The organism is Vibrio rotiferianus CAIM 577 = LMG 21460, from assembly GCF_002741985.1.
GTDB lineage: Bacteria > Pseudomonadota > Gammaproteobacteria > Enterobacterales > Vibrionaceae > Vibrio > Vibrio rotiferianus.
In genome coordinates this window covers 1-56650 of sequence record NZ_APHW01000003.1, presented here as the reverse complement: position 1 = coordinate 56650, position 56650 = coordinate 1, and the positions used below count along the sequence as shown (strand labels likewise).

The following is a 56650-nucleotide window of genomic DNA, read 5'->3' as shown; positions in this document are numbered from 1 at the left end:
CACCCGTCCGCCGCTCGACGCCGTTATCGTTCCCCGAAGGTTCAGATAACTCGTTTCCGCTCGACTTGCATGTGTTAGGCCTGCCGCCAGCGTTCAATCTGAGCCATGATCAAACTCTTCAATTTAAGATTTTGTTCGGCTCAATGAATACTGAACATTACATAAGTAATGTTTGAATTGACTGTGCTGAATCTTTCGATTCAATGGTCACTTCGTTTCATTGAAACCTAATTTGATACCGCCTTCCGTTAAGAAAGAAATATCTAATTGGATTATCATCAACGAGTGCCCACACAGATTGATAGGTTCTTATTTTTAAAGAGCACACTCTGAACTTCTCTTCAAAGTGGACGGTCATTTTAGCGAGATAACTTATCGTGTCAAACACTTTTTTAAGTTATTTCTCTGTGAGTTACTTTAGAACTCACTGACCTTGTTATCTCGGCTTCGCTTTGCTTGCTTTCCCGTGACAACGGAGGCGCATTATAGGGAGTTAGTTTAGGAACACAAGCCTATTTTTCAAAAAAACTTATCTTTTTGGTTTGTTCGTATAGAAAACAATCAAAACCCGATAAAAGTGTATTAAAAAGGGGGCTAACGCCCCCTAAAACTTGAACTTGGTCTCACTTTTCAATGCATTGATGCAATTACTGGTGAGCGATTATTTGGTCATTGCTCACAATCAACTGTACTTTCTTATCTGGCAATATTTGGCCAGCCAAGATTGATTTCGCTAATGGGTTCTCAACATTCTGTTGAATTGCACGTTTTAAAGGTCGCGCACCATACACGGGATCGAAACCAACTTGAGCAATCAAATCGAGGGCTTTGTCGGATACCTCTAATTGATAACCTTTTTCTTCTAAGCGTTTCGCTAGACGCTCAAGCTGAATAGATGCAATCGACTTAATGTGCTCTTGACCAAGCGGGTGGAATACTACGCTTTCATCAACACGGTTTAAGAACTCTGGGCGGAAGTGCTTGCTAACCACATCCATTACCTCATTCTTTATACCTTGGTAATCCAACGTAGCAAAGTTCTCTTGGATACGAGCAGAACCCAAGTTTGACGTCATGATGACCACGGTGTTACGGAAATCAACAGTGCGACCTTGGCCGTCAGTTAATCGTCCATCATCTAATACTTGGAGCAGAATATTGAACACATCTGGATGTGCCTTCTCTACTTCGTCTAATAAGATGACAGAATAAGGTTTACGACGAACCGCTTCTGTTAAGTAACCACCTTCTTCATAGCCAACGTAACCCGGAGGCGCACCAACCAACCTCGCCACAGAGTGTTTCTCCATGAACTCGGACATATCGATACGCACCATGGCATCTTCGCTGTCAAACATAAAGCTCGCGAGTGTCTTACACAGTTCAGTTTTACCTACACCTGTTGGACCTAAGAATAAGAAGGAACCAATCGGTTTGTTCGGATCCGATAAGCCAGCTCGGCTACGACGGATTGCATTAGATACCACTTCAACTGCTTCTGCCTGGCCAATCACACGTTTGTGCAGTACCTCTTCCATGCGGAGCAGTTTCTCTTTTTCTGCTTCAAGCATTTTTGAGACAGGAATACCCGTCTGCTTAGAGAGTACGTCTGCAATCTCGTTGTCTGTTACCTTGTTACGCAGTAGCGTCATCTCTTGCATTTCAGCTTGAGTCGCGAGGTCTAACTGCTTTTCAAGTTCTGGAATCCGGCCGTATTGCAACTCAGACATGCGGTTTAGGTCACCAGCGCGTCGTGCAAAGTCCATATCCATGCGGGCTTGCTCTAGCTCACCTTTAATATGTTGCGTACCAGATAGTGCTGCTTTTTCAGCATTCCACACTTCTTCTAGCTCTGCGTACTCACGCTCTTTTTCATTCAATTCTTCATTAAGCACATCCAAGCGTTTTTCACTAGCTTCATCATGCTCGTTACTTAGTGCTTGCTGCTCAATCTTCAGTTGGATGATTTTACGTTCGAGTTTGTCTAGCGACTCTGGCTTAGAGTCGATCTGTAAACGAATACTAGAAGCGGCTTCATCAATTAGGTCGATCGCTTTATCTGGTAACTGGCGATCTGAGACATAACGATGCGATAAGCTTGCCGCAGCGACAATAGCAGGGTCAGTGATCTCAACGTGATGGTGAAGCTCATAACGTTCTTTTAAACCACGAAGAATTGCAATCGTATCTTCAACACTCGGCTCATCCACCAGCACTTTTTGGAAACGACGCTCAAGTGCCGCATCTTTCTCTATATATTGTCGGTATTCATCCAACGTGGTTGCGCCCACACAATGAAGCTCACCACGAGCCAATGCAGGTTTTAACATATTGCCCGCATCCATAGAGCCTTCGCCCTTGCCTGCGCCAACCATGGTATGAAGCTCATCGATAAACAGAATGACATTGCCTTCTTCTTTGGCTAGTTCATTCAATACCGATTTCAAACGCTCTTCAAATTCACCACGATATTTTGCACCTGCAACAAGTGCGCCCATATCTAACGAAAGTACGCGGCGACCACGTAGTCCCTCTGGTACTTCATTATTAATGATGCGTTGAGCCAAGCCTTCTACGATAGCGGTTTTACCCACACCTGGTTCACCGATGATCACTGGGTTGTTCTTGGTACGACGCTGCAATACTTGGATGGTACGGCGGATTTCATCATCACGGCCGATAACAGGGTCTAACTTGCCCTGCTCTGCACGTTCAGTTAGGTCTATGGTGAACTTTTCCAATGCTTGGCGCAGTTCTTCCGCGTTCGGGTCATTGACCTTTTGACCACCTCTGATCTTTTCGATCGCTTGGCTGACTTTCTGCTCGGTCAAGCCCATCTCTTTTAATAGCTGACCAAGTGGGCCACGGTCTTCTAATGCCGCAAGCAAAAAGACTTCGGAAGAGATGTAGGAGTCCTGACGCTTTTGAGCCACTTTGTCGCATAAATTGAAAAGTGTCCCCATAGAGCTAGACAGCTGAACATCACCGCCGATGCCACTTACTTTAGGCAGTCGGTCTAACATTTCGCTCAATTTAGAGCGTAGATGACTGACGTCGACATCTAACATCGTGAGAAGTGGACGAATTGGGCTACCGTTCTGATCAAGCAGTGCCACCATTAGGTGCACTGGTTCGATATATTGATGATCGCGCCCTAACGCCAGTGACTGAGCATCAGAGATAGCGATTTGAAACTTACTTGTGAATCTATCAAGACGCATATCTTTCTTCCTAACCTCAACTTAAGAAAATTCTTTTGACAGTTAGAAAGATGGATACGCAAAGGGAGAATTTCAAGGGAGTTAATTAATAAAGATAGCTTTGCAAAAATGAAGATAGGCATCTTCGCACTTTTGCGCTGTACTAGTTAGTCCTCGATCCAAATAAAAGTCGCTTGTCGACCAGTCACACCATCGCGGCGATAGGAATAGAAGTCTTCTTTGTCTTGGAAAGTACACAGGCCAGAATCAAATACCTGAGTGATGCCAAGTTTATTGAGGCGCTGAGTTGCAAGCTTGGACATATCCGCCAACCACTTGCCTTCAACATCACGCGGAGTAAACGCTTGATGAGCTTGCGAGTCGAAATCCACAAAGGCTTGCAGAACATCTTCACCGACTTCAAATGCTTGAGGACCAATTGCAGGACCTAACCACGCCATAACTTCCCCAGAAAACAACTCGAGGGCGTTTTCAACGATACCATTTGCTAAGCCACGCCAACCAGCATGAACTGCCGCAACTTGGGTGCCTTGCGTATTGGTTAACAGAACAGGCAAACAGTCCGCAGTCATAGCAGAACAGACTACATTGCTTGCAGAGGTAAATACACCATCAGCATCAAGCACTTGAGTCGTTGGCGCACTCACTTGAGCGACCACTGTAGAGTGAGTTTGGTTCAACCAAATTGGCGCACTTGGCATATCAGCTTGCTGCGCCAACCAAGCACGGTTCTTTTCTACGATGGACGGGTCATCCCCAACATGAGCACCAAGGTTAAGCCCTTGATAAGGTGCACTCGAAAAGCCTCCGACTCTAGTAGAGGCGAAAGCTTTAACGTTTTTTGGTGCGGGCCAGTTAGGGAGAATCGTCTTCATATTAGAACTCGTCAGGCAGACCGAACTCTTCTGTATCTTTACGCAGCGCTTCTGTCATCGCAACCATGTCATCAGGAACCGGGGCATGGAACTCTAGCTCCTCACCAGTGATAGGATGTTCAAAACGTAGCATTACCGCGTGCAGCGCTTGACGGTCAAAGCCACGGATCATTGCAGTAAGCTCTTCCGATGCTCCAGTAGGAATACGTGCGCGACCGCCGTATGCAGTATCACCAAGTAGCGGATGCTGTAGGTAAGACATGTGCACACGGATTTGGTGTGTACGGCCTGTTTCTAGGCGAAGACGGATACGCGTGTGTTCACGGAAGTGCTCCGCTACACGGTAGTGTGTTACCGCCGGTTTACCCAAAGGAGCAACCGCCATAAGTGTACGCTTAGTAGAGTGGCGGCCAATCGGCTGATCCACTTTACCGCCCGCCGTCATACGGCCGATTGCAATCGCTTCATACTCACGAGTGATATTGCGTTTTTGCAGTGCACGAACTAAGCGAGTTTGAGCTGGAACAGTTTTCGCGACCACCATCAGACCTGTTGTGTCTTTATCCAAACGGTGCACGATACCTGCACGAGGTACTTCAGCGATGTCTGGGTAATGATGCAGCAATGCGTTTAGCACTGTGCCATCCGGTGTGCCTGCACCAGGGTGTACCACAAAATCACGAGGTTTGTTGATTACGATGATGTCTTCATCTTCGTAGACGATATCTAGCGGGATATCTTGTGCTTCCCAGCGCTCTTCATCTTCCAGCTCGGCTTGCAAGGTAATTTCCTCACCACCCATTACTTTGGTGCGAGGTTTAGTGACAACTTCACCATTCACTTGTACTTTCCCGTCAAGCAACCACTCTTTCAAGCGAGAGCGAGAGAAATCAGCGAACAATTCGGCGATAGCTTGGTCTAAACGTTGACCTAACTGGCTATCTTTTACGGTGTTGGTTAAAACAATCTGCTGAGCCATATCGAACTTTTTTAAAAACTGTGAGACTAATGCTCACGACTGTGGAAAAATAGACTATTACGTCATTGTATCTGTTACTGGAAAGAAAGTAACGGCAGCTTAAGAAATATTTAGATTCAAGGAACAGACTCCTGATATGAAACATCAGACTTTAATAGGCCTTTTAGCGGTATCCCTTCTGTTTGGCTGTGCAAGCAAAGAAGAAATCGTTCCTGATGTGCCACCTTCTGAACTGTATGCAGACGCACAAACGTCTCTTCAAAGTGGTAACTGGCTTTCAGCCATCGAGAAATTAGAAGCATTAGATTCGCGTTACCCGTTTGGTGCCTACTCTGAGCAGGTGCAACTTGACCTTATCTACGCGTACTACAAAAACGACGACCTAGCCCTCGGCCTGGCAACGATTTCTCGCTTTATGCGTTTAAACCCAACGCATGAAAAAATGGACTGGGTATTGTACATGCGTGGTTTGAGCCACATGGCGCAAGACCGTAACTTTATGCATGACCTATTCAACGTAGACCGTAGCGACCGTGACCCAGAGCCGGTGAAGAAAGCATTCGATGATTTCAAAAAACTGCTAGAGCGCTACCCGAACAGCCCTTACGCGGAAGATTCGCAAAAACGTATGGTGGCACTGAAGAACCGTCTAGCAAACTACGACCTTGCAACAGCTGACTTCTATTTGCGCCGTGAAGCTTGGATTGCTGCAATTAACCGCGCACAAGAGCTACAAAAATCGTTCCCAGATACTGAAGCCGCTCGTAAGTCGCTTGAGATTCAACTTGAAGCTTACAAGCAGCTTGATCTAAAAGACGCGGTTGCTAGAACAGAAGAGCTAATCAAGCTTAATCCTGTAAAATAATCCCCAACCGCCACAGCGAAAACTGTGGCGGTTTTATTTACCCCTCTTAATTTTGCCCCATCCACTAACTTGATGATTTTATAAGCACTACATATGCTTAAGATTCTCCTTCACCATCAGCATGGATGTGAACGTGACACTATCAAAGTTATGGACAGGACTGTTATTCCTAGTCTCCGCTTCGAGTTTTGCGCTCGAGCTATCCCCTCTCAGACAACCGCCTTACACTGGCGATCTCGACGTCATTAAAGAAAGAAACGTATTACGCGTACTCGTCTCTGCCGATCTTGGTTTCTATTACGTAGAAGGTGGAGAACCAAAAGGAATAGGAGCAGAACTACTGGCTCATTTCGAAAAAGATCTCCGTAAGCTCAAGCCAAAACTCAATATTCAAATTATCCCGGTTTCTCGTGATGAGCTATTACCTTCTCTTGAGCAGGGCTTAGGAGATTTGGTCGTCGCGAATCTCACCATTACCGAAGCGCGCAAAAAACTGGTCGACTTTAGTGATCCGGCAATTTCAGGGATAGAAGAGTGGGTCATCACAAACAAAGACACCCCATCGATGACCAAGATTGAGCAACTGAGTGGGAAAGAGATTTGGCTCCGGGCGAGTTCAAGCTACTTTGAAAGCATTCAAGCCTTAAACAAAAAACTCAATAAGAAAGGCTTACCGCCAATAGTGGTGCATTTTATCGAAGAAACACTACAAGATTACGAATTGGTTGGGATGCTTAACAACGGTTATGTCAAAGCTATCGTTCTTGATAGCCACAAAGCCAAGCTGTGGATGAGTTTTATGGATGACATACGAGCCCATACTAAAATACCAATCCGTAAAGGAGGGGAAATTGCTTGGGCAATGCGCCACGATAGCCCCGAGTTAATGAAGGTGGTGAATAAGTTTGTTCGTACAGCTAAATCCGGCACCCTACTTGGCAACGTCATCTATGGGAAATACATCGATAATACCAATTGGCTTAACAAGGCTCTGAATCCGAAAAAGATTGCTCAACTAGAAAAGCTCTCTTCACTGTTTACTAAATATGGAGAGAAATATGATTTCGATTACCTGCTCATCGCCGCAGTGGCGTATCAGGAATCAGGGTTTGACAACAACTTAGTATCAAGCCGTGGTGCAGTCGGCATTATGCAGATTTTACCGAGCACAGCGAGTGATCCTAATGTGAATATTAAGAATGTCCGTAATCTAGAGAACAACGTTCATGCAGGGGTGAAATACTTAGCGTTTCTTCGCCGGTATTACTTCAGTGATAATGCCATCAGTAAAGAGAACAAACTCTACTTAACACTAGCAGCGTACAATGCAGGACCAGGAAATATTGAGAGAATGCGTAAGCGCGCAGCTCAACAAGGCTACGACCCTAACGTATGGTTCAATAATGTTGAAGTCGTAACGCGCAGAAGTTTAGGAGAAACGGGGAGATACGTAACCAATGTGAACCGCTACTACGTCATCTACAAACAGTTAGAAAGCCTCGATCTTGCAAAGACACTCGATAACGTCCGATTAGTTCCAGAGGATCCAGTCTTTATGACACCGCTTCACAGAGTCAACCAAACACCTTAATCCAGGACTAAAAACCAAAAACGCTGCTCAATAATTGAGCGGCGTTTTTGAATCTAACTTATTGTGCACTTTAAGAGTGATCTGATTCACATCTTTGATCTGGTTAATTTTTAACTAACTAGAATTACAGGCCGTATAACTCCCCTAAAAACGGGTTAGTTTTCAGCTCAGTACTCTATCCAATCTAATGATTTCGAATCCGATAACAAGCAATTTTCACATAAATCTCAGCAGTTCTTGAGTGAGATCACATTCATTTTTCATCTCGAAAAACCCATCCAAAAAAGCGATCTAGATCACATTCTTTTCTCCTCAAAGCGGTAATCTGAACTCAACCCATGAGGGATGAAACAGAGGAAAAACATTTATGACAATGAACATTACTGGTAAAAACATCGAAATCACCTCTGCAATCCGCGCTCATATTGAGAGCAAATTTAAAAAGCTGGAGAAATGGCAAGTAGACATCATTGGATGCCAAGCAACATTCAGCGAGGAACCAAACAAACAGAAGAAATTCGAAGCCGTTATTAAAGTTCCTAAAGGCCAGCTAATCGCCTCAGCAACTCACGAAGATCTTTACGCAGCTATTAATGAAGTGGAGCAAAAACTAGAACGACAACTGAATAAGCTGACCCACAAACCTGAAGCTCGACGTGCGAATAAGCCTGAGCTAGTGGAAGAAGAAGAGTAAAACGTCCAGATTGAGGAAGTAGCGCCGAAAGGCGCTATTTTTTTGCTTGACGCTCCCCGCCTGCTTGCTTATTGTGTTTAAACACTCACAAATTAAGCACTATTTATGCACTCAACTAACCTGTTTCTTTTTGACTTCTTTTTCCTTCCATAGTTGGAGGGGCTAACTCGTTTGTGAAAGAAAAGTCAAAAACAAACAGAAAGCCTCCCAAATCGGGGGGGCTTTTTTTATAAGGAAAGAATTGATGACTGACCAACCTATTTCCCTGGAAGAAATTCGTTTACGTTTGAATGAACTCGATGACGAGTTATTAAGCCTGCTGTCCGAACGCCGAAAGCTCAGCATTGAAGTGGCAAAAAGCAAAGTCCAAACTTCAAAACCTGTTCGTGACGCAGTCCGTGAACAACAACTTCTGGTTAAACTGATCACCAACGGCCGTGATAAATACGAACTCGACGCTCAGTACATCACCAAGCTTTTCCATACCATTATTGAAGATTCTGTCCTTCTTCAACAAAGCTACCTGCAAAACCTCGTGAATCCACAGCAAAGCCGTAAGCCTCTTGCTCGTGTTGCTTTCCTTGGTGCCAAAGGCTCTTACTCTCATCTTGCTAGCCGTGAATACTTCAGTCGCAAGAATACAGAGCTGATTGAGCTCAACTGTGAACACTTCAAAGAAGTGACTCAGACAGTAGAATCTGGCCATGCTGACTACGGCGTTCTGCCAATTGAAAACACCAGCTCTGGCTCTATCAACGAAGTGTACGATCTTCTACAACACACAACGTTATACATCGTTGGTGAACTGACTCAACCGATTGAGCACTGCCTAGTAGCAACCAAAGACATTCGCCTTGAGAATATCAAAACCCTTTACTCACATCCGCAGCCACACCAGCAATGCAGCGAATTCCTTAGCCGTATGAAAGGTGTGAAACTAGAGTCTTGTGCAAGTACTGCTGATGCGATGCAAAAAGTACAAGAACTTAACCGCGATGACGTAGCTGCAATTGGTAACGCTTCAAGTGGCAAGCTTTATGGCCTACAAGCTATCCAAGGTAACATCGCAAACCAAACCGAAAACCACACTCGCTTTATCGTCGTCGCTCGTAAACCAGTTGAAGTGTCTACGCAAATTCCAGCCAAGACCACGCTGATCATGTCGACTTCGCAAGAGGCAGGCTCTTTGGTAGAAACGCTGCTGGTTCTACAACGTTTTGGCATCAACATGACCAAGTTAGAGTCTCGTCCAATCATGGGTAACCCATGGGAAGAAATGTTCTATGTCGACCTTGAATCCCACCTTGGTTCTACGGAGATGCAACAAGTATTAGATGAGCTCACAAAGATCACTAAGCACTTGAAAGTATTGGGCTGTTATCCAAGTGAAAACGTGAAACCGACTCAAGTAAAACTGAGCTAATGGACTACGATAGGTAAAAAGATCATGGCAACCCAAAAAGTCGTTATCGCTTCCTTGAACCCTGCAAAAATCAAAGCGGTAGAGAGTGCATTTCAAAGTGCACTCCCTAAGCATAGTTTTGAGTTTGTTGGAGTCAGTGTGCCGAGTGAAGTCGCAGATCAACCGATGTCGAATGAAGAAACTCACCTTGGCGCATTGAACCGAGTTCGTAACGCTAAAGCAGAAATACCAAGTGCAGATTTCTATGTGGGCTTGGAAGCGGGAATTGAAGGGTCAGTTACATTTGCTTGGATGGTGATAGAGTCTGACACACTCCGAGGTGAATCTCGTTCGGCGAGTCTGATGTTGCCACCTGAAGTATTACAAAAACTGGAACACGCCAATGAACTTGGTGATGTAATGGACGAAGTATTTGGTACTGATAACATCAAACAAAAAGGCGGTGCTATTGGTTTACTGACTCAAAACCAACTGACTCGCAGCTCGGTCTATCACCAGGCTTTGATTCTGGCGCTAATTCCATTTACCAATCCAGACCACTTCCCTGCTAACTTGTAGTCACTGTGTAAAGCTCGCATTAAAAAGGGCGGAGATTCCGCCCTTTTTGCCGTCTGTACCTCAGAGAGTTCGACTCAAAGATTATTGAGCGCCCTGCTCTAATAATGTCTTAAGTTTGTCTTTGTCGAGATCGGACTTCGACTTTAACTCATTCGAACCACGAGTGATGGTTGCAATGCCTACCCCTAACATTTGACTGATTTGACGTTGAGAAAGCTCACCTTTGAGCAATTCATTAAGAATATTCACTCGTGCAGTGAGCGACTCTCTCTCATCCGGCGTCATTAACATGGTCAACAACATCTCATGTTGCTGGTTATCCACGCTTGAACGGATCAGTTCAACAATCTGCTGCCAGTCTTTGTACTCAGGTTCGTGTGACATCAAGTTACCTCACTCAATACTTGGTATTGATCTCATTTGGGGTCAAGAACGCACCATCGACACCTAAAAGATCGCGGTAATAGGTTTCAAACATCAAGATGTTTTGCACATAACCGCGAGTTTCTTTAAATGGAATCGCTTCGATAAAGGAATAAGCATCCACTTTACCTTGAGTTCGCTCTCGCCATGTTTTTACTCGGTTAGGCCCTGCATTATAAGCAGCGAGCGCGAAAATACGATTATTATCGTAATCCTCCATCAAACCTTGTAAGTAGTGGCTACCAATTTCGATATTCTTACCCACGTTATACAAGTCTTGTGTACCTTGATACTTGAGCTTGTACTTGCGTGCCGTGTACTTCGCAGTTGCTGGCATAATTTGCATCAAACCTCGAGCACCAACGGGTGAACGCGCTTCTGAATCCAAAGCACTTTCTTGTCGAGCCAGTGACATCATAGTGATCGGGTCGATATTGTGCTTCTCAGCGTAGAAGTTAAACCACCAGCGGTGAGCTATCGGGAAACGCAATGGTATGTTGTCCCACATTTTTGCTTGAATACTTGCTGTGACCGTTAAGTTATGCCAACGCTTAGAAGCAGCATAAGCGGCCAACATCGTTTTTTCTTCTTTACTCACTCGACCAAGCAAATGAGACCACTCACTCTTTGCAGCTGCAATTTTGTCGGTTTCGATAAGCTCTTCAATTCGCGTTAAAGAGCTCTGATATTGTTTGAGTACTCTTTTTTCTAGCTTAATTGTCGAGGACGGATACTTTATCGACTGACCAATAGCATTGGCCGCTGCAACACTGTAAAAGTTACGTTGACCAACTAACTTAGACAGTCTTTGCTTACCTGCGACTTCATCACCCATCGCTATCTCACTGCGTCCTAACCAATATTGCCACCGAAGCGACGCCTGCTCTTCATCATTGAGTACTGCGATCCACTTCTGTACGCCTTTCCAATCGCCGTTTTGGATCGACAAACGAATACGGCTTTCAATCAAGGGTAAATTCTTACTCGACTTCGTTTTATCATCACGCCAATTTGCTAATGAGTCCGACTCAGTACGAATCAAACGGATCGCAATGTAGTCAGCCAGAGCTTGCGCTTTCTCAGGGGAGAATTTTTGCCCTTTCACTACCGTCGCGTATGCACTCTGCGCTTTACCAACATCTTTTCGAGCTAACTTTTCTAACGCATATTCAGTTTGTGCTCGATAAAAATCATTGGCAGGTTGCTTCTTAGCAAAATCCGCAACGGTTTCCGGTTTATCAAACAAGACTTTCATCGCTTTCGCTTGCTGCCGCGCTTTCGCTGACTCTGGCAGTTTTTGCAAGTAACTCATCAAACCGCTATTGCGCGCATCGAACGCCAACAACATGCGTTGCAAGATCATGTCATCAGTGCGTTCTCCCGCTTTGTCCCAAGCTGAGAATAATGGGTCACATTCATCGGCGATGCTCTTACCTCGCAACCACATATGCTCAGCGCCCTTAAACGCAGCGACTTGTTTGCCTTGTTTTAATTGGGCCACATAAAAAATACACTGATAACGCTCACCGCTCGGCTCCACTTTCTGGAACTCAGTAATGGTTTTCCAATCCTTCTGGCGATATAGGCTATCTAAGTAAGGAGCGCGAATCCGACGCGAAAATGGAAAAGCCTCATGATCTTTAATAAATTCATCAACCTGCTGTGGAGACTGGTTCGACAATTGCCTCAGAAACACTCGATAATCCACATAAGGTGTCAGTGGATAGTCAGCAATTTTAGAACGGATAGACAAGTAACCATCAATGTCATTTTTGTCTAATAAATCCTGAGCTTGCTCATAAACTTGGCGCTGTTTTTCTAGGCTCAGCGCAGCATTTGCTGACACGCTTACCGCACATAAAGCGGCTGCGTAGCATACTCTTTTAGCCAATTCCGATACGTTGAATCTCATGTGCGTCATTTTCCCCAGACGTTTATCGCTTTATTTCTTGCCGCTAGTGGATACAAGGCGCAACAAGTCATAAATCATATGCATCTATTTACACCGTATTAAGTTCTTATTGTAAAGCGACTTGATGTAATAAATGTTGTACTTGTGAAACTTTAGAACCCTTCAAGACAAATAGATTCCCAACAATCCATTCTTCCTGATGAATCGCGGTACATTGAATTTAAGGTGAACAAGAAAAGTGTATACCCTAACGTTGTGAGTTTCCGGTCAGCAATGAAGAAGAAATCACACGAGCTGTGAATTTCTTGCATTGCGGTAACAAAACTCAAGTAGTTGGTATAAAATAGAGCCTTTGAATGACAGTTAATTTAGGAACGATCGGCAATGGCTGAATACGTATATACCATGTCGCGGGTGAGCAAAATCGTGCCACCTAAGCGTCAAATTCTTAAAGACATCTCTCTAAGCTTCTTCCCTGGTGCAAAAATCGGTGTTCTAGGTCTGAACGGTGCAGGTAAATCAACACTGCTACGAATCATGGCGGGTATCGATACTGATATTGATGGTGAGGCTCGTCCACAACCAGGTCTAAACGTAGGTTACTTGCCTCAAGAACCTGTACTAGACGAATCTAAGACCGTTCGTGAAATCGTTGAAGAAGCCGTTTCAGATGTTGCTGACGCGCTTAAGCGTTTGGATGCGGTATATGCAGCATATGCAGAACCAGATGCTGACTTCGACGCTCTTGCAAAAGAACAGGGTGAGCTAGAAGCTCTGATCCAAGCTAAAGATGGTCATAACCTAGACAACGCGCTAGAGCGCGCTGCAGATGCGCTTCGTCTTCCTGAGTGGGATCAAAAGATCGCGCACCTATCAGGTGGTGAGCGTCGCCGTGTTGCAATCTGTCGTCTACTTCTAGAAAAGCCAGACATGCTACTACTAGACGAACCAACCAACCACTTGGATGCTGAGTCTGTTGCATGGCTAGAGCGCTTCCTAGTTGACTATACTGGTACTGTAGTTGCGATTACCCACGACCGTTACTTCCTAGATAACGCAGCGGGTTGGATCCTAGAACTTGACCGTGGTGAAGGTATTCCATGGGAAGGTAACTACACTTCTTGGCTGGAGCAAAAAGATGCTCGTCTACAACAAGAAGCATCTCAAGAAAAAGCTCGTCAGAAGACCATCGAGAAAGAACTTGAGTGGGTTCGTCAAAACCCTAAAGGTCGTCAGGCAAAATCGAAAGCACGTATGGCGCGCTTTGAAGAGCTACAAAACACGGATCACCAAAAACGTAACGAAACTAACGAACTGTTCATCCCGCCAGGTGAGCGTCTAGGTGATAAAGTTATCGAAGTGAACAACCTAACGAAGTCATTCGACGGTCGTGTTCTTATCGATGACCTATCGTTCAGCATGCCTAAGGGTGCAATCGTCGGTATCATCGGTGCCAACGGTGCAGGTAAATCGACTCTATTCAAGATGCTGAGCGGCACTGAGCAGCCAGACTCAGGTACGATTGAGCTAGGTGAAACAGTGAAATTGGCGTCTGTTGAGCAGTTCCGTGACTCAATGAACGACAAGAACACGGTATTCCAAGAGATTTCTGAAGGCGCTGACATCATCAAGATCAACAACTTCGAAATCCCAGCTCGTGCATACTGTTCACGCTTTAACTTTAAAGGTTCAGACCAACAGAAAGTGATTGGCGAGCTATCTGGTGGTGAGCGTAACCGTGTACACCTTGCGAAGCTGCTTAAGGCAGGTGGTAACGTACTGCTACTCGATGAGCCAACCAACGACCTAGATGTTGAAACACTACGTGCACTTGAAGAAGCACTACTAGAGTTCCCTGGCTGTGCAATGGTTATCTCGCACGACCGTTGGTTCCTAGACCGTATCGCGACGCACATCATCGACTACCGCGATGAAGGTCAAGTTAACTTCTACGAAGGTAACTACAACGAGTACATGGAGTGGCTGAAGAAGACCCTTGGTCCTGAAGCAGCTGAACCACACCGCATCAAATACAAGCGCGTATCTAAGTAATTTAGACGCGGTATTGATATGCCAGGTGGTATCTAAACACCGCCTGTGCTTGTAATTTGTTCAAAGGTCGCTATCATGGCGACCTTTGTTGCATATTTAGCCAGAATCTTGTTTTAAAACCGCAGTTTTTGAACCAAGATCGAATAATTAGTGCGCTTTCTGATAGACTAGTTAGTCATATCGAACAAAAAAAGAAAGTGCTATGACGGAACGACGCCGCTTTTCTCGTATTATCTATCGTGTACCTGCTACGCTCACTCAAGGGCCAAACCAACTCGATACCACAATTCAAGATTTGTCTTTGCACGGATTGCTACTCGAAACAAGTTCACCGGCAGAGTTAGATCTTCACTCTCCTGTTGAAATCTGTTTCGTATTTTCTGAGTCTGAACAGAGTGTATGTTTAAATGCTAACATCGTTAGTTTGAATCAGAATGCCATTCGGCTTAAAATTAGCAGCATTGATATTGATAGCATTAGTCAATTACGACGTTTCATAGAATTGAATGTTGGTAGTGATGAACTACTGAACCGAGAGTTAGAGCATCTTTCAGATCTCGGGGCAGAGTAATTCACCACTCAACTCAGTAAAGAGCCATGTCTAAAAAAATAACCATGCAGGTCCCGACTAAAAACGGCGATCAGCTTTTTTATTTGGGTCGCACTTCGGTCCTCGCGTTTTTTGCATCCCTACTCGCCCTCCCTGCGGTCATCGGTGGTGCCTGGTATTTGAATCAGCAGCAAGTTGAAAACCAAGAAAACTTGAGCCAAACCATTGCGAAGCTAGAAAGCGAAAAAGCTCAGATAACAGCGCTGTATGAAGAGCAATTAGATACTAATCATTCGCTATCTCAGTCGCTAACAGATAAAAACAACCAGATTCAACTACTAGGCAAACGAGTCTTTGATGTAGAGTCTGTACTTGGCCTCGCAGATGAAGAATTGATCGGAGAAGAAAGCAATCTCGCTCTAGAAGAGCGTATTGATGCTGCCGCCATTGACTCTGCTGTAAGAGCCACCATGTTCCGCTTGATACCAAACGATAGCCCGATGACCTACCAGCGTATTTCATCTTCATACGGCAGTCGTATTAACCCTATTTCTGGTAAACGCCATGTTCACACGGGTATCGATCTCACCTGTAAGCGTGGTGAAGAGATTCTCGCCCCTGCTGATGGGGTTGTGGAAACAGTACGACCAAGTAACAGAGGTTATGGCAACTACCTGACTCTACGTCACTCTTTTGGTTTCTCGAGCTCGTTTGCTCACCTAAGCAGATTTAAAGTGAAGAGCGGTCAATTCGTCAGTAAAGGCGATGTGATTGCAAAATGTGGTAATTCCGGTAACTCAACTGGCCCACACTTACACTATGAAGTGCGCTTTTTGGGTCGTGCGTTGAACCCTCAATACCTGATGGATTGGACACCTGAAAACTTCAACTACGCGTTCGAAAAAGAGAAAAAGGTGAAATGGGGACCATTGGTTCAATTGATTGATAATGTCGTTCGTCTGCAAATCAACCTGACTAACTCACCCTACCGTGATACCAGTATTAGCACAGTATCGAGTGAAGACAACAGTGGTACATCGACCAACTGATCATCTCTCGGCATCCAAATAAAAAAGAGCAGCCTGTGAGCTGCTCTTTTTGCATCTAAAATCAGTGCTTATCCACGATGGATATTATCGTTAGCTTGTTTGAGTAGGTTCTGACTCTCATTCATAAATTGCTGCGAGTACTCGCCAAACCAATCACTCACTTGTTCAAAACTTTCGACAAACTCCGCTTTGTCTTTGCTATCCAATATGCTTAGCGCTTCACCAAAACGTTGGTGGAATCGCTTAATCATGTCGATGTTCTCTTGCGACGAAAGAATGATGTCACCGTAGAGGTTTGGATCTTGACCAAACAGACGCCCTACCATCGCTAACTCCAAACGGTAAATTGGTGAGCTCAGTTTGAGCAGTTGTTCAATGTTTGGATTCTCTTTGCTTAAGTGCATACCGTAAGCAAACGAAGTGAAGTGACGCAGCGCCTGAATCAAAGTCATGCCATGATCGTGCTCTTGCGCATCAATTTGGCACAGACTTGCGCCCCAAATACCAAACTGTTGCAATAGCCATTGGTATTGATCGTTACCACGACCATCACAGTACACAATCACCTGCTTCGCTAGGCTCGGAACATCTGGGCCAAACATTGGGTGTAAACCAACTACGGGGCCTTGATGCACATTCAACATTGCTTGCAAAGGCTTCGACTTAATAGAAGTCAGGTCACACAGAATGCAGTCTTTTGGCAGGTTGCCTAGCTTTTCAATCACACCTTCTGTTAGATGAATCGGTACAGTAACGACAACCAGCCCCGCATCTTTCAGGATGTCGTCAGCATGATCCCAGTCTTTACTACCCAGCACTTTAACTTGGTAACCAGATAGCTTAAACATTCGGCCAAACAAACCACCTAACTGGCCATTACCACCAATAATGACCACTGAGCGCAATTCTGGGTTCAAACACTTAAAACCGGAATCTTTCTCGCTGGCATAAGACTCACGCATAGTTCGACGAAGAATGTCTTCAATCAGCTGTGGGGGGGGATTCCCATTTTTTCAGCTTCAGCTCGTCGTGACGCCAGCATTGCCGCCTCACGATCTGGGGCATAAATTGGCAAACCATGTTCGCTTTTTACTTCACCCACTTGCTCTACTAGTGCTAAACGCTGAGCTAATAGCTCTAGCATTTGCTTGTCGACTGCATCAATCTGATCGCGTAATGCGTTAAGTTCAACTGCCATTGATGTTCCTTAAATCCCGTGTTGTTAGCCTTTTAGACGATTCTCTAAGAAAGGCACCAGCTCTTCGTGTGCATGACGTAATAGTGCCTCAGTTGAATCCCAATTGATACATGCGTCGGTGATCGATACGCCGTATTTCATATCTTCAAGAGCTAGCTCAGAAGATTGGTTACCCTCATTGATATGGCTCTCAATCATCAAGCCGATAATCGACTTGTTGCCTTCACGGATTTGGTGAATCACGTCTTCCGCAACCAATGGCTGACGACGGTAATCTTTACGTGAGTTTGCATGGCTACAGTCCACCATTAATGAAGCATCAAGCCCAGACTTCGCCATTTCTTGCTCACATTCTGTCACTGATACTGAATCGTAGTTGGTTTGCTTACCACCACGTAGAATCACGTGACCATTAGGATTGCCTTGTGTAGTAAGTAGCGCTACCTGACCTTCACGGTTAATCCCCATGAAACGGTGACTAGAAGAGGCCGCCTGCATCGCGTTAACAGCGGTTGCCAAGCTACCGTCCGTACCATTCTTGAAGCCAATCGGCATAGAAAGGCCACTTGCCATCTCGCGGTGAGTTTGTGACTCAGTCGTACGAGCACCGATCGCTGCCCAGCTAAAAGTATCTGCAAGGTATTGTGGACTGATTGGGTCAAGGGCTTCTGTTGCTAGCGGGATTTCCATCTCAGCCAATTCAACCAGCAGTTCGCGACCAACATGCAGACCGTGTTCAATGTCGAAGCTGCCGTCTAGGTGTGGGTCATTGATCAGGCCTTTCCAACCAACCGTGGTTCGAGGCTTCTCAAAGTAAACACGCATTACAATATACAGTTGGTCGCTTAGTTGTTCAGAAAGAGCTTTTAGACGCTTTGCGTAATCCTTCGCAGCTTCAACGTCATGAATAGAACATGGTCCACATACAACAAGCAGACGATGATCTTTTTTGTGAATGATGTCAGCGATGGTTTGGCGAGACTCTTGAATAAAACGACGTGCCTTTTCACTCAAAGGAAGCTTAACTTTTAGCTCCTCTGGCGTGATCAGTACTTGTTCTTCGCTGATGTTAATGTTGCTCAATTCACTTCTTTGCATAACTTCGACCTGTATATTTTTATTTACACCCAACCAATTCCTTGGTGAGACAACTAAGCTTTATCGACAAGATAACAGGCTAAAAAAGAAATTCAAGTGTACACAATAAAAAACATTCAGTGTAAAAATAAATTTACACGCAAATAAAAAGCCGAAATGCAGGGCACTTCGGCTTAAAATAGGTGTTTTCGACACTTTACGTATATCCCAAGTAAAGCAGCACTTAGGCTTTACATGGCTAACCAAGCAATCGCTTCATGGCCTCAGTGGCGTCTTTCCACTCATGAGACAATTTTAACTCGGTTAGTGAAAAGCTTTGTTTTTTCAGCAAGGCATCAGCAAGAGAAACGGAAGTAATTGGCAGGTTATCGAGTACTTCTACTTGCGCATCGCGCTTGTTGCAAACCAACAGCATGTCACAACCCGCTCTTAATGCTTGTATACCACGCTCAGCAGGACCGCCCATGATCGCAGCGCCTTCCATGGTCAAATCATCAGAGAAGATCAAACCTTTAAAGCCAAGTTGCTGGCGCAAGATTTGTTTTAGCCAGTACTCTGAGCCACTTGCAGGTTGATCATCATAATTTGGGAAAATGACATGAGCAGGCATCATCGCATCTAAGATGCCAGCATCGATTTGCGCTTTGAAAATAGCCATATCTTGCTCAAAGATATCACTACGCTCGTCGTACGGCGTCTCTAGGTGTGAATCGGCAATCACACCGCCATGGCCCGGGAAGTGCTTACCTGTTGTTGCCATACCGACACTCTTCATGCCCTGCATATAAGCGGTGCTATGACGCAAAATGGTATCCATATCCTCACCAAAAGCTCGGCTGCCGATCGCCTTACACTGATGACCTTTATCCAACACAGGCGCGAAGCTTAGGTCAATGTCATGAGCTATCAACTCTGCAGCCATCACCCAACCACCCATGCGTGCCAATTCTTCACTGTTTTGGTGTTTGGCGTATTCGTCTGCCGCAGGAATCAGAGAGAAACCTTCACGGAAACGCTGAACGCGCCCGCCTTCTTGGTCAACACCAATCAAAATCGGACGTTTCGCCGCTTTGCGGATAGATTGGGTAAGAGCTTGAAGCTGCTCGCTGTCGTGGTAATTACGCGTAAATAAAATCAAACCACCAACCGTTGGATGCTCCAAAATTTCTCTGTCTTCTGCAGTCAGTTCATAGCCTGCAACATCAACCCATAACGGTCCCATTTTTTCTCCTCAAAATCGGCTGAATATCTCGTATTCGATGAGGTTATTCGCTTCAGAATTGCTTTACAATAAGTGAATCGAAGAATTGACGGAATTGGCTGTGAATCTTAACAAACTGTATATCGGTGTGATGTCTGGAACCAGCATGGACGGCGTAGATACCGCTCTGGTTGAAATCGAAGATAACCGTGTTCGCTTAATCGCACACGATGACTATCCAATGCCCGCTCATATTAAGCAGACGCTACTGTCGGTTTGCACCGGCCAAGGCACGAACCTTAAAGTCATTGGTGAGCTTGACCACCAGCTTGGGCACCTATTTGCCGATGCGGTTTTACAGTTGTTAGATAAGTCTGGCTACTCTGCTGAGCAAATCCGAGCCATTGGAAATCATGGTCAAACCGTGTTCCACCAGCCAACAGGCGATCTGCCCTTCACGACTCAACTGGGAGATGCCAACATCATTGCTGTTAAAACGGGTATTGATACCGTGGCAGACTTCCGTCGTAAAGACATGGCATTAGGTGGTCAAGGCGCACCACTCGTCCCAGCTTTCCATAAAAGCATTTTTGCCATGCAAGATTCCACTACCGTGGTGCTTAACATCGGTGGAATTGCCAATATCTCGGTACTGCATCCTGAGCAAGCTGTGATTGGCTACGATACCGGCCCAGGCAACACGTTGATGGACGCATGGTGTGAACAACACACGGGACAAGCCTTCGACAAAGACGCAGGATTTGCTCTGCAAGGCAACAGCGATGCAGCACTGCTAACTCAACTCTTAGCAGAGCCTTACCTCTCAATGTCGGCGCCTAAGAGCACAGGACGAGAGCTGTTCAATATCGATTGGCTACATCAACAGTTGGCCCACCACAATACCTCCGCACAAGATGTACAACGCACGCTGTGTGAATACTCGGCGAAGACCATTGCAAACGAAGTGGAGAAATTCACGTATGGCCAGCAGCCACAGTTGTTGGTGTGTGGAGGTGGTGCGAGAAATCCCCTACTGATGCAGCGTTTAGCGGCACTTCTACCGCAGTGGCAAGTCGCAACAACCGATGAAAAAGGCGTCAATGGCGACTACATGGAAGCCATGGCGTTTGCTTGGCTCGCTCAGCGACATATCGACGGACAGCCGAGCAACTTACCTGAAGTGACTGGCGCAAGCCGTCTTGCTTCGCTTGGTGTGCTCTATCCTAAAAACTAAATGTGTTGTGCCAGACACAACGACAAGATAAACAAAAATCAGTATTCAAAAGGCTTAAACCACTATGACAAATGACGCGCTTATTGCTGCTCTTGCCCATCTTGTATCAGAGGGGCGCAACCCAGATACGATGGACATCGACTTGTTACCATCTCTGGACATTGTTCAGCGTCTTAACCAGCAAGATAAACTTGTGCCGCTTGCGGTAGAGAAAGTGCTGCCAGAAATCGCACTCGCGGTGGATAAGATCACCGACGCATTTAAAGTCGGCGGTCGTCTGGTTTACATGGGCGCGGGCACCAGTGGCCGCTTAGGCGTGCTTGATGCGTCAGAATGTCCGCCAACCTTTGGTGTATCTGACAAAATGGTGATTGGTTTGATTGCAGGTGGCCCTGAGGCGATTCTCAAAGCCAAAGAAGGCGCGGAAGACTCTCCAGTTCTAGGCGAACAAGATTTGAAAGACATTGAGTTCACCAGCCGCGACGTGGTGGTGGGCATTGCCGCTAGTGGACGTACACCTTATGTGATTGGCGGTTTGGAGTACGCCAATGAAATTGGCGCGACAACTGTGGCGCTATCTTGTAATCCAGATTCTCCCATTGCAGACATCGCTAACATCGCGATTTGTCCTGTTGTAGGCCCAGAGGCATTGACTGGTTCAACACGTTTGAAATCGGGTACCGCGCAGAAATTGGTTCTGAATATGCTGACCACAGCAAGCATGATCCGTTTGGGTAAGAGCTACCAAAACCTGATGGTCGATGTGAAGGCGACCAACAACAAGCTCGTCGCGCGTGCCGCACGTATCGTGATGCAAGCGACCGATTGTAACAAAGAGCAAGCAACCGAAGTACTCAAACAAACGGATTACGAAGTGAAGTTGGCGATCTTAATGATCCTGACCGATCTTGATATCGATTCCGCTCGCGCGCACCTGCATCACCAAGATGGCTTCTTGCGTAAGGCTGTGGAAAGCCACCAGCCCAAATAGCGGAGCTGATGGTAAAATTAAAACAAACAAAAAGGAGACCTCAAGGTCTCCTTTTTGTTCTGGTATCAAGAATTAGTCTTCGTACAACCATTCATCAAATTCTTGGTTAAGCTTGTCATTCGCTTTACGTTTGATGTGTTCGGGATTCGCTATGTTCTTAACGTTATCCACTTTGTTGGTGTACTTGCGCGTGGTTTGGTTTACTTCACGCTTTACCTGATTCTCTACATAAGTGCCATCGGTGATCTCTTTGATATTACGCTTAGTGTGATTGATGGTGTTGGTAATACGATGCTTGTCATGATCGTACTTACGCTTCATCTTTATCGACTCTTTCAATACATTGGTTGCACCAACCGTTAGGGGAAAGAGCGCCAATGCGACCAAAAAGATCTTCTTCATATTTCTATTTCACTTCTGATTGAATCTGATACCACCAGTAAACCAAAGCAATAAAATTCAAATGTCAGAAGATTAACAGGGGGGATTGCCGTCTTGATTATGAAACAGAACTAGTTGCTGTATTCATTCCAACCGCGTTGCCATTCCATACGGAACTTCTGCGCTTGGGGCGTACCTTCACACACACCTTCATAATACTGACCAGACAAGCCCATTTGGTAAGCGAAATCCGGATTGCAGTATTCCGTCACACCTTCTAGATAACCTTGGTCATAGTCACCTTGCTGAGCATTACCGAGTTGATTAAGCTCTTTCACTGTGCGAGAAGTATGCCCTGCAATACCATCTTGATAACCGATCTGATACCAGTCACCAGATTGCGCCAATTCTTCCGTGGTTGCCGCGCACCCAGCGAGTAAAGCCAGCGCCAAGCCTAACGTTGCCTTTTTCATCATTCTTCCTTAACTAGTTGTTTTCCAAACAAGCTTACCACTAAAGCCTGTGCTTTGCCGCTGCTGTTTCGATTTGACCGCTGAGTTTCTCCTATGACCACTCACAATATATAACGACCATTGAACACCGAATTCCACCACTCAATGGATACCCCGACCACTAAGCAAACGATAAAACCACTTAATCCTTATATCGACCACTCGCTTCTCTATTCGACCGCTCATCCATAGAGCGAATGCGCTTAACAAAAGAGGCGAATAAGATACATCCTGAGCTTAAAAAATTACCCTACCTAATAAACCAAGGACAATTGCTATGATGTGGTTTCTAACCTGTGTCGCAGCCCTCATCGGCGGATACTTCATCTACGGCGCTTTCGTTGAGAAAGTTTTCGGTATCAATGAGAATCGCCAAACTCCTGCCCATACGAAAACCGACGGTGTTGACTACGTTCCAATGTCAACCAAACGTGTTTACCTTGTTCAACTACTTAACATTGCTGGCGTTGGTCCTATCTTCGGTCCAATCATGGGTGCCCTATACGGCCCAGCGGCAATGTTGTGGATTGTTGTAGGTTGTATCTTCGCAGGTGCGGTACACGATTACTTCTCAGGCATGCTTTCTGTTCGTAACGGCGGTGCATCAGTACCAACGATTACCGGTCGCTATCTAGGTAATGGCGCAAAACACTTTATGAACATCTTTGCCATCGTCCTATTGCTTCTTGTTGGTGTGGTATTCGTCTCAGCGCCAGCAGGCATGATCACTAACCTAATCAACGACCAAACCAGCCTAAGCGTGAGCATGACAACCATGGTTGTGTTGATTTTCGCTTACTACATCATCGCGACAATTGTTCCTGTAGATAAAATCATCGGTCGTTTCTACCCACTGTTCGGCGCACTCCTGATCTTCATGTCTGTTGGTCTTATGACAGCGGTTGCGTTCTCTAGCGAGCACACGGTAATGGGCGACTTCCAAGTGAGCGACATGTTCACTAACTTGAACCCGAACGATATGCCCCTATGGCCAGCGCTATTTATCACTATCGCATGTGGTGCAATCTCTGGCTTCCACGCAACTCAGTCTCCACTGATGGCGCGTTGTATGGAGAACGAGAAGAACGGGCGCTTCGTATTCTACGGCGCAATGATTGGTGAAGGTGTTATCGCGCTAATCTGGTGTGCTATCGCTTTGTCTTTCTTCGGTACACTTGATGGTCTAGCAGAAGCTGTGAAGAACGGCGGTCCTGGCAATGTGGTATACAGCGCGTCATTTGGTCTACTAGGTGTATTCGGTGGTGTGATTGCTTTCCTTGGTGTTGTTATCCTACCAATCACATCGGGTGATACAGCGTTCCGCTCTAGCCGCCTGATTCTTGCTGAATACTTCGGCATGGAACAGAAAACACTGCGTAACCGCCTGCTAATGGCTGTACCACTGTTCGTTATCGGCGGCATCCTGACTCAAGTAGACTTCGGTATCATCTGGCGCTACTTCGGCTTCGCAAACCAAACAACAGCAGTAATGATGCTTTGGACGGCGTCGGCTTACCTACTACGCCACAACAAGTTGCACTGGATTACCACCGTACCAGCAGTGTTCATGACAACCGTATGTGTGACTTTCATTCTAAACAACAGCACACTAGGTTTTGGTCTGCCGATGCAAATCTCGACTATCGCTGGCGTTCTATTCGCACTAGCGGCGGCGGGTTACGTTATCAAGATTTCTAAAGGCAAAGGTGAGACTGAACTGGCTGATGAAGAGAAACCACAAACAGCCTCAGAAACCGCATAATGAATCCCTTCGCTTGCTAACCGATTCATTATCAATGTCTGGATAAACCAAGAGCCTGCCCTTTGCAGGCTCTTTTTGTTCCTCTTCGAAGATTTAATTCACTTACAATAAAAACATCATTTTTAGGTTAGGTTCGTTATGGAACTGGTCATCTCCCTTTTACAACAAATGTGTGTTTACTTAGTGCTGGCTTACATGCTGAGTAAAACGCCGATCATTTTACCTTTGCTGAGTATCTCTTCTCGCCTCAGTCATCGGCTCATTTGTTACGTACTCTTCTCTGGCTTTTGTATTCTAGGAACCTACTTCGGCTTGCACATTAATGATGCTATTGCCAACACTCGTGCTATTGGCGCTGTGATGGGAGGCCTGTTTGGCGGACCTGTAGTGGGTTTTGCAGTGGGATTAACCGGAGGCATTCACCGCTATACATTAGGGGGCTTTACAGATTTAGCCTGTGCAATCTCTACCACGGCAGAAGGCTTGATTGGCGGCCTGCTACATGTCTACCTAATTAAGCGAAAAAAAGGCTCGATGCTGTTTAACCCCAGTGTAGTCTTCAGCGTGACCTTTGTAGCGGAGATTGTGCAGATGATCGTCTTACTCGCCGTGGCCAAGCCATTCGAGCAAGCCTATGAACTCGTTTCTGCCATTGCGGCTCCGATGATCATTGCCAACTCAGTCGGTGCAGCACTGTTCATGAGCATCCTACAAGATCGTAAAACCATTTTTGAAAAGTACTCAGCAACCTTCTCTCGACGTGCATTGAGCATTGCCGACCGCTCTGTCGGCATTCTTAGCAACGGATTTAATAGTGAGAACGCCGATAAGATTGCCCGTATCATCTATGAAGAAACCAAAGTCGGCGCGGTCGCCATTACCGACCAAGAAAAGATTCTGGCTTTCGTTGGTATCGGGGATGATCACCATAGGCCAAATACTCCAATTTCATCGCAAAGTACACTCGATTCAATGGAGAAGAACGACATCATCTACCTTGATGGCAGTGAACGCCCTTACCAATGCTCATTAGCGAAAGATTGTAAGTTGGGCTCTGCGTTGATCATTCCTTTGCGCGCAGGTAAAGAGGTAGTGGGCACCATTAAACTCTATGAGCCAAAACGCAAACTGTTCTCTACTGCGAACATGTCAATGGCGGAAGGCATCGCTCAGCTTCTATCGAGCCAAATCTTGTATGGCGATTATCAGCAACAACAAACCCTGCTGGCTCAGGCAGAAATCAAACTGCTGCACGCACAGGTGAACCCACACTTCTTGTTTAATGCGCTAAACACCATCAGCGCCATTACTCGTCGAGATCCAGATAAGGCGCGAGAACTGATCCAAAACCTATCGCACTTCTTCCGCAGTAACTTAAAGCAGAACATCAACACCGTGACGCTAAAGGAGGAGTTGGCTCACGTGAATTCCTACTTGTCGATCGAAAAGGCGCGCTTTACCGATCGCTTAGAAATAGAGATTGATATTGAACCAGAACTGCTGGATATCAAGCTACCAAGCTTTACTCTTCAACCGCTCGTTGAGAACGCCATCAAGCATGGTATTTCCAATATGTTAGAAGGCGGCAAAGTGAAGATTTACAGCCAAGCTCATCCTCAAGGTGCGCTGATTACCGTAGAGGACAACGCTGGGAGTTATGAGCCGCCAAAAGAGAATCATTCTGGTTTGGGGATGGAAATTGTCGATAAGCGCTTATCGAATCAATTTGGGCGTGATTCAGCGCTAAAAATTACCTCTCAGCAGCACCAATTTACTAAAATGAGTTTTATCATTCCCCACTCGCGATAAGTACAGTGAAAACGCACAAAGGTAGTCTTGGATGTTAACCGCCCTCGTCATTGATGATGAACAGTTCGCTCGTGAAGAGTTAGCAGAGCTATTGGATGAAACAGGCCAGATTGAGGTGATTGGCGACGCGTCAAACGCCATCATGGGGCTGAAGAAGATCAATGAGCTCAAACCTGATGTGGTGTTTCTCGACATCCAAATGCCACAGGTGACGGGCATAGAGCTGTTGGGCATGTTAGACCCAGAGACCATGCCTTACGTGGTATTTGTGACCGCCTACGATCAATACGCTATCCAAGCTTTTGAAGACAACGCGTTCGACTACTTGCTCAAGCCCGTTGACCCATGCCGTTTGACGAAAACCGTCAAGCGCCTGAACAAAGTAATGAGTCAATCCGCGCTCACTCAGCAACTATCAGCCATCGCGCCCGAGAGCCTAGACCAGATACCTTGCATTGGACACAACCGCATTGTGATCATGGCAACCGAAACGGTTGAGTGCGCTTACAGCGACATCAGCGGAGTGCATGTACGCTCCACCAGCCAAACCGCCAGCACACAGCTCACGCTAAAAATCTTGGAAGAGAAAACCCCATTGGTGCGTTGCCATCGACAGTATCTGGTCAGCATTAAAGCCATCAGTGAGATTAAGCTACTCGAAAATGGACTGGCGGAAATCATCACCAAAACCGGCTTTGAGATCCCGGTGAGCCGTCGTTACCTAAAAGTGCTCAAAGAGCTGCTAGGTATCAGCCACTAGGGGCTGACTCTGACGGAGTTGTGTAAAAATATCCAATTAAAAAAGGCGACCTTGTGGTCGCCTTTTTAGCATTCGAATTGTCTTAATCGACTTGCTTGATTTGCAGCTCTTTTGGTACCTCGAAGAACATGTTCTCTTCACGACCAAGCACTTCATCCACTGCCTGTGCCCCAACCAACTCTTTGATACGATCTAGGATTTGATTAACCAACTCTTCAGGCGCAGATGCACCAGCAGTCACACCAACCTTGCCTTTACCTTCAAACCATTCAGGCTTAATGTCTTCTGGACAGTCAGTCAGGTAGCCAGGCGTGCCGAGTTTCTCTGCCAGCTCTTTTAGACGCGTTGAGTTCGATGAATTCTTGGAACCCACGACCACCATCACATCTACATCGTTTGCAAGCTCACGCACTGCGTCTTGGCGGTTTTGTGTTGCATAGCAGATATCGTCTTTACGCGGCCCTTGAATCTCTGGGAATACGCGACGTAGCTCTTCAATCACATCTGCGGTTTCATCAACAGACAATGTGGTTTGGCTTACGTAGTGCAGATCAGATGGATCTTTTACGATCGCTTTTAGCTTCTCGACATCGGCTGGCGTTTCCACAAGGTACATGCCGCCCGTCTCGCTAGAGTACTGACCCATTGTGCCTTCCACTTCTGGGTGACCAGCGTGACCAATCAGCACCACTTCCATATTTCGACGGCTCGCGCGCGCTACTTCCATATGTACTTTGGTTACCAACGGACAAGTCGCGTCGAATACGGTTAGGTCGCGAGATTTCGCTTCCTGACGAACCGCTTGTGACACACCATGAGCAGAGAAAATCACAATATTATCGTCCGGCACTTCGTGCAATTCTTCAACGAAGATAGCACCACGCTGCTTTAGACCTTCAACCACAAAGCGGTTGTGTACCACTTCATGTCGAACATAGATTGGTGGCTGATACATCTCTAGCGCACGCTCTACGATGCTAATCGCACGGTCAACACCAGCACAGAAACCACGTGGGTTAGCTAACAGGATTTTCATTTCATTGCTCATGGAAGTTATCTTTTATTTGGGTCGCTATTCTACTGACAAAATTTCGACTTCGAAAGTCACGTCTTGCCCCGCAAGTGGATGGTTGAAGTCCACTGTTACTGAGTCACCAGCAATCTCAGTAATGATGCCTGGGATTTCCATACCATCTGGACCGCTGAACGCCATGATTGTGCCGACTTCAACTTCCGCTTCGCCAACAAACTTAGTGCGATCCATATGGTGGATATGGTCTGGATTCGGCATACCAAAAGCGTCAGCAGCTTTTAGTTCGATGGCCTTTTGTTCACCTACTTGTAAGCCTAGTAGGCATTGCTCAAAGTTCTCACTCAAGCTGCCATCGCCCATCACGAATTTAGCAGGCTTCCCCATGTTGTGTGTGCTGTCTGCTACAGAGCCATCTTGCATTTTGATGGTGAAGTGCAGCGTTACTGCTGAATCTTGATTTATTGTTGTCACGTTACTGCTTCCTTGAGGTCATTATTGTTTTTCTTGGTGTATACCCTAAATAGTTGGAGTTGCGGCTAGGCGACAAGATAATTCCTCCCTATGAGCATAGTGCGCTATGTGATTAGGGGGAATTCTCGCAGTCAACAACGCTGCAGCTTCAAATATGACGGGTATACTAAAAAGCGTCGCCAGAATCAACCGACGACGCTTAGGGTTATTCTATATATCGCAAAAGATTACTTGTCAGCGTCCTTTTTGCGGAAGCCATCAAGAATGATCATTGCAGCACCAATACAGATAGTCGTATCTGCAAGGTTAAATGCTGGCCAGTGGTAATTTCCCCAGAAGAAGTCTAGGTAATCAACAACAAAACCATGAACTACGCGGTCAAACACGTTACCCACTGCACCACCGATAATCAATGCATAGGCGATATTGTTCCATTTTTCTTTCGCAGGGAGCTTGCTCATCCAGTAAGTCAACAGACCTGTCACAACAAACGCGATACCTGTGAACAACCAGCGCTGCCAACCCGCTTGATCGCTCAAGAAGCTGAATGCTGCACCGTAGTTATGAACATAAAGTAGGTTGAAGAATGGCAGCACCTCAATTCGGTTTGCCCATCCGTAGCCCATGTTGTCCATCACCACCAATTTGATGCCAATATCTGCAATAAATACCAGAATTGCTAACCACAGCCAGCGAACTCCAGATTGCTTTAACGTCAGTGCTTTTTCACTCATTACTTTACCTACAAACAGCCCCAGTAAATACTGGGGCTGTTAATTTTAAAAAAAGTTCAGTCGTTCTAGGCAATTACGCGAATTTACGTACTTCACCTTCGCCGTCTACGTTCGACACACAACGACCACAGATCTTCTCGTGACCTTCGATTGTGCCTACGTCTGGCGTGTGGTGCCAACAACGATCACACTTCTCGCCTTGTGCTGCTGCTACTTCAACGAACAAACCTTCGATATCCGTCGCTTGCGCTGCATCAGTCTTCTCACTTAGAGGCTTCACTGTCGCTGCTGAAGTCAATAGAACAAAGCGTAGTTCATCTTCTAGTTTGTTGATTTTCGCTGCTAGAGCGTCATCAGCAAATAGAGTCACTTCAGCTTGAAGCGCACCACCAATAGTTTTCTCTTTACGCGCATCTTCTAGAAGTTTGTTTACCGCACCACGAGCCGCTTGGATTTCAGTCCAGAACTCGTTGTTTAGCTCTTCGCCTTCAGCAAGACCAAATAGTCCATCGAACCACTCACCAGTGAATACGAACTTGTCGCGCTCACCTGGCATTTCATTCCAGATTTCATCTGCAGTGAACGACATGATTGGTGCCATCCAACGAACTAGCGCTTCTACGATGTAGTAAAGTGCAGTCTGACAGCTACGTTGAGCGTGACCACCCTGCTTCGCTGTGTACTGACGGTCTTTAATTACGTCTAGGTAGAATGAACCCATCTCGATAGAACAGAACTGCATTAGACGCTGAGTTACTGCGTGGATGTTGTACTCATCGTACGCTTTGATGATCTCTTCTTGTGCTGCTAGTGCACGACCAACTGCCCAACGGTCTAGTGCCACCATTTCCTCTGCAGGAACGATGTCTGTTGCTGGGTTGAAGCCGCTTAGGTTAGCAAGGAAGAAACGTGCTGTGTTACGGATACGACGGTACGCATCTGCGCTGCGTTTTAGGATTTCATCAGAAACCGCAACTTCACCAGTGTAGTCAGTAGAAGCAACCCATAGACGAAGGATGTCAGCACCTAGCTTGTTGGTTACGTCTTTTGGTGCAACCACGTTACCGATAGATTTCGACATCTTACGACCGTGACCGTCAACCACGAAACCGTGTGTCAGTACTTGTTTGTAAGGTGCTTCGTCTTTCATCGCGATAGATGAAATTAGAGAAGACTGGAACCAACCACGGTGTTGGTCAGAACCTTCTAGGTATAGGTCTGCGCTGTTGCCGTTGTACTCTTCACGAGCATCAACTACTGAGAAGTGAGTAACACCTGAATCGAACCATACGTCTAGCGTATCTAGTACTTTTTCGTACTGGTCTGCTTCGTCGCCTAGTAGTTCTGCTGAATCAACATCCCACCATGCTTGAATGCCTTTCTCTTCAACCAACTGAGCTACCTTCTCGATAAGCTCTAATGTGTTTGGATGAAGTTCTGCTGTTTCTTTGTGAACGAACAGAGCAATTGGCACACCCCAAGTACGTTGACGAGAGATACACCACTCAGGGCGACCTTCGATCATACCTTCGATACGGCTTTGACCCCACTCAGGCATCCACTCAACACTCTTGATTGACTCTAGTGCTTTAGCACGTAGGCCAGCTTGGTCCATTGATACGAACCATTGTGGTGTTGCACGGAAGATGATTGGAGTCTTATGACGCCAACAGTGTGGGTAGCTGTGCTCGTATGCGTGGTGGTGTAGTAGTGCACCTTTTTCTTTCAGTACTTCTACTACTGCATCATTCGCTTTAAATACGTGCTGACCTGCGAATAGCTCAGTATCCGGTAGGTAAACACCGTTTGAGCCAACTGGGTTAGCCACTTCTAGGTTGTACTTGTTACCAACCGCGAAGTCTTCTTGACCATGACCAGGTGCAGTGTGAACAACACCAGTACCTGAATCAGTCGTAACGTGATCACCAAGGATCGCCGGTACTGTGAAATCGTAGAATGGATGTTGGAACTGAGAAAGCTCTAGATCCGAACCTTTCGCGAAGCCTAGGTTGTGGAAGTGCTCGATACCCGCACGATCCATTACGTCTTTCGCCAGTTCAGAAGCCACGATGATACGCTCAGCTTTGTCACCTTCTGTTTGGATAAGTACGTACTCTAGATCATCACGTAGACATACTGCGCGGTTTGCTGGCAGTGTCCATGGCGTTGTTGTCCAGATAACGATAGATACGTCACCTTGACCTTCATGACCTTCAGTCAGTTCAAACTTAGATAGCAATGCCGCTTCGTCTGCCGCTTTAAAGCGAACATCGATAGATGGCGATACTTTATCTTTGTACTCAACTTCTGCTTCAGCAAGAGCTGAGCCACAGTCTGTACACCAGTGAACTGGTTTAAAACCTTTCAGTAGGTGACCTTTGCTTGCGATCTTACCAAGTGCACGGATGATGTTCGCTTCAGTAGCGAAATCCATAGTGCGGTATGGCTTGTCCCATTCACCCATGATACCAAGACGCTTGAAGCTCTCTTTCTGACCTTCAACCTGACCTGCAGCGTACTCACGACATTTCTCGCGGAATTCAGCTGCCGTCACTTTTTGGCCTGGTTTACCTACTTTCTTTTCTACCATCAGTTCGATTGGCAGACCGTGACAGTCCCAGCCTGGAATGTATGGTGCGTCAAAACCTGAAAGTGTTTTGGATTTAATAATAATGTCTTTAAGAATCTTGTTTAATGCGTGACCAATGTGAATGTCACCGTTCGCATAAGGAGGGCCATCGTGCAATACGAATGACTTTTTGCCTTTCTTAGCTTTACGGATTTCACCGTAAAGATCTTCTTTGTACCAACGCTCAAGCATTTCTGGCTCACGATTGGCCAGGTTGCCGCGCATTGGAAACCCTGTTTCAGGTAAATTCAGGGTATCTTTATACTCACTCATCGATTCTTAATTCCGTTATATTGGGCGAAAATTAGACATTATGTTGGACGGTGGAATAAACCGCTCAACGCTTAAGCTGACGCAGCCACACCCTTGCTGCTTCAGCATCCAATTCAATTTGTTGTTTAAGTGCTTCAAACGACTCAAACTTTTGCTCATCTCGAAGTTTGTGCAAAAGTTCCACTTCTAGCTGTCTGCCATATAAATTAGCGTGAAAGTCGAATAAGTGTACTTCTAACTGTTGGCGAACACCATTCACTGTTGGCCTTTGACCAATGTTAGCGACACCACCAACTGGCTTATCTCCTAAGCCAAGCGCTTGAACAACATAAACTCCGGAAACCGGAGATACACAGCGTTTCAACGGAATATTTGCGGTAGGGAACCCAATGGTTCGACCTAGCTTTCTTCCGTGTGAAACACGACCGCTGATGCTGTAGTTTCTTCCCAGCATCTCATGTGCGGAATGCAAATCATCACGAGCCAGTGCTTTGCGGATAGCTGTGCTACTCACTCGTAATTGCTGTAGGCAAAAGCTCTGGGTACTCACGACCTCAAAGCCATACTTTTTCCCAGCTTCTTGTAACATTGCGAAGTTGCCAGTCCGACCTTTGCCGAAGCAAAAATCATCACCAATGACCAGAAACTTAACACCCAATCGCTCCACCAACAAGTCACGGATAAACTCTTCCGCAGTTAGGTCGGCAAAATGGCGATTGAAGTTAACACACAGCAAGCGATCAATACTGAGCTTACTCAACTGAACAAACTTATCTCGCAGTCTTGTTAACCTTGCCGGTGCCTTATCTCGGGCAAACAACTCCATCGGCTGAGGTTCAAAGGTCATCACAACTGAAGATAACGAAAGTTTCTCCGCTTGTTCTGACACTTGCTGCAATACTTGTTGATGGCCTCTGTGTACGCCATCGAAATTGCCAATAGTCAGTACGCAACCGTGATGGCGCGACTTGATATTGTGAATACCTCTAATCAGTTCCATTGGATACTGCTTTCTGCCTCTGTTTTACTTTGCACTGTGTGAAACTGACGGATTATATACCAATCCACCTTATTCTGTCCCAGCTTTTAGGTCTTTTAAACGTACGCCGAGTAAAAACACTACGGCAAGGTAAACGCTGGCACCCAGTGCTATCAACATTCCCAGCACGCCACTACGGTGAGCAAAGCTCCAATTTAGCCATACCGACATGTCTTCTAACTGCCACAAAATTGCTGCAACCATGGCAGCCCCCGCAACCATCAAACGTATAATAAAGAAGACCGTTCGTTTGGTTACTTGGTACACACCCGCAATATGTAAACCGCGGTAGAGCAGCGCCATGTTCACAAAGGCAGACAAGGCCGTCGCTATCGCGAGACCGACGTAACCGTAGAAGTATGCGAAGATCGCGTTGAAGACCATGTTGGTCAGCATTGCAATGATGCCGTATTTCACCGGTGTTTTAGTGTCTTGGCGCGAGTAATATCCCGGCGCAAGCACTTTAATCAACATAAAGTTAAGTAAGCCCGATGCATACGCTAATAAAGAGAGAGAAGCTTGGTGTACGTCTTGTGGAGAGAATTCTCCACGCATGAACAACACCATCAGCATTGGCTTTGCCAACACCATCAGACCAAGCATTGCAGGAATGCCTAATAAGGTCACCATACGAATGCCCCAGTCCATCGTGTGTGCAAAGCCTTCACTGTGAGCATCTACGTGCTTACGTGATAACGCAGGTAGAATTACGGTCGCAATAGCAATACCAAACAGACCTAATGGGAATTCCAATAAGCGATCTGAGTAGTAAAGCCAACTGATTGAACCCGTTTGTAGGAAACTGGCAATAAAGGTATCAAACAATAAGTTGATTTGGCTTACTGACACACCAAATAAAGCTGGAATCATCAGTGTGCGGATTTTCACTACACCCGGATCACGCCAGCCCCATTTGGGCTTGACCATAACTCCCGCTTTAATAAGGAAAGGAATTTGAAATAAGAACTGAACCAAACCACCAAGAAAAACACCAATGGCAAGACCAATCTCTGGTTGTGACATCTGGGGAGAAATAAACCACGCCGCCAAAATGATCATCACATTGAGGAAGACGGGAGTAAAAGAAGAAACCGCAAACTTACCTAGAGTATTGAGAATGGCTCCCGATAAGGCAACAAAAGTGATGAACCATAAATAAGGAAAGGTAATCTTGAGCATTACGCTGGCAAGTTCAAACTTCTCAGCTGACGGGCCACCATGCATCCAGTCCAAGAACCAGCCAAAACCGAATAGAGCGGTAACCACTCCAGAGCCCAGTACACCTATAATAGTGACGATCGAGACAATCACACCAAGCGTACCAGCAGCGCGAGCAATCAATTCTCGCGTTTTATCCATGTCCCCTTGTGCGTGGCTCTCCGTCAACACCGGAACAAAAGCTTGAGAAAAAGCGCCTTCAGCAAATAGGCGGCGTAAAAAGTTAGGAATTTTGTTGGCAAAAAAGAAGACGTCAGCGCTTGCACCGGCCCCCATCAGGTTTGCTACCACTACGTCACGAACTAAACCTAGAACGCGCGAAATTAATGTCATGGCACTGACGATCATGCCTGACTTGAGCAGTCGTTTACTCACTGTAACCTCGGAATATCACCAAAAGATAGCCAACCCTATTCCTTTAAGCCTTTGAAAGCTCCAAATGGGCGTAAAAAATATATCCAGTTATTGTTAGATCTAAGCGGATAATTATTAGCAATGGTCTAAAAATACTGTTAGAATCCCCGCCATCTTAACCGCGATGACCTTTGTTACCAAAATTTGTTTTGGTTTCGATTGGTTTTTGCACAAATCATTTGACATTTAGGCGCAAATGAGGGATAGTCCTCGCCCTTAAATTGTCATAGAAATAAGTTTTTGGGAGTTAGACCCTTGGCAAATAGTAAATCTGCTAAGAAGCGCGCTATCCAAGCTGAGAAACGTCGTCAGCACAATGCTAGCCGTCGCTCAATGATGCGTACTTACATGAAGAAAACTGTTGCTGCTATCGAAGCAGGCGACAAAGAAGCTGCAACTGCTGCATTCGCTGCAGTTACACCTATCCTAGACCGCATGGCGACTAAAGGCCTTGTTCATAAGAACAAAGCAGCACGTCATAAGTCTCGTTTCGCTGCACAAATCAAAGCTCTTTAATAGAAACTTGATTATACAGTGAAGAAAAAACCGGCTAACGCCGGTTTTTTTATACCTAAATTTCAGCAAAGCTCGAATTCAAGATAATAAAAAAGCTGGCAGTGCCAGCTTTTCTGATTCGTGACCTGTCATTACGCAGTTGCTTCTGCACAATAAAGGCCATGAAGTGTTTGAATTAGCGCTTTTACTTCATCGCTCTTCAATGTGTAGTATACCGTTTGCGCTTCTTTTCTTGTCGCAACTAATTCATCACGACGAAGCCAAGCTAAATGCTGAGACAGAGCAGACTGACTTAACTCTAATTTCGCACACAGTTCCCCAACCGACAGCTCTTGATTGTGTAACATGCAAAGAATTTGTAGTCGTCGCTCATTTGCCATCGCCTTGAGCAACACGACGGCTTTAGCGGAGTTTTTCTCCATTTCTTGTAGATTCATGTGTTGGACCTCTAGCTACAACTTACTTTTCCAACTTTGGCCAGTTTGTTGTTTTGTTGTGTTACAAAGATTTTATAATTTCGACTTATAATTTTATCGATAGTAATCTATTTGTTTGAGCAACGAAACGTGTTCATTCAAACATTTGGCTAAAATCTGCATCACACACATTCTTTACTGCAGGGTGTTGTATCATCCGCTCGGCAAAGATGACGTAATACTCTTCCTTTAGATCGTCAACATGACCAATCAATTGCAAATTTCGATCATCTTCAATCTCAGACATGTACACCGTCGGTGCCAAGAAGATGACATCATCACGGTAACGAGCAAAAGCCTTCATAAGCGCAACATCATCAAACTCACCCAAGACGTCTGGCTGTAAACCTTGACGATCAAACCACTGCAATACCTTTCTTCCCATTGCCGTTCGACTCGCTGGGATGAGTAGTTTCTTCTTCTCTAGGATTTCAGGAAACTTCACGTCAGCTATTTCAGACGAAGCGAAAAAGCTCATGCTACTTTCACCTAGCTTTTTGCTGTACAAACCTGGGCTTTGTGTCGAATCCACCGGACAGTCAGAAAGAATCATATCCAGCTTGTGTTGTGATAAACGCTCTAATAGAAGCTCGTGAGTCGACTCGTAGCAACGTAAATGAATGCTGTTGTCCTCAGGAACTGTAGTCATCAGCACTTTACTGACGAGGCGTTTAGAAAGGGCATCGGCAACGCCGACTTCGAATAGGATATTGGAGTGTTGGCTATAGTTAACAATATCGAGCATTTCGTAGCTCAATCCAAACATACGGTCGGCATACTTGAATACTAGCTGCCCTAATTCAGTTGGCTCAACAGTACGACCATTTCGCTTAGTCAACTTCCCCTTCATACGATCTTCAAGGGCTTTAATTTGGCCAGTCACTGTTTGTGGCGTCAAGAACAATGCATCTGCAGCCTTAGTAACTGAACCTTGCTTACATACCATCCAGAAGTAATAAAGGTGGTTATAGTTTAAATGTGACATCGACAGACCCGCTAAAAAGATGACTTTTTTATATCAAATGTGACAACGACTAACAAGATATTCGGCAAAACTTACAATAATCAATAAAGAGTATGGTTTTTTCGAAGTTATCAGATTCATACTGTCATAAAACTTGAAGCAAAACGCACTTTTTCAATCCTGTGCACAATCATCTACAGACAATTTATACAAATTTTAACCATTAAAGATCAATGACTTGCAAACATATAGCTTTTTCTTTTCGACTAATTATCAAAAAGAATAATAAAAATCCCCAATAGAAATCGAACTGTAATATTACTGAAATATTTCATCTCTAACATCGCCCTCAGTTTCAACAACAGACCAAATAAACGAACTGAAAGGTCCACGGAGAAAATTATGATGAACCAAGCTACTTCTACAGCAGCACCAATCTCGAGCACGACTCGCTGGTTACGCTGGGCTAACTTGGCATTCATGTTGTATCTGCTTCTTCTAGCAGTATCTATGGTTGGTAGCGGCTTCAAATGGGCGACTGGCGATCAAGCTAAAGTACTCTTTGAATTTGCGTCTCACCCAGTCGCAGGCCTAATGATCGGTTTGGTGGCTACGGCACTGATCCAGTCTTCAAGTACCGTAACTTCTATTATTGTAGGCTTGGTTGCAGGTGGTCTACCTGTAGAAACCGCTATCCCTATGGTAATGGGTGCAAACATCGGTACAACCGTAACAAACACTCTTGTTTCGCTTGGCCACGTACGTTGTAAAGAAGAATTCAAACGTGCATTCGCTAGTGCAACAATCCACGATTTCTTCAACCTACTTGCTGTACTGATCTTCCTACCATTGGAAATGATGTTCGGCATCCTAGAGAAAATTTCTCACTGGTTGGTATCACCGCTACTAAACACTGGTGATATGAGCATGAAAGGCTTTGACTTCATCAAGCCAATCACTAAACCAGTAGTAAGCGCAATCAAAGAGCCGCTAGCAACGTTTGGCGACACTATGGGTGGCGTAGCGCTAATCGCTCTCGGTATCGGTACTATCTTCGTAGCTATCACTGTTATGGGTAAGCTAATGAAGAGCCTAATGGTTGGTCGTGCACGTGACATCCTTAAGAACGCAATCGGTCGTGGCCCTATCCACGGTATCGTATCGGGCTCTGTAGTAACTGTTCTTGTTCAGTCTTCTTCTACGACAACAAGTCTAATGGTTCCACTAGTTGGCTCAGGTGTTCTAAAAGTACGTGACATCTACCCGTTCACTCTAGGTGCAAACATCGGTACATGTATCACGGCTCTACTAGCAGCAACAGCGGTATCTGGCGAGTTCGCAGTATTCGCACTACAAATTGCACTAGTACACCTAACGTTCAACATTCTGGCGACACTGTTCATCTTCGGTATCCCGTTCCTGCGTGAGATTCCAGTGAAATGTGCAGAAGTGATTTCAGAAATGGCTATTAAGAACAAAGCGGTTGTAGCAGGTTACCTACTAGCAGTATTCATCGTGCTACCAGGCTCTATCCTTGCTCTGACAGCATAATAATAAGATTACCATCGCTTATTTTGGGCTCCACTTCGGTGGGGCCTTTTTTCGTTTTGGAGAAGCGAACTTGTTTTATCTTTCTGGAGACAAGTCCTGTCAATTCCCTTCGGAGTCAAATGGCTTCCATGACCACTTCAATATTCACCTCTCGACTCCTACAGCGAAGTGCTCTCATTTCTTCATCACACAGTGTGGTAAAAGAGATTCCCGACGACGCTCCTTCGTCGCTTTCGGGAATGACGCCGTTTGATTTCAGAGTGGTTGAACATCATCCTCAAGAGCGAGGCACGAGCGAGTTGGGGATCTTTTATTTCCTTTAGTATCTCGAAACGTAAGCGTTCCTTAAGACCAAGTCCGCTCCCTAGCCCCGTAGCGAAACTTTCTCAAGCTCTTAATCACAGAGCAAACTGAGGTAAAAATATTCCCGACTACACACCTTCGTCGCTTTCGGGAATGTCACCGTTTGAGTTCAGAATGATTAAACGTCATCCTCAGAGCGAAGCACGTGCGAGTTGGGGATCTTTTATTTCCTCTCACATCCCTGCACTGACGCCCTCGTCCCCCGAAGCGTAAGCGTTCCATAGGACGAAGCGTTCCCTCCTATTCCCACCCTTCGGGCATAAAAAAACCGCCCATAAAGGCGGCTTAGAAAGCTCAATATACTCGTTAAACTGAGAACGGGTACTGAATTGGATCGTGATGCTCGTAACCTTCTACCCAGAAATCATCTAGGGTTACCCATGTTTCTAAATCTTCTAGAGATTTGATTTCTGGGTTGATGTGGAAGGTCGCTGCTTTTAGTGGCTCACGCTTCAACTGAATATCACGCATTGGTGCAAGCTGATCTTCGTAGATGTGCGCATTAACAATCTTGTGGTACGCCTGACCAGGTTTCTTACCTGTAATTTGCGCCATGATAGCCAAGAACACATACACTTGAACCATATTGAAGTTCAGACCTAGCGGAACATCACAAGAGCGCTGCGTGCTGTTTAGGTACAGCGTGTCACCTAGCAGTGAGAAATGGTGGCTGTACATACATGGACGTAAACACCCCATGTGGAACTCACCAGGGTTGTAGAAGTTTAGGATTTCACCACGGTCATCAACACCGCGCGTTAAATCATCGACAATCTTACGCAGTTGGTCGATATGACCGCCATCTGGCTTCGCCCAAGAACGACCTTGAACGCCGTATACGCGTCCCATGTCGTCTTCCCCCTTGCGGAATGGGTTGTTCAACCATGCTTCATTTAGGTTTGCGTTCGCATCCCACGTTTTAGTACCTAGCTTACGGAAGTCTTCTGCGTTGTCGTAGCCACGGATGTAACCAAGTAGTTCAGCAACCGCTGCTTTCCAAAAGCTCTTACGCGTTGTCACTAATGGGAATTGGTTGTTAGCAACATCGTAGGTCAAGTCTGCGTTGATCACCGTTAGGCAGCGTTTACCTGTACGTTCGTTTTCAACCCAAGTGCCTTGGTCAACGATACGCTGACACAAATCTAAATACTGTTTCACACCAATTCCTTACTTCGTTTCTGCTTGGACTTTGTCTTGGTAAAGACCACGTTTGTACGCCCAAACCATCATAAGGATACCCAGAATGATCATCGGTGAAGATAGGATTTGTCCCATCGAAACGTAACCACCAAATAGACCAAGCTGTGCATCCGGTTCGCGAACAAACTCGACTAGGAAACGGAATGTACCATACCCAGCTAAAAATAGCCCTGATACTGCACCTAAAGGACGTGGCTTTTTGATAAACCAGTTCAAGATGAAGAACAGTACAATGCCCTCTAAGAACATCTCATAAAGCTGAGATGGGTGGCGAGGCAGTGGACCGCCATTCGGGAAGATGATTGCCCATGGCACATCCGTTACACGCCCCCAAAGCTCGCTGTTCATGAAATTACCCATGCGTCCCATACCTAGACCAAATGGGACTAGCGGCGCAACAAAATCAGCAACACCAAAGAAAGTACGGCCGTTTTTACGCGCGTACCAGAACATTGCAGTGATAACACCTAACAGACCACCATGGAACGACATGCCGCCAGTCCAGACTTTAAATAGGTACAACGGATCGGCTAAGAATAAGTCGAAGTTGTAGAAAATTACGTAGCCAACACGACCACCAATGACGACCCCAAGGAAACCCGCAAACAGCAAGTCAGAAACTTGCTCACGCGTCCAACCACTACCCGGCTTATCTGCACGACGATTTGCTAGCCATAGTGCGAACATGAAGCCGACTAAGTACATCAAACCATACCAACGAACAGAAACAGGACCAATAGAGATTAAAACCGGATCAATATTGGGAAATTCAAAGTATCCCTGAGACATAAATCATTCTCTTCTTATTACTAGTAAAACAAATATACCCGAGTAACCTAAAGATGCTCGGTTCAGCGGGAATAAATTGGCAATAAACTTACAGCAACATGGTCGCTGCAACAAACATCAAGAATACGGCAAAAATCTTCTTTAAGACTGCCGTAGGAAGGTTAGTCGCCATCTTAGCGCCGACTTTCGTCGTGAGCATCGACGTCATCGCAATCGCAGCTAAAGCTGGCAGGTAAACATAGCCAACACTGTAGTCAGGTAACCCTTCTACTTTATAACCATGTAAGATGAATCCAATCATGCCTGAAATCGCAATCATGCAGCCACACACCGAAGAAGATCCAACGGCTTTGCGCATCTCAATACCATGCTTGTTTAAGAACGGCACTGACAGTGAACCACCACCAATGCCAGCAAGGCTCGATACCACACCAATGCCCGTTCCGTACACCATAGTGACCGGACTGCTCGGCATTGACTTCTCACTTTTCGTCTTAATTGAGCGAAACATCTGAACTGCCAGACACAACACGATCACACCAAATACTTTTGGCAGATAGTGTGTCGGAATCCACTCGGCAATATTGGCTCCAACAAAGCCGCCGACAACCACACCAGGCATCAGCCATTTGACGACGAACATATCAACGTTGCCCAGCTTAAGATGGTTAAGTGCAGAGGAGCCTGATGTGACAATGATGCTTGCCAATGACGTTGCTAACGCCACATGCATGCTCATTTCAGGAGAAATTCCAGCAAGAGGAAGAAGATAAAGTAGCGCAGGCACGACAATTAGCCCACCTCCGATACCAAGAAGCCCCGCCATCACACCAACAAAAGCGCCCAACGCGAGCAATATTATAAATAAAGAGATGGTCACTGTTACCTACTTCTTACCTGCACGAATAAAGCCTGCAAAGCCTTGTTGAATAAAGAAATCATGCATCATTTGATGAATTTCTTGCCCGTAAGAGCATGACATGGCTTTCTCGACGAGTTTTTCTAATTCTTTTTGTTGGCTATGGCGAATCAAATATTTCACCTTCGCTACGTTTGAGGTGTTCATACTCAAACTGTTATAGCCCAAGCCCAACAGGAGCAGTGCACCAAATGGGTCACCAGCTAGCTCACCACAAATGCAAACCGGGACTTGATATTGGTGGCAAACATCATGAATTTGTTTTAACGCTAACAACACCGCTGGATGCATGGATTCATAGACATCTGCAACACGAGAATTGTTCCGGTCCACCGCCAACAAATATTGTGTTAAATCGTTAGTACCAACCGAAACGAAGTCGACGCGGTGAGCAATTGCCGGCAGCAAGTACACCATAGAAGGCACTTCTATCATCACCCCAACCTTCGGAGCTTGAATGCGATCATCAAGTAACACCACCTCACTGTAGGCTTGATTAATCAAGGTAATCGCATCATCGAACTCTTTGATACCAGATATCATTGGCAACAAAATGCTTAAATTACCACTATCAGCACTGGCTCTGAGCATCGCCCGTAGTTGGATCAGAAAAATATCAGGGTGATCTAAAGTAAAGCGAATGCCACGCCAACCTAAAAACGGATTATCTTCATCAATCGGCAGGTACGGTAATGGCTTATCACCACCGATATCCAATGTACGCATTACGACGCGTTGATTTGGGTAGCTATTGAGAATCGCTTGGTACTGATGATACTGCTCATCTTCTGAAGGAAAGTGATGCTGAAGTAAAAAAGCGATTTCGGTTCGATATAAACCAACGCCATCAACACCGGAGTTAATGGCAATATTGCTATCTGCACTTAAACCCGCATTGAGCATCACTTCAATATGATAATCATCTTGGGTGATTGCCGGAAGTGAGAGATCTTTGTTCACCATAGCGAACAATTCAGATTCTTCACTGACTAAACTACGATACTCGCGTAACAACTGTCGATTAGGTTCAAGGTAAATCTCCCCCGAATAACCATCAACAATCCCTTGCTTACCGTTTACCTCTTGGGGATTAACATTTGCTCCCATGATGCTGGCACGCCCAGTGCGCGAGATAGAATCGCAGCATGAGAGTTTGCCGCGCCCTCAAGAGAAACCACAGCAAGTAAATGCTGCTTTGGTATTGATGCAAGTAACGTCGCCGTTAGCTCATTGGCAACCAAAATCACTGGGCGGTCGATTGAGGCATGTTCTTGTTCACTGTTATGCAGGAAGTACAGCAAGCGCTGCCCTAACTCACGAATGTCTTGTGCGCGCTCACGCAGGTAAACATCTGACATACGAGCAAAACGATTTGAGTAAGTTTCTACCACTTGGCGTAACGCCCAGTCAGCTCGGTCACCTTTCTCGATCTGCTTCTTCAGATCACCACGTAGCATTGGGTCGTTGAGTAAGTGTGTAAAAAGGTCGAAAATCGCCAAAGCATCTTTGTTGATTTCACTGTCGAACTTCTTCCGCATACGACGAAAATCGCTGAGCGCCCTTTCCACTGCAACCGCAAGCAACTCATGTTCACGTTCTTTATCTAAAGCAGAGGCAGGAAAAACATCGCTTAAATTGGGCTGAGTATCATCAAACCAGAACTCACCTATCGCCACCCCCGTTGAGGCAGGTAGGCCTTTCATCACTGTGGGTGTTGAGGCTAATTGCCAATGACCAAGGCTTTGAGCATGTGCGATCAACACAGCAAGCTGCGCTGACAACGTGACCAGAAAAGATTCTTCCATCTCACTAAACAAACGTGGCTCTTTTTGCTGAATCACCAATACGCCAAGTACTTGTTTGCGATGAATAATCGGAGTACCAAGGAAGGAGTGGTATACCTGCTCGCCTAATTGGGGGAAGAATTTGAAGTCTGGGTGAGTGGAGGCTTCGGCTAAATTTAGCGGTTCAGCGCTGCGCTTAACTAAGCCAACTAAACCTTCATTGAAGTTGATATGGATGCTATCACCTTCAAAAATAAGGCCTTGAGTTGCCATCAACTCAAGGCGCTGCATTTCTTGGTTAGCAAGATAGATAGTACAACACTCAGTGCATAGGGCTGCACAAGTCTCTTTTACCAGAATGTCGAGTGCAAGATGGAGATCATCGACTCTGGAGACTTTCTCAACTATTTCCCTTAGCTGACTGAGCATAATAATCCTCTATCTACGTTGCTTTTTTCTTTTCCCTTTCGTCTTTCGCTCTCGAAAAGGCATGGCTAAAGATGCAAACTCTTTCATTGCTCGGCGGTATACGTCTCGCTTGAAAGAAACAACTTGCCTAACTGGATACCAATAACTTACCCAGCGCCAACCATCAAATTCAGGGGATTTTCCACGCTGCATATTGATGTGCGACTCATCGCAATCCAATCGCAGCAGAAACCATTTCTGTTTTTGGCCGATACAAACAGGCTTGGAGTCCCATCGCACCAATCGCTTTGGTAGTTTATATCTTAACCAATGACGACTTGTTGCGATGATCTTAACGTCTTTTTTCGTCAGACCGACTTCTTCATATAACTCCCTGAACATCGCTTGTTCAGGTGTTTCACCTTCGTCAATCCCACCTTGTGGAAATTGCCATGAGTGTTGCCCGTATCGTTTAGCCCAGAATACCTGACCATGGTTATTACAGATCACAATACCAACGTTCAGTCGGTAACCATCGCCATCTATCACCGGCTAACCTCTATGAATAATTTTTTATTACCGTGATTTTTCCACATATCCCCATTACTAGCAAACTTACTGATGTGATATGAGCAAGATTTATTACCTTTGAACCATTTTTGGATATCTTTTGAGCAACCATTACTTTATCAACACAGGATTGAGACATAGCCCACATTTATTCACCTTTTCTGTGAATAACTTTGTGAAGAAAACAAGATCAATAAAGTTTTTTGCTCAAAACCATCACAAACAAGATTATTCACAAAAGAGAAAGGCAAGCATAAAATACTGACTTTTAAGACAAATAAATGAAATTAGCTTAATTAACGATCTAACTTTTATTGATGATCTTTTCACCAAACTCAGATCGGTCAAAGATCGCTCAATTGGCAATTTATCCACATTAGACAGGTAGGACTTCATGATATCTCAATAAAATCAAGTCACACTCATCGCTTAAACCCCTGTTCATTCATCCAGCCAAAGCAAAGATCCTATTGGTCACTTCCTAATCTGTGGATAAGTTATGGATTGATCATTCTTAATCCAGCTCGATGAAATCTTCGACAGAGGATTTTATTCAAATTTGTTAGACTAGGCGTTTTCCAATACCACTTTGTCATTATGAAACCAGAACCACAATCCGAAGCTGAACTGATGGAACGTGCGCAAGAGATTGCGGGATTAAGCTTTGCTGAACTCGCAGAAGAAGCTGGTATGACCGTTCCTGAAAACTTGAAACGCGATAAAGGTTGGGTCGGTCAATTACTAGAATGGCATTTGGGTGCACCCGCAGGTAGTAAGCCGCAACAAGATTTCGCCAAACTAGGAATCGAGTTAAAGAGCATACCGATCAGCTACTCTGGCAAACCATTAGAAACGACCTTTGTCTCTGTCGCACCATTGACTGGTGTGCAAGGTTTAACATGGGAAACGAGTCACGTGCGCAACAAGCTCTCCCGCGTGCTTTGGGTTCCGGTTGAGGGCGAGCGCGAGATTCCGTTGGCTGAGCGCCGCGTCGGGAGCCCGTTGATTTGGTCACCGGATGAAGAAGAAGAGTTGACCCTGAAAAACGATTGGGAAGAGTTAATGGAGTTGATCGTACTGGGCAAGTTTGATCAAATTTCCGCCAGACACGGCGAAGCGCTTCATCTACGTCCTAAAGCCGCAAATGCCAAAGCACTTACTGAAGCATACAGTTCAAACGGCAAGCCGATAAAAACCCTGCCCCGTGGTTTCTATCTCAGAACACAGTTTACTGAGCAGATCCTACTGAAGCATTATATTAACCTCCAATCAGAGTGACTAGGGTCTGTTGATCTTTTGCGGTTAAATTTTGTTCGAGATAGAATCGTTTTAGGCGCGGCAAGAAGTATGTAGCTTAGTCATTCTAAGTAAATGCTTCTTAACAAAGCATAAAACGATTCTAGCCGAACCCTTCGGGCAGCCTTTGTGGTTCATTTCTACAGCGTTATCGGCTTCTCATGTAGGCTAGCTACACTTCAAAGCCTCTGCCTTGTAGAAATTTCCCACAAAATGCTGCAAAAATCAGCTCAAAAGATCAACAGACCCTAATGCGTTACCAGTGACAGTTCAATATCACAGTATGAGGCTGCGCCATCGCTACCACATTCATCGTACGCGTTGTGTAGTCTCAAGTACGCTTTATCAATCCCTAACCTAAGCAGCTCCTCTTTCACCAAGTCCAATGATCCAAAATGAATCGGATCTTCACCGTCTTTGATCGGCTCCAGTTGGTGTTTGTACTCCACTGCTAATAGATAGTCAGAGACATCAGAACAACCTATCACAAAGACCTTCGGTGTTTTATAAGAGTCCTTGTGGTGGCCATGCAACCACATGTCGAGTTGATGCTTCTGCATAATGCACCTCCTTCACAAGATCCTTTAAGTCTAGTTAGCGTATTGATAAGTTTCGAGTTAACTATAAAGCGAAAACTAAATCATTTGCGACCACGACTAAAAATCCCCTATATTGGAATAACTTATTCAGTCGGTAACTCTTCAAGGATGTGAAATGCAATATACGAAACTACCGCACTCATCACTCGAGATCAGTAAGATCTGCCTTGGCACTATGACGTTTGGTGAGCAAAATACCGAACAAGAAGCGTTTCAGCAGCTCGACTTTGCCCTCGATCATGGGGTGAACTTTATCGATACAGCAGAGATGTATCCCGTTCCACCAAAGGCAGAGACACAAGGACTCACTGAGCAATACATTGGTAATTGGTTAGCGAAAAGTGGCAAGCGAGAGAAAGTAGTATTGGCAACGAAGGTCGCAGGCCCACGTAGCGTCCCGTACATTCGTGAGAACATGAGCCTTAACCGCCGCCATATTCATACCGCTATCGATGACAGCCTAAAGCGCCTGCAAACCGATTATGTCGACCTGTACCAATTGCACTGGCCGCAGCGCCAAACCAACTGCTTTGGTCAACTCAACTACCCCTACCCAGATAAGCAAGAAGAAGTCACGCTGATCGAAACCCTTGAAGCGCTGACCGAACTAGTTAAAGCCGGTAAGGTACGTTACATCGGTGTATCGAATGAAACCCCATGGGGTGTGATGTCACTGCTGCGTTTAGCAGAAAAACACGATCTGCCGAGGATAGTTTCAATCCAAAACCCATATAACTTATTGAACCGTAGCTTTGAAGTTGGCTTGTCTGAAATCAGTCATTACGAAGGCGTTCAGCTACTTGCATACTCACCACTGGCGTTTGGCTGCTTGAGCGGTAAATACCTAAACGGAGCGAAACCTGAAGGCGCACGTTGCACGGTTTGGGAGCGCTTTGCTCGCTACTTCACCCCGCAAGGCATAAAAGCCACCGAAGCATACGTCAACCTAGCTCGTGACCACGGTTTAGATCCCTCACAAATGGCACTGGCGTTTGTGAACCAGCGTCCGTTTGTTGGCTCGAACATCATTGGCGCAACTAACCTAGAGCAGCTTAAATCAAACATTGACAGTATCGATGTTCATTTAAGTGAAGAGTTACTCAATGACATCCAAGCGATTGGCACTACTTACTCGAACCCGTGCCCATAGCGTTTCATTTCCCAATAGACCAAAAACAAAAGAGGCTGACCACATGGTCAGCCTCTTTTGTTTTGTATTAAGCCCAAATTGAATCAAATGTACTAGAGAGTTCAATCTGGGCTTTGAATTACGTCGGTATTCGCGATGTTAAGACACGACGAAGGTGACGAACTTGGCGCTCAACTTTGACTGCATCAGGAATGCAAGTTTGAGTTGAACGACCTTCTTTATCTAAACCAATATCCCTGAGCAAGTGTTCATTGGTCCAAGGGATATTGTGAGAGCTACGACGAACCATACTCTGCCATTGCTTTTCTTCACGTTTTAGATCCGCTTTTAGCAACACTGTAGCGAGTTTTAGATAGATAGAGTGACGCATAATTTTTCTCCAAATTACGATAAATGATCGACTGGGAAAAATAGTGCATTCTTTAACAGAAAGATTCTGTTGATACTAAGCCGCTACTTTTCCGCAGCCTAGTGAAAATAGATAGGTTACGGATTAATTATATCTAATGAGCCAGTGGTATCCTTTATGATCGCATCAAAGGTTGAGCGAACAGAAGGCATACGATCAGCGCAAGCAGTAGTGTTAACAACGTAATGTTTCATCTTGCGCCTCCTAGCTAAAAATTAATCCGTGATTGATGTGGTATAACTCTTTGAGTTACGGCTAAATTGTAAGCAACATAGGATATTATTCAAACAATTTTTGTCCTTTCTATTAAAAACAAATCAATAACCTAAAATTAGGTTTCATATGGTTTTTCGAATAACATATTCATCTGTGGAATATATAAAGCTTCGAGTTTTATAAATGATTGCATTCGAAGTACAAAAAAGGAGCGACAATACGCTCCTCTTTTCCTTTGACACCTAGTAACTTAAACCACCTGCTCTGATATCAAATTATGTTTGTTTAGCAAACGATACATGGTTGCTCGAGATACTCCTAGCTCTTTCGCCGCGTTCGATACTTGCCCTGAATGAGATTCGAGAACCACTAATAACGCATCACGCTCACTCTTTTCGCGAATTGACTTTAAGCTTCTCTTTGCATCATTTCGTTGAGGCAAGTCGAGGTGATGTTCTTCGATAATGACACTGTCCGACATTAACACCGCACGCTTAATCTGGTTCATTAGTTCTCGAACATTACCTGGCCAAAAGTAACGCGTCAGAGATTTAAGTGCATCTTCAGAAAAGCCCTTCGCTTGAGAGTTATACTCTTTAGAAAACTCTTGCAGATAATAACGAGCCAGTAGGCCTATATCGCTAGCACGCTCTTTAAGGCTCGGTACATTGATACGTAGCACATTAATGTAATGGTATAGTTCTTCATTAAAATCACCATCAATCAACGCCTTTTCCACATCTGATGAGTTAGCGGCAAGAACTCGAACATTCACTGTTTTTAAGCCATCTCGGGTCTCAATTGTGCCTTCTTGCAAAAATCGCAACAGGTTCATTTGCTGCTCTTTTGAGATAGTTAAAATGTCGTTGAACAAAACAGTACCGCCATCAGCCTGCTCCATAATACTTGGCTCAGTCACATCTTCATCGCTAGCCCCAAAGACTTCCGCTTGAAAACGCTGTTCATTCAACGCACGGCAATTTACTGACAAAAATGGTTTGTGTGCTCGAGAAGAGACTTTATGGATAGCACGCGCTACCGCTTCTTTACCAGTACCGCTTTCACCATAGATAAGGATACTCACATCCGTTGGACCAATACGTTTCACTTGATCACGTAGACGCTTCATAGGGATTGATTCACCCACCAGCCCCATATCTAAGCTGTTACCAAAGCTTGGCCACACTTTCTTCTCTAGCTTGAGCATACCAAGCTGGTGACCAATGGTACTTAGTAACTGCGCATCTGGAATTGGCGCAGTAAAAAAGTCGATACAAAAGTTCACAATGAACTGGCAAATGGTATCGGTACCGAGTTGTGACTCACGAATGAAGGCTAACCAACGAACATGTTTGTGAGAACTCACTAAGTTTGCTAAGCCGTTGAGGCTAAACTCATCGTGACTTAAATCTACAATACCTATGCAGGGGCCAATGTCCTCAAGGAGCGTATTCGCCTTACGCAGGTCACCCACTTGGTGACACTTCCATCCGACTTGTTCTAATACTGATAACCAAGGTTCGTAAGTACCGCCAACTACTACCAGCGACCCCGGAATGGAATCCATCTTAAACTGCCCAGCCATTCTTTAACCCTTAAATTCTGTTAATAGAAAATTCGCTCCACAAACCAAACTTTGCGAACTGGTAACATTATCGAGACTATCACCCGATTAGTCTGTCTCAATATTAAGACTATGCAACAGATTGCGATTTGGCGAATAATTTCTCTATTAAATTACTCGTCATCAAATTCAAATGGTTGAATAACGTCAAATTTCGAACATAAAAAAACCACCCGAAGGTGGTTTTTTTGATCATCCTGCCAAATTACGCTTGTGGGCGCATTGCTGGGAATAGGATTACGTCACGGATTGTGTGCGTGTTAGTCAGCAGCATAACTAGGCGGTCGATACCGATACCTTGACCTGCTGTTGGTGGTAGGCCGTGCTCTAGTGCAGTGATGTAGTCTGCATCATAGAACATTGCTTCATCATCACCAGACTCTTTCGCTTCAACCTGTGCTTTGAATCGCGCATCTTGGTCTTCTGCATCGTTAAGCTCAGAGAAGCCGTTTGCTACTTCGCGACCACCAATGAAGAACTCAAAGCGGTCTGTGAAGAATGGGTTGTCATCGCTACGGCGAGCCAGAGGAGAGATATCTGCTGGGTAACCAGTGATGAACGTAGGCTGCATTAGCTTAGGTTCTGCAGTTTCACCGAAGATTTCTTCAAGAAGCTGACCACATGTCCAGAAAGATTCTACTTCAACGTGAACAGATTTCGCGATAGAAACCATTAGGTCACGGTTTTGAATGTCTTCTTCTGTTAGCGCTTGGATTTGCGCATGGTCTGGGTTGTAGTGCTTGATTGCTTCGAACATGCTCATACGAGTGTAAGTGCCACCAAACTCAACCGTGTCATCACCGTAAGGCATTGACGTTGAACCTAGAACTTCTAGAGCTACTGAGCTTAGTAGTTCTTCAGTTAGGTCCATCAGATCTTTGTAGTCCGCGTACGCCATGTAGAATTCCATCATTGTGAATTCTGGGTTGTGACGTGGAGAAAGACCTTCGTTACGGAAGTTACGGTTGATTTCGAATACGCGATCAAAACCGCCAACCACTAGACGTTTCAGGTATAGCTCAGGTGCGATACGCAGGTACATTGGCATGTCTAGTGCGTTGTGGTGTGTGATGAATGGACGCGCACTCGCACCACCAGGGATAACGTGCATCATTGGCGTTTCAACTTCCATGAACTGCTTAGAGATCATGAAGTTACGGATTGCAGACATCACTTTAGAACGTACTACGAACGCTTGACGAGACTCTTCGTTAACGATTAGGTCAACGTAACGTTGACGGTAACGCATCTCTTGGTCAGTTAGGCCGTGGAACTTCTCTGGTAGTGGACGCAGTGCTTTAGTTAGCAACTCGTACTCTTCCATGTTCACGTATAGATCGCCTTTACCAGACTTATGTAGTGCGCCTTTAACACCGATGATGTCACCGATATCTAGACCTTGGTACTGGTCTTTAAGTACTTTTTGTACCGCTTTATCAGCATAAGCTTGGATACGGCCAGAAGTTTCTTGGATTACTAAGAATGGACCACGCTTAGCCATGATACGGCCAGCGATTGCAACTACGTGGTTAAGCTCTTCTAGCTCTTCCTTCGACTTTTCACCGAACTCTTTTTGAAGGTCGCCCGCTAGTGCGTCACGACGGAAGTCGTTTGGGTGGCCATTTGCTTTGCAGCTCTTTCGGATTGCATCCAGTTTAGCGCGGCGCTCAGCAATTAGCTTATTCTCTTCTTGTGTAGAGGCTTCTTGTACAGTTTCGTTTTGAACAGCATCAGTCATTTTCGATGTATCCTGTTTTTGTCGGTGAAAAGCTTTATAGGCCTGATTTCAGGCTAGCTTCAATAAATTTGTCCAGATCGCCATCAAGAACCGCTTGAGTATTACGGTTTTCAACGCCCGTACGGAGGTCTTTAATGCGTGAGTCATCCAATACGTAAGAACGGATCTGGCTACCCCAGCCAATGTCAGACTTAGCGTCTTCATTAGCTTGTTTTTCCGCGTTTTGCTTCTGCAATTCAAGCTCAAATAGCTTTGCTCGAAGCTGTTTCATTGCCTGATCTTTGTTCTTGTGTTGAGAACGGTCATTCTGACACTGCACCACTGTGTTCGTTGGTACGTGCGTAATACGTACCGCAGATTCTGTGGTGTTTACGTGCTGACCACCTGCGCCTGATGCACGGTAAACGTCAATGCGTAGGTCAGATGGGTTAATGTCGATAGCAATATTTTCATCAATCTCTGGGTAGATAAACGCAGAAGCAAATGATGTATGACGACGGCCGCCTGAATCGAATGGCGATTTACGTACTAAGCGGTGAACACCAGTTTCAGTACGTAGCCAACCGTAAGCGTACTCACCAGAGATTCTTACAGTCGCGCCCTTAAGACCAGCAACCTCACCTTCAGATACTTCAATTACCTCAGCTTTAAAGCCTTTTGCTTCAGCCCAGCGTAGGTACATGCGTAGCATCATGTTGGTCCAGTCTTGTGCCTCAGTACCACCTGAGCCTGCTTGCAAGTCAATGTAGCAATCAGAGCTATCGTGGTCGCCAGAGAACATACGACGGAATTCCAGCTGTTCTAGCTTTTCTTCCAGTTCTGCAAGTTCTGGTTCGATTTCATCAAACGTTTCTTGATCTTCTTCTTCAACAGCAAGTTCTAGAAGCCCTTCAACGTCTTCTACACCTTGCTCTAGTTGATCAATAGTTTCAACAACCGCTTCAAGAGATGAACGTTCTTTGCCTAATGCTTGCGCACGTTCTGGCTCGTTCCATACATCCGGTTGTTCTAGTTCTGCGTTGACTTCTTCTAGACGCTCTTTCTTAGCGTCATAGTCAAAGATACCCCCTCAGGACATTCGTGCGCTCAGACACGTCCTGAAGACGGTTTTTAATTGGATTGATTTCAAACATGTTTGCTCAACATTTTAGAATAGAATTTAACCGAGAAATTCTACTCAAAAATGTGACGGAGATACAGGAAAATTTCGGTTGGGAAATCAGATTGCAATTAGAGAGAGCACGGTCATAAAATTTTGATGCCACATAAAGGCGACCGTACTCTATAGTAGGCGAAAAACGAGGATTTACTTGGCTTCGATATAATCAACCATCAACTGAAGTGATTGATTGCCTCTAAACTCATTCACATCCAACTTATACGCAAGGCGTACTGTTTTTACTGATGCATCCGGCCAACGACGTAAATCAATATTGAAGGCAATACCGTCGATCATTACGTTGGTTGGGTGGCCTTTATAAAGCGGTTCTAACATCAACTTAAGATGTTTCTCACCCACCAGTTTCTGGTGCAGAACTTTGAACTCACCATCAAAGATAGGTTCAGGAAAAGCTTGACCAAACGGACCACCCGCACGAAGTTGTTCAGCGACATGCATCGAAAATTCTTCCGGTTTCAACTCACCATCAGATAGGATCACACCTTTCAACGCCGCTTCATCCAACTCTTTTTTAACCACATCATCAAACAAACGGCTAAAACGCTCGAAGTCTTGCTCTTTGATGGTTAAGCCCGCCGCCATCGCGTGACCACCAAATTTGATGATCAAGCCAGGGTTTTGCGTATCGATGAAATCCAACGCGTCACGCATGTGCAGCCCAGGAATTGAACGGCAAGAGCCTTTGATAGTTCCTTCCCCTCCATCCGCGAACGCAATAACGGGACGGTGGTACTTCTCTTTTATTCGCGAAGCAAGAATACCTATCACACCTTGGTGCCAGTCTCTTTGAAACAAGGCTAAGCCATAAGGGAGTTCGGTGTTTTCACCAAACTGAAGACGCTCACAAAAAGCCATCGCTTCCTGCTTCATGCCTTCTTCAATCTCTTTACGGGTTTGGTTGAGGCCATCCAACTCACTCGCCATGCGGCGTGCAGCATGGATGTTGTTACACATCAGCAGTTCAACACCGAAAGACATGTCATCCAAGCGACCTGCGGCGTTAATGCGTGGACCTAAAGCAAAACCAAAATCTGATGCGACTAAACGACGAGCATCACGCTTCGCGACTTCAATCAAGGCTTGAATCCCCGGACGCGCTTTACCTGCACGAATACGCTGTAAGCCTTGGTGCACAAGAATGCGGTTGTTTTCATCTAGTGGCACGACGTCTGCCACAGTACCAAGGGCAACCAAATCGATCAGCTCCATCAACTTAGGCTCTTGCATGCCTTGCTGCGCAAACCAATTTTGTTTGCGCATGTATACACACAGCGCCATCATCAGATAGAAAGCCACTCCCACCCCTGCCAACGCTTTCGATGGGAAAGCACAGCTGTCTAGGTTTGGGTTCACCATGGCATCGACGTCGGGGAGCACTTGCCCCGGTAAGTGGTGGTCAGTCACCAGCACGGTAATGCCATTTTCTTTTGCGTAACGAACACCTTCAATCGACGACACGCCATTATCAACTGTCATGATCATTTCAGCACCAAGCTCTAACGCTTGGTCCACCACTTCCGGACTCAATCCATAACCATCTTCAAAGCGGTTTGGCACCAAGTAATCGACGTTATTGCTGCCAAGCATACGTAGTGCAAGTACCGACAACGCTGAGCTGGTCGCGCCATCGGCATCAAAATCACCCACAACGATAATCCGCTTTTGCTCATTGATCGCTTGGAAAAGCAGTTCAACCGCTTTATCTATACCGCCAAGCTGTTGGTAAGAATGCAAACCACGTGCAGAGGTTTCTAACTGTGCGATATCCGTGATACCACGGTTGAGATAGATACGCTTAAGAATAGAAGGAATGGAATCGGGAAGAAGAGAAAGGTCCGGTTCGGGACGTCGTTGAATTTCTATCATGTTTGAAAAGAGCCAGCGTTGCATGCTGGCTCTGCTCCTTAAAGGATTATTGTTGCTCTAGACGTTTTAGTAATTCTGCCGGTGGAAGGTAACCACCAACTAGCTCACCGTTTGGCAGGAAGATAGCAGGAGTACCGGAAATACCAAGTTCACGGCCTAGGTTGTAATGTGCCTGGATGGTTTCTTTACACTGTTTAAGATCTTTAACTGGATTGTCAAAAGTGCGTTCTACTTTTGCATTATGCATAGCCGTTTGAGGATCTTCTGCACACCAGATAGTCGCCATCTGCTCAGCAACAGGACCTGTGGCACCTTGGCGAGGATACGCCATGTAACGAACAGTAATGCCTAAGTCGTTGTAAACTTGCATCTGGCTGTGTAGACGCACACAGTAGCCACACGTGATGTCAGTAAATACCGTCACCACATACTTCTCATTGTCTGCTTTGTATTCGATCACGCTATCAGAGAACTTTGCAATTTTCTCGGCATTTAACGGCGCTTGGCGCTCAGCAATCACGTCTTTGTAGCCACCATTGTTATCGATGGCATAAAGCGTACCAGCAATAAAATGGCTACCGTCGTTAGATGCGAACAGCACACCACCATTCGTTTGAATTTCTAATAATCCAGCAACATCCGATGGTTGGATATCAAGAATAGATACACCCAATTTAGAGAACTTGGCTTTAAGTGCAGCCTCATCAAAGTTCTGTTTTGCCGCCGGCGCGACTTGTTGTGCAGGAGTTTCCATTTTTTCCTGACTTTCTTCAGCACCACAAGCGGTAACAAAAAACGGTAAAGTCAGCAGAGTTAGTCGGCGTAATACGCTCATTAAATTCACCTTAAAATAAAATCGTTTCATCCAACGAGACAATACATCATTATGCTCTTGGGTGGTGTTGACTGTGGATTTGCTTCAATCGCTCAGTCGCCACGTGAGTATAAATTTGCGTCGTCGATAAGTCACTATGCCCCAACAGCATCTGTACGACCCTGAGATCTGCGCCATAGTTCAATAAATGCGTCGCAAAAGCATGGCGCAGTACGTGTGGCGACAATTGGTCGGTATCAATACCCGCTATTACAGCGTAGTACTTAATACGATGCCAAAAGGTCTGACGGGTCATTTGTCTGGCTCGTTTACTAGGAAAAACCACATCAGAGGTAGTCTCCCCCAATAGAGCAGACCGGCCTTGTTGAATAAAAGTTTCAATCCAATCGACCGCATTTTCCCCCATAGGAACAAGGCGTTCCTTACCACCCTTACCAGTGACGCGCACTACCCCTTGGCGCAAACTGACGTTTTCCATTGTCAAGCTGACTAGCTCTGTCACACGCAGACCTGTCGCATAAAGTAATTCAAGCATGGCTTTATCACGCAGCTCAACCGGATCATTCGGATCCGGCGCCTCAAGCAGCGCGTCAACTTGCTCTTCGCTGATGTCTTTCGGCAGGCGTTGCGGTAGCTTTGGGCTCACCAACAGCGCACTCGGATCATCACCGCGCACTTTCTCGCGATGAATGTATTGAAACAAGCGACGAATCGCTGACAACATCCGCGCGCGCGATGTCTGCTTGTAATCTAAATCAACAAGGTAACTTTGGTACTCTTGTAAACCAGACAGGCTGATAAAATCAAGACGGTAGCTATGTTGCTCCATCCACGCGAGCAGTTTCATTAAATCATTTCGGTAGGAAGCCAACGTGTTCTCCGACAGGCCACGCTCCATCCACATCGCATCTAAGAATTGCTCAACAAGACCAAAATCTTGTTGATTGACAGGCTGTTGTGCCGTCATGAATGCTTCCTTATCTGTTTATATTTACAGTATTGAGAGTAAGACAACTGTCCAACCAATACCATAAAAAAATCATCTAGCCCGGGATAATCGCTGCAATCTTCCCCGTTTTATGGTTAGAATCTGCCACAACAGCAATACAAAAAACGACGAATATAATGAAAATCGGACTCTTTTACGGCTCAACCACCTGCTACACCGAAATGGCAGCAGAAAAAATTCGCAACATCATTGGTGAAGACCTTGTCGACATTCACAACGTGAAAGAGACACCGCTATCA

46 protein-coding genes, 1 rRNA gene, 3 pseudogenes and 1 other annotated feature are annotated in these 56650 nt (G+C 45.5%); of the genes and pseudogenes, 18 read left to right on the top strand and 32 right to left on the bottom strand.

The genetic code is table 11. The features are described from left to right. From B853_RS02465 to rluD, 4 genes are all read right to left on the bottom strand, one after another. Positions 1-125 (bottom strand): 16S ribosomal RNA (locus B853_RS02465); the annotation flags it as partial. Positions 126-647: 522 nt separating this feature from the next. After that, a complete protein-coding gene (gene clpB / locus B853_RS02455) occupies positions 648-3221 on the bottom strand; it encodes an ATP-dependent chaperone ClpB (protein WP_010446067.1) in 2574 nt (857 codons plus the stop codon). 146 nt (positions 3222-3367) lie between these two features. Next, positions 3368-4096 carry a peptidoglycan editing factor PgeF gene (pgeF, locus tag B853_RS02450; RefSeq protein ID WP_038884938.1) on the bottom strand — a complete coding sequence of 243 codons (729 nt, stop codon included), beginning with the start codon at positions 4094-4096 and terminating at the stop codon, positions 3368-3370. A 1-nt stretch (position 4097) separates the two neighbouring features. Then, positions 4098-5075: a 23S rRNA pseudouridine(1911/1915/1917) synthase RluD gene (gene rluD / locus B853_RS02445; RefSeq protein ID WP_128826793.1), complete on the bottom strand. Its 978-nt coding sequence runs from the start codon at positions 5073-5075 to the stop codon at positions 4098-4100. 136 nt (positions 5076-5211) lie between these two features. Here rluD and B853_RS02440 point away from each other — a divergent pair, with 136 nt between their 5' ends. The 5 genes from B853_RS02440 (at position 5212) to yjjX (ending at position 10206) form a co-directional block, all read left to right on the top strand. After that, complete coding sequence (locus B853_RS02440; protein ID WP_010446061.1) at positions 5212-5940, top strand: outer membrane protein assembly factor BamD; 729 nt, start codon at positions 5212-5214, stop codon at positions 5938-5940. Positions 5941-6061: 121 nt separating this feature from the next. Next, entirely contained in the window at positions 6062-7531 is a 1470-nt protein-coding gene (locus tag B853_RS02435; protein ID WP_010446059.1) for an MltF family protein, read from the top strand. Positions 7532-7898: 367 nt separating this feature from the next. After that, positions 7899-8225: a ribosome hibernation-promoting factor, HPF/YfiA family gene (hpf, locus tag B853_RS02430; RefSeq protein ID WP_005447957.1), complete on the top strand. Its 327-nt coding sequence runs from the start codon at positions 7899-7901 to the stop codon at positions 8223-8225. A gap of 108 nt (positions 8226-8333) precedes the next feature. Continuing rightward, positions 8334-8456, top strand: a sequence feature (Phe leader region). 13 nt (positions 8457-8469) lie between these two features. Further along, the gene (gene pheA / locus B853_RS02425) at positions 8470-9648 is read left to right on the top strand and encodes a prephenate dehydratase (RefSeq protein WP_038884894.1); all 1179 of its coding nucleotides are present in this window, start codon (positions 8470-8472) and stop codon (positions 9646-9648) included. A 24-nt stretch (positions 9649-9672) separates the two neighbouring features. Beyond that, on the top strand, positions 9673-10206 hold the full coding sequence (gene yjjX, locus B853_RS02420) for an inosine/xanthosine triphosphatase (protein ID WP_010446048.1): 534 nt from the start codon (positions 9673-9675) through the stop codon (positions 10204-10206). A gap of 81 nt (positions 10207-10287) precedes the next feature. On the opposite strand, the gene trpR is transcribed toward yjjX, so the two are convergent. Beyond that, positions 10288-10590 (bottom strand): trp operon repressor, encoded by a 303-nt coding sequence (gene trpR, locus B853_RS02415; RefSeq protein WP_010446046.1) that lies wholly within the window; start codon positions 10588-10590, stop codon positions 10288-10290. A 13-nt stretch (positions 10591-10603) separates the two neighbouring features. Beyond that, complete coding sequence (gene sltY / locus B853_RS02410) at positions 10604-12550, bottom strand: murein transglycosylase (protein ID WP_038884897.1); 1947 nt, start codon at positions 12548-12550, stop codon at positions 10604-10606. Positions 12551-12925: 375 nt separating this feature from the next. Between sltY and ettA the strand changes: the two genes are divergently transcribed. The 3 genes from ettA to B853_RS02395 all read left to right on the top strand — a co-directional run bounded on the left by ettA (position 12926) and on the right by B853_RS02395 (position 16192). Beyond that, a complete protein-coding gene (gene ettA / locus B853_RS02405) occupies positions 12926-14593 on the top strand; it encodes an energy-dependent translational throttle protein EttA (protein WP_010446043.1) in 1668 nt (555 codons plus the stop codon). 202 nt (positions 14594-14795) lie between these two features. Beyond that, positions 14796-15164 carry a PilZ domain-containing protein gene (locus B853_RS02400; protein WP_010446041.1) on the top strand — a complete coding sequence of 123 codons (369 nt, stop codon included), beginning with the start codon at positions 14796-14798 and terminating at the stop codon, positions 15162-15164. Between the two features lie 26 nt (positions 15165-15190). Then, positions 15191-16192: a M23 family metallopeptidase gene (locus B853_RS02395; RefSeq protein WP_038884899.1), complete on the top strand. Its 1002-nt coding sequence runs from the start codon at positions 15191-15193 to the stop codon at positions 16190-16192. A gap of 68 nt (positions 16193-16260) precedes the next feature. Here B853_RS02395 and tyrA read toward each other — a convergent pair. From tyrA to nagZ, 3 genes and pseudogenes are all read right to left on the bottom strand, one after another. Further along, positions 16261-17390, bottom strand: a pseudogene (gene tyrA, locus B853_RS02390) (bifunctional chorismate mutase/prephenate dehydrogenase). Between the two features lie 24 nt (positions 17391-17414). Continuing rightward, positions 17415-18488, bottom strand: coding sequence for a 3-deoxy-7-phosphoheptulonate synthase (locus tag B853_RS02385; protein WP_010446034.1), 1074 nt, complete (start codon positions 18486-18488; stop codon positions 17415-17417). Between the two features lie 238 nt (positions 18489-18726). After that, positions 18727-19710: a beta-N-acetylhexosaminidase gene (nagZ, locus tag B853_RS02380; protein WP_038884902.1), complete on the bottom strand. Its 984-nt coding sequence runs from the start codon at positions 19708-19710 to the stop codon at positions 18727-18729. Between the two features lie 100 nt (positions 19711-19810). On the opposite strand from nagZ, the gene B853_RS02375 reads away from it, so the two are divergent. Together B853_RS02375 and murQ are read left to right on the top strand one after the other, a co-directional pair. Then, positions 19811-20923 (top strand): anhydro-N-acetylmuramic acid kinase, encoded by a 1113-nt coding sequence (locus tag B853_RS02375; protein WP_038884903.1) that lies wholly within the window; start codon positions 19811-19813, stop codon positions 20921-20923. 64 nt (positions 20924-20987) lie between these two features. Then, positions 20988-21914 carry an N-acetylmuramic acid 6-phosphate etherase gene (murQ, locus tag B853_RS02370; protein WP_038884904.1) on the top strand — a complete coding sequence of 309 codons (927 nt, stop codon included), beginning with the start codon at positions 20988-20990 and terminating at the stop codon, positions 21912-21914. A 72-nt stretch (positions 21915-21986) separates the two neighbouring features. Here murQ and B853_RS02365 read toward each other — a convergent pair whose 3' ends face one another. Both B853_RS02365 and B853_RS02360 read right to left on the bottom strand, forming a co-directional pair. Beyond that, entirely contained in the window at positions 21987-22316 is a 330-nt protein-coding gene (locus B853_RS02365; RefSeq protein WP_010446029.1) for a hypothetical protein, read from the bottom strand. A gap of 110 nt (positions 22317-22426) precedes the next feature. After that, positions 22427-22768 carry a DUF2799 domain-containing protein gene (locus B853_RS02360; RefSeq protein WP_010446028.1) on the bottom strand — a complete coding sequence of 114 codons (342 nt, stop codon included), beginning with the start codon at positions 22766-22768 and terminating at the stop codon, positions 22427-22429. Positions 22769-23084: 316 nt separating this feature from the next. On the opposite strand from B853_RS02360, the gene B853_RS02355 reads away from it, so the two are divergent. The 3 genes from B853_RS02355 (at position 23085) to btsR (ending at position 27138) form a co-directional block, all read left to right on the top strand. After that, a complete protein-coding gene (locus B853_RS02355; RefSeq protein WP_010446027.1) occupies positions 23085-24569 on the top strand; it encodes a carbon starvation CstA family protein in 1485 nt (494 codons plus the stop codon). Positions 24570-24707: 138 nt separating this feature from the next. Beyond that, a complete protein-coding gene (locus B853_RS02350) occupies positions 24708-26378 on the top strand; it encodes a sensor histidine kinase (protein WP_038884905.1) in 1671 nt (556 codons plus the stop codon). A 31-nt stretch (positions 26379-26409) separates the two neighbouring features. After that, complete coding sequence (btsR, locus tag B853_RS02345; RefSeq protein WP_038884907.1) at positions 26410-27138, top strand: two-component system response regulator BtsR; 729 nt, start codon at positions 26410-26412, stop codon at positions 27136-27138. Between the two features lie 82 nt (positions 27139-27220). Here the strand turns inward: btsR and ispH are convergent, their stop codons facing one another. The 6 genes from ispH to murJ form a co-directional block, all read right to left on the bottom strand. Further along, entirely contained in the window at positions 27221-28186 is a 966-nt protein-coding gene (gene ispH, locus B853_RS02340; RefSeq protein WP_038884908.1) for a 4-hydroxy-3-methylbut-2-enyl diphosphate reductase, read from the bottom strand. A gap of 24 nt (positions 28187-28210) precedes the next feature. Next, positions 28211-28642 carry an FKBP-type peptidyl-prolyl cis-trans isomerase gene (gene fkpB / locus B853_RS02335; RefSeq protein WP_005447933.1) on the bottom strand — a complete coding sequence of 144 codons (432 nt, stop codon included), beginning with the start codon at positions 28640-28642 and terminating at the stop codon, positions 28211-28213. Positions 28643-28869: 227 nt separating this feature from the next. Further along, entirely contained in the window at positions 28870-29376 is a 507-nt protein-coding gene (gene lspA / locus B853_RS02330; RefSeq protein WP_005440576.1) for a signal peptidase II, read from the bottom strand. Positions 29377-29449: 73 nt separating this feature from the next. Continuing rightward, a complete protein-coding gene (gene ileS / locus B853_RS02325) occupies positions 29450-32278 on the bottom strand; it encodes an isoleucine--tRNA ligase (protein WP_038884910.1) in 2829 nt (942 codons plus the stop codon). 64 nt (positions 32279-32342) lie between these two features. Beyond that, entirely contained in the window at positions 32343-33278 is a 936-nt protein-coding gene (ribF, locus tag B853_RS02320) for a bifunctional riboflavin kinase/FAD synthetase (RefSeq protein WP_010446007.1), read from the bottom strand. A 69-nt stretch (positions 33279-33347) separates the two neighbouring features. Beyond that, the gene (gene murJ, locus B853_RS02315) at positions 33348-34910 is read right to left on the bottom strand and encodes a murein biosynthesis integral membrane protein MurJ (RefSeq protein WP_010446005.1); all 1563 of its coding nucleotides are present in this window, start codon (positions 34908-34910) and stop codon (positions 33348-33350) included. A gap of 294 nt (positions 34911-35204) precedes the next feature. On the opposite strand from murJ, the gene rpsT reads away from it, so the two are divergent. After that, on the top strand, positions 35205-35465 hold the full coding sequence (gene rpsT, locus B853_RS02310; RefSeq protein WP_005440571.1) for a 30S ribosomal protein S20: 261 nt from the start codon (positions 35205-35207) through the stop codon (positions 35463-35465). Between the two features lie 131 nt (positions 35466-35596). Here rpsT and B853_RS02305 read toward each other — a convergent pair whose 3' ends face one another. Further along, positions 35597-35902, bottom strand: a complete 306-nt coding sequence (locus tag B853_RS02305; protein ID WP_005447923.1) for an ArsR/SmtB family transcription factor — start codon at positions 35900-35902, stop codon at positions 35597-35599. A 133-nt stretch (positions 35903-36035) separates the two neighbouring features. Then, entirely contained in the window at positions 36036-36926 is an 891-nt protein-coding gene (gene nhaR / locus B853_RS02300; RefSeq protein WP_009707695.1) for a transcriptional activator NhaR, read from the bottom strand. Positions 36927-37307: 381 nt separating this feature from the next. Here nhaR and B853_RS02295 point away from each other — a divergent pair, with 381 nt between their 5' ends. After that, entirely contained in the window at positions 37308-38456 is a 1149-nt protein-coding gene (locus B853_RS02295; protein WP_010445999.1) for a Na/Pi symporter, read from the top strand. Between the two features lie 669 nt (positions 38457-39125). On the opposite strand, the gene B853_RS02290 is transcribed toward B853_RS02295, so the two are convergent. From B853_RS02290 to rppH, 5 genes and pseudogenes are all read right to left on the bottom strand, one after another. Beyond that, positions 39126-39977, bottom strand: coding sequence for a thymidylate synthase (locus B853_RS02290; RefSeq protein ID WP_005434888.1), 852 nt, complete (start codon positions 39975-39977; stop codon positions 39126-39128). Between the two features lie 9 nt (positions 39978-39986). Continuing rightward, positions 39987-40808: a prolipoprotein diacylglyceryl transferase gene (lgt, locus tag B853_RS02285; RefSeq protein WP_010445993.1), complete on the bottom strand. Its 822-nt coding sequence runs from the start codon at positions 40806-40808 to the stop codon at positions 39987-39989. An 88-nt stretch (positions 40809-40896) separates the two neighbouring features. Next, the gene (locus tag B853_RS02280; protein WP_010445991.1) at positions 40897-41688 is read right to left on the bottom strand and encodes a sulfite exporter TauE/SafE family protein; all 792 of its coding nucleotides are present in this window, start codon (positions 41686-41688) and stop codon (positions 40897-40899) included. Positions 41689-41694: 6 nt separating this feature from the next. Continuing rightward, positions 41695-43940, bottom strand: a pseudogene (gene ptsP, locus B853_RS02275) (phosphoenolpyruvate--protein phosphotransferase). 9 nt (positions 43941-43949) lie between these two features. Beyond that, entirely contained in the window at positions 43950-44468 is a 519-nt protein-coding gene (gene rppH / locus B853_RS02270) for an RNA pyrophosphohydrolase (RefSeq protein WP_010445987.1), read from the bottom strand. Positions 44469-45086: 618 nt separating this feature from the next. Between rppH and mutH the strand changes: the two genes are divergently transcribed. Further along, positions 45087-45767, top strand: coding sequence for a DNA mismatch repair endonuclease MutH (gene mutH, locus B853_RS02265; protein WP_010445985.1), 681 nt, complete (start codon positions 45087-45089; stop codon positions 45765-45767). A 266-nt stretch (positions 45768-46033) separates the two neighbouring features. Here mutH and B853_RS02260 read toward each other — a convergent pair whose 3' ends face one another. Beyond that, positions 46034-46345: a DUF6482 family protein gene (locus tag B853_RS02260; RefSeq protein ID WP_010445983.1), complete on the bottom strand. Its 312-nt coding sequence runs from the start codon at positions 46343-46345 to the stop codon at positions 46034-46036. Between the two features lie 154 nt (positions 46346-46499). On the opposite strand from B853_RS02260, the gene B853_RS02255 reads away from it, so the two are divergent. Then, entirely contained in the window at positions 46500-47534 is a 1035-nt protein-coding gene (locus B853_RS02255) for an NADP(H)-dependent aldo-keto reductase (protein WP_038884913.1), read from the top strand. Positions 47535-47652: 118 nt separating this feature from the next. Here B853_RS02255 and B853_RS02250 read toward each other — a convergent pair whose 3' ends face one another. From B853_RS02250 to xerD, 7 genes are all read right to left on the bottom strand, one after another. Then, on the bottom strand, positions 47653-47904 hold the full coding sequence (locus B853_RS02250) for a hypothetical protein (RefSeq protein ID WP_010445979.1): 252 nt from the start codon (positions 47902-47904) through the stop codon (positions 47653-47655). A 505-nt stretch (positions 47905-48409) separates the two neighbouring features. Next, the gene (gene vpsR / locus B853_RS02245; RefSeq protein ID WP_010445977.1) at positions 48410-49744 is read right to left on the bottom strand and encodes a cyclic-di-GMP-binding transcriptional regulator VpsR; all 1335 of its coding nucleotides are present in this window, start codon (positions 49742-49744) and stop codon (positions 48410-48412) included. A 244-nt stretch (positions 49745-49988) separates the two neighbouring features. Then, positions 49989-51521 (bottom strand): lysine--tRNA ligase, encoded by a 1533-nt coding sequence (gene lysS / locus B853_RS02240; protein ID WP_010445975.1) that lies wholly within the window; start codon positions 51519-51521, stop codon positions 49989-49991. A gap of 34 nt (positions 51522-51555) precedes the next feature. Beyond that, positions 51556-52654 (bottom strand): peptide chain release factor 2 gene (prfB, locus tag B853_RS02235; RefSeq protein ID WP_100085109.1). Its coding sequence is split into 2 segments (ribosomal slippage): positions 51556-52578 and positions 52580-52654, totalling 1098 coding nucleotides; the frame shifts between segments, so codons are not numbered across the junction. Positions 52655-52827: 173 nt separating this feature from the next. After that, on the bottom strand, positions 52828-54567 hold the full coding sequence (gene recJ / locus B853_RS02230) for a single-stranded-DNA-specific exonuclease RecJ (RefSeq protein WP_038884930.1): 1740 nt from the start codon (positions 54565-54567) through the stop codon (positions 52828-52830). A gap of 46 nt (positions 54568-54613) precedes the next feature. After that, positions 54614-55402 (bottom strand): bifunctional protein-disulfide isomerase/oxidoreductase DsbC, encoded by a 789-nt coding sequence (gene dsbC / locus B853_RS02225; RefSeq protein ID WP_050568960.1) that lies wholly within the window; start codon positions 55400-55402, stop codon positions 54614-54616. A gap of 49 nt (positions 55403-55451) precedes the next feature. Beyond that, a complete protein-coding gene (xerD, locus tag B853_RS02220; protein ID WP_010445967.1) occupies positions 55452-56369 on the bottom strand; it encodes a site-specific tyrosine recombinase XerD in 918 nt (305 codons plus the stop codon). A 158-nt stretch (positions 56370-56527) separates the two neighbouring features. Here xerD and B853_RS02215 point away from each other — a divergent pair. After that, positions 56528-56650, top strand: a pseudogene (locus B853_RS02215) (flavodoxin FldB); the annotation flags it as partial.

What these genes read in the sequence shown, in the direction of transcription:
- clpB (WP_010446067.1), bottom strand. Translation starts at nt 3,221, where the DNA reads ATGCGTCTTGATAGATTCACAAGTAAGTTTCAAATCGCTATCTCTGAT.
- pgeF (WP_038884938.1), bottom strand. Translation starts at nt 4,096, where the DNA reads ATGAAGACGATTCTCCCTAACTGGCCCGCACCAAAAAACGTTAAAGCT.
- rluD (WP_128826793.1), bottom strand. Translation starts at nt 5,075, where the DNA reads ATGGCTCAGCAGATTGTTTTAACCAACACCGTAAAAGATAGCCAGTTA.
- B853_RS02440 (WP_010446061.1), top strand. Translation starts at nt 5,212, where the DNA reads ATGAAACATCAGACTTTAATAGGCCTTTTAGCGGTATCCCTTCTGTTT.
- B853_RS02435 (WP_010446059.1), top strand. Translation starts at nt 6,062, where the DNA reads ATGGATGTGAACGTGACACTATCAAAGTTATGGACAGGACTGTTATTC.
- hpf (WP_005447957.1), top strand. Translation starts at nt 7,899, where the DNA reads ATGACAATGAACATTACTGGTAAAAACATCGAAATCACCTCTGCAATC.
- pheA (WP_038884894.1), top strand. Translation starts at nt 8,470, where the DNA reads ATGACTGACCAACCTATTTCCCTGGAAGAAATTCGTTTACGTTTGAAT.
- yjjX (WP_010446048.1), top strand. Translation starts at nt 9,673, where the DNA reads ATGGCAACCCAAAAAGTCGTTATCGCTTCCTTGAACCCTGCAAAAATC.
- trpR (WP_010446046.1), bottom strand. Translation starts at nt 10,590, where the DNA reads ATGTCACACGAACCTGAGTACAAAGACTGGCAGCAGATTGTTGAACTG.
- sltY (WP_038884897.1), bottom strand. Translation starts at nt 12,550, where the DNA reads ATGACGCACATGAGATTCAACGTATCGGAATTGGCTAAAAGAGTATGC.
- ettA (WP_010446043.1), top strand. Translation starts at nt 12,926, where the DNA reads ATGGCTGAATACGTATATACCATGTCGCGGGTGAGCAAAATCGTGCCA.
- B853_RS02400 (WP_010446041.1), top strand. Translation starts at nt 14,796, where the DNA reads ATGACGGAACGACGCCGCTTTTCTCGTATTATCTATCGTGTACCTGCT.
- B853_RS02395 (WP_038884899.1), top strand. Translation starts at nt 15,191, where the DNA reads ATGTCTAAAAAAATAACCATGCAGGTCCCGACTAAAAACGGCGATCAG.
- B853_RS02385 (WP_010446034.1), bottom strand. Translation starts at nt 18,488, where the DNA reads ATGCAAAGAAGTGAATTGAGCAACATTAACATCAGCGAAGAACAAGTA.
- nagZ (WP_038884902.1), bottom strand. Translation starts at nt 19,710, where the DNA reads ATGGGACCGTTATGGGTTGATGTTGCAGGCTATGAACTGACTGCAGAA.
- murQ (WP_038884904.1), top strand. Translation starts at nt 20,988, where the DNA reads ATGACAAATGACGCGCTTATTGCTGCTCTTGCCCATCTTGTATCAGAG.
- B853_RS02365 (WP_010446029.1), bottom strand. Translation starts at nt 22,316, where the DNA reads ATGAAGAAGATCTTTTTGGTCGCATTGGCGCTCTTTCCCCTAACGGTT.
- B853_RS02360 (WP_010446028.1), bottom strand. Translation starts at nt 22,768, where the DNA reads ATGAAAAAGGCAACGTTAGGCTTGGCGCTGGCTTTACTCGCTGGGTGC.
- B853_RS02355 (WP_010446027.1), top strand. Translation starts at nt 23,085, where the DNA reads ATGATGTGGTTTCTAACCTGTGTCGCAGCCCTCATCGGCGGATACTTC.
- B853_RS02350 (WP_038884905.1), top strand. Translation starts at nt 24,708, where the DNA reads ATGGAACTGGTCATCTCCCTTTTACAACAAATGTGTGTTTACTTAGTG.
- btsR (WP_038884907.1), top strand. Translation starts at nt 26,410, where the DNA reads ATGTTAACCGCCCTCGTCATTGATGATGAACAGTTCGCTCGTGAAGAG.
- ispH (WP_038884908.1), bottom strand. Translation starts at nt 28,186, where the DNA reads ATGAGCAATGAAATGAAAATCCTGTTAGCTAACCCACGTGGTTTCTGT.
- lspA (WP_005440576.1), bottom strand. Translation starts at nt 29,376, where the DNA reads ATGAGTGAAAAAGCACTGACGTTAAAGCAATCTGGAGTTCGCTGGCTG.
- ileS (WP_038884910.1), bottom strand. Translation starts at nt 32,278, where the DNA reads ATGAGTGAGTATAAAGATACCCTGAATTTACCTGAAACAGGGTTTCCA.
- ribF (WP_010446007.1), bottom strand. Translation starts at nt 33,278, where the DNA reads ATGGAACTGATTAGAGGTATTCACAATATCAAGTCGCGCCATCACGGT.
- B853_RS02305 (WP_005447923.1), bottom strand. Translation starts at nt 35,902, where the DNA reads ATGAATCTACAAGAAATGGAGAAAAACTCCGCTAAAGCCGTCGTGTTG.
- nhaR (WP_009707695.1), bottom strand. Translation starts at nt 36,926, where the DNA reads ATGTCACATTTAAACTATAACCACCTTTATTACTTCTGGATGGTATGT.
- B853_RS02295 (WP_010445999.1), top strand. Translation starts at nt 37,308, where the DNA reads ATGATGAACCAAGCTACTTCTACAGCAGCACCAATCTCGAGCACGACT.
- lgt (WP_010445993.1), bottom strand. Translation starts at nt 40,808, where the DNA reads ATGTCTCAGGGATACTTTGAATTTCCCAATATTGATCCGGTTTTAATC.
- mutH (WP_010445985.1), top strand. Translation starts at nt 45,087, where the DNA reads ATGAAACCAGAACCACAATCCGAAGCTGAACTGATGGAACGTGCGCAA.
- B853_RS02260 (WP_010445983.1), bottom strand. Translation starts at nt 46,345, where the DNA reads ATGCAGAAGCATCAACTCGACATGTGGTTGCATGGCCACCACAAGGAC.
- B853_RS02255 (WP_038884913.1), top strand. Translation starts at nt 46,500, where the DNA reads ATGCAATATACGAAACTACCGCACTCATCACTCGAGATCAGTAAGATC.
- B853_RS02250 (WP_010445979.1), bottom strand. Translation starts at nt 47,904, where the DNA reads ATGCGTCACTCTATCTATCTAAAACTCGCTACAGTGTTGCTAAAAGCG.
- vpsR (WP_010445977.1), bottom strand. Translation starts at nt 49,744, where the DNA reads ATGGCTGGGCAGTTTAAGATGGATTCCATTCCGGGGTCGCTGGTAGTA.
- lysS (WP_010445975.1), bottom strand. Translation starts at nt 51,521, where the DNA reads ATGACTGATGCTGTTCAAAACGAAACTGTACAAGAAGCCTCTACACAA.
- recJ (WP_038884930.1), bottom strand. Translation starts at nt 54,567, where the DNA reads ATGATAGAAATTCAACGACGTCCCGAACCGGACCTTTCTCTTCTTCCC.
- dsbC (WP_050568960.1), bottom strand. Translation starts at nt 55,402, where the DNA reads ATGAGCGTATTACGCCGACTAACTCTGCTGACTTTACCGTTTTTTGTT.
- xerD (WP_010445967.1), bottom strand. Translation starts at nt 56,369, where the DNA reads ATGACGGCACAACAGCCTGTCAATCAACAAGATTTTGGTCTTGTTGAG.